The sequence below is a fragment of the Hafnia sp. CBA7124 genome (assembly GCF_002355555.1).
Classification (GTDB): Bacteria; Pseudomonadota; Gammaproteobacteria; order Enterobacterales; family Enterobacteriaceae; genus Hafnia; species Hafnia alvei.
Map to the genome: position 1 here is coordinate 115,344 of NZ_AP017469.1, position 57,671 is coordinate 173,014.

Consider the following 57,671-nt stretch of genomic DNA (forward strand, 5'->3'; position numbering starts at 1 on the left):
GTTCGTAGTCGGCTAAATCGCTGTGATCGAGCTGGCTAAGGCAGTTGTTAACCTCAACCAGTTTATGAATCAGGGTACGGCGGGTGATTTCAGTAGGATGAGCGGTGAGGACTAACTCAATGGAGAGGTCGTCTACGGCTTTTTTGATCTGCTCATCGCTGAGATTGTTGTTTTTCAAACGGGTGAAAAGTTGAGCCATCACTTCAGGGTTACTTGCCGCTTCGCCATGAGGGGAAATGCTGTGATATTGCTCGGCGGTATTTGTCAGACTCAGGAATTGGCTAAAGGCGCGGGCAACCGGCAACAGCTCATCATTCGACAAGTTTTGTAGCGTCGTTAACAGTTCCTGACGGCTTGCATCGTTACCCGCACGTGAGGATTTTGATAATTTACGGATAGTCTCAACGCGGTCTAGGATATTCTCGCCCAGCGCTTCTTTGATGGTGTCGCCGAGCAGCTTCCCTAGCATACTGACGTTACTTCGCATTGCCGAATATTGTTCGTTCATAAGACCCCTGACCCCTCCAATATGTAAATTTCTTTCACCCGAAAGGCGTAGACCGCCTCTTTTATAAAGCCACGTTCCATTGTCTACGTCAATTGTCACAATTTATTGCTAAACGACATGAATTTGGTGATTTAACTGAAATTTAATTACACGGTGACGGGAATTAACGTTTCTAATAACAGTTACGTTGCAAACGGCGGCGATAGGGTGATATCACCGCCGTTTTCACTGCGAATAATTCATTAAAGCGCGGATCGGTAATTCATCGATTATCTACAAAAATGTCTAACCACTTGGCCGATCAAATCACGCGTGGGCTGGATGAACGACGTTGCTAAGTACTCATCGGGCTGGTGGGCTTGATCGATTGAGCCGGGCCCTAAGACTAGTGTAGGACAAACTTCCTGAATAAATGGCGCTTCGGTGCAATAGTTCACCACTTCCGCACGCTCGCCTAATAATCCCTCGATAACCTGCACCAGCGGGGCATGGACAGGGCATTCGTATCCTGGGATCGGCACATGCAGGTGTTCAATGGTTAAACGGCCCGGCCATTTTTCACTGACTGGAGCAAGTGCCTGATTGAGTAACTCGTCAATATCGTTAAGCGTCATGCCCGGTAACGGACGAATATCCATATGCAATTCGCAGCAGGCGCAGATTCGGTTAGGGGCATCGCCGCCGTGAATATGACCAAGGTTCATGGTTGGATATGGAATGGTAAAAGCATCGTGGTGGAAGCGATCTTTTAGCGTGTTACGCAGCGTCAGCAGATGGCCGATGGAATCATGCATCAGTTCGATTGCGTTTACGCCGCGCGAGGGATCGCTGGAGTGGCCGGATTGTCCTGTGATGCGGATCGCTTCTGATAAGTGTCCTTTGTGCGCACGCACGGGTTTGAGTGAGGTTGGCTCACCGATGATGGCGCAATCGGGGCGAAGGTGCGTCGTTGCGGCGAAATAACGCGCCCCAGCCATGGTGGTTTCTTCATCGGCGGTAGCCAAAATATAAAGTGGCTTGCTGAGCTGGCTCAAATCCACATCGCGCAGCGTATCCAGAATAAAAGCGAAAAAGCCTTTCATGTCTGCGGTGCCGAGTCCGTAAAGCTTATTGTCGTGCTCGGTAAGCGTGAAAGGATCGCGCGTCCAGCGCCCATCATCAAACGGCACGGTATCCGTATGGCCCGCCAGCATCAGCCCGCCACTTCCCTCGCCATAACTGGCGAGGAGATTAAATTTGTTACGCGTATGTGGCACGGCCTGCACTTCAACCCGAAAACCAAGATCGCTAAACCAGCCTGCGAGTAAGTTGATTAATGTTTCATTGCTTTGATCGAGCGCGCTGTCCGTTGCACTAATGGATGGAGTGGCGATCAGGGCACGGTACAGCTCAATAAATGGCGGTAATTTCATATTCACTGTTGACAGCCTTTCGTTAGGATAGTATCAATATTCATGCATTATTTATGAATAAAAATACAATAAGCGCTCGCCGAATGAAACCGTAAAAGTTATGATGAGCAGCGCCAAATGTAATTTTTCCGATCAACAATCTTTCATAAAAACTAAGAAGGTGGAATCGATACATGTCTACGTTAAACGGGTTAATTGTAGGAGCCAGCGGTTATACCGGCGCGGAACTCGCCGCTTATCTGCAGCGCCATCCTCATATGAACATAACCGGTTTAACGGTTTCAGCGCAAAGTGCAGATGCGGGAAAATTGCTTTCTGATTTGCATCCTCAGTTGAAAGGCATTGTTGATTTACCGTTATTGCCGATGAGCGATGTGGCGGCAATGGCAAAAGATGTTGATGTGGTTTTTCTTGCTACGGCGCATGAAGTTAGTCATGACCTAGCCCCTCAGTTTTTGCAGATGGGCTGCGTGGTGTTTGATCTTTCCGGTGCTTATCGGGTGAATCAGGCCAGTTTTTACCAAGATTATTATGGATTTACTCACCAGCATGCCGACTGGCTCGACAAAGCGGTTTACGGATTGGCGGAGTGGCGTGCTGAAGATATTAAACAGGCTCAACTGGTGGCCGTTCCCGGCTGCTATCCCACCGCGTCACAGCTGGCATTAAAGCCGCTGATTGATGCGGGTCTGCTCGATTTAAACCAATGGCCGGTTATCAACGCCGTTAGCGGTGTCAGTGGTGCAGGGCGTAAAGCCAGTATGACGACCAGTTTTTGCGAAGTGAGTTTGCAGCCTTATGGCATTTTTACACATCGCCATCAGCCTGAAATTGCGACCCATTTAGGAACGCCGGTGATTTTCACTCCGCACTTAGGCAATTTCCCTCGCGGTATTTTGGCCACGATTACCTGCAAATTAACCGCGGGTGTAACGGCTGAGCAGGTCGGCGCTACTTATCAGCAGGCCTATGCAGAAAAACCGTTGGTTCGCGTCTATGACAAAGGCGTTCCGGCGATAAAAAACGTGGCGGGAACGCCGTTCTGCGACATCGGCTTTGCGCTGCAGGGTGAGCATCTGATTATTGTGTCTGCCGAAGATAACTTACTGAAAGGCGCGGCGGCGCAGGCGGTGCAATGCATGAATATTCGCTTTGGATTTAATGAAACCCAATCATTGCTGTAACGACCAAACGTTAACTTTAAAAAGAGACTGCTATGAATAATCCATTAATCATCAAGTTAGGTGGCGTACTGCTCGATAGTGAAGAGGCGATGCAACGTTTGTTTCAGGCTTTAGTTGCTTACCGCCAAAGCCATCAGCGACCACTGGTGATTGTTCATGGCGGTGGCTGTTTAGTGGATGATTTGATGAAACAGCTCAATTTGCCGGTAGTGAAGAAGAACGGACTGCGCGTCACGCCAGCCGATCAGATCGGCATTATCACCGGTGCGCTCGCCGGTACGGCAAACAAAACGCTGCTGGCCTGTGCCAAGAAACACAAAATTGCAGCGGTAGGTTTGTCATTGGGCGATGGCGATATGGTTGAAGTGAGCCAGTTGTCAGAAGAACTCGGTCATGTGGGCAAAGCGAAAGCGGGTTCACCTGCGCTGGTCACGACGCTGTTAGCAACGGGCTATCTGCCGATTATCAGTTCGGTTGGGATCACCGCGGAAGGCGAATTGATGAATGTGAATGCCGATCAGGCTGCTACCGCATTGGCGGCAACCTTAGGCGCGGATTTGATTTTGCTGTCAGACGTTAGCGGTATTCTGGATGGCAAAGGGCAGCGTATAGAAGAAATGACGGCTGCCAAAGCAGAGCAACTGATCGTTCAAGGCATTATTACCGATGGAATGATTGTAAAAGTAAACGCTGCGCTTGATGCCGCTCGGTCTCTGGGAAGGCCGGTTGATATTGCAAGCTGGCGCCATGCCGAGAAACTTCCGGCATTGTTTAACGGCGTGCCGGTAGGCACCAGAATTCTCGCGAATTAATTACCCGTCAATTTAGGGTAATAACGACCTAATCTAACTAAATAATTTTAAGTTATTGAGATAAAGGAAAAGACTATGGCAACGCAAGGCATCAGCAAAATCGTTCTGGCTTACTCTGGCGGCTTGGATACGTCGGCAATCATTCCTTGGCTGAAAGAAAACTACGGCGACTGTGAGGTTATTGCATTCGTGGCAGATATTGGACAAGAGCGTGAAGACTTGGTTGGCGTGGAAGAAAAAGCGCTGCGCTCTGGTGCTTCAGCCTGTTATATCGCCGATCTGCGTGAAGAATTCATTAAAGATTATGTTTACCCTGTGCTGAAAACCGGTGCGCTGTACGAAGGAACCTATTTGCTGGGAACCTCAATGGCGCGTCCACTGATTGCCAAAGCGCAGGTTGAACTCGCCCTGAAACTCGGTGCGGATGCGCTATGCCACGGTGCAACCGGTAAAGGTAACGATCAGGTTCGTTTCGAAACCACCTATACCGCGTTGGCTCCACAACTGAAAGTTGTTGCTCCTTGGCGTGAGTGGGATTTACGTTCGCGTGAGGCGCTGCTGGACTATCTGAAAGTGCGCGATATCCCAACCACGGCATCGTTGGAAAAAATCTACAGCCGTGATGCCAATGCTTGGCATATTTCCACCGAGGGCGGCGTGCTTGAAAGCCCATGGAATGCCTCGAACCAAGATTGCTGGGTCTGGACCAATTCCCCGGAAGATGCACCAAATGAGTCTGAATTAGTGACCGTTGGTGTTGAAAACGGCGAAGTAGTGGCGGTTAACGGCAAAAAAATGAGCCCGTTTGCCTGCTTAGAAGCGCTGAACGTGTTGGGTGCAAAACACGGTGTGGGCCGTATTGATATCGTGGAAAACCGTCTGGTAGGGATCAAATCCCGTGGCTGCTACGAAACCCCAGGGGGCACCATTATGATGGCGGCTCTGCGCGGCGTAGAGCAGTTGGTTCTGGATCGTGATTGCTTTAAATGGCGTGAGCAGCTTGGTCAGGAAATGTCCTATGTTGTATACGATGGCCGCTGGTTTGCGCCGCTGCGTGAGTCCATTCAGGCAGCCGCTGATTCCATCGCCAAAGATGTTAATGGCGAAGTCGTGATTAAGTTGTATAAAGGACAGGCAACGGCGATCCAGAAAAAATCTGGCAACAGCCTGTATAACGAAGAGTTTGCTACCTTCGGCGAAGATGACGTTTACGATCACAGCCATGCGGGCGGCTTTATTCGCTTGTTCTCGTTGTCATCACGTATTCGTGCGCTGAACGAGAAGAAATAATAGCAGGCCTTCCCCCTCCCAACCTCCCCCTTCACAGGGGGAGGAGCCGATCGAGCAACGATTGCGGACAGCTCCCTCCCCTGTGAAGGGGAGGGTTGGGGTGGGGTAATAATGAGTAGAACACTAAAATTTAACGGAGCATCACATGGCACTATGGGGCGGGCGGTTCAGTCAGGCGGCAGACCAGCGGTTTAAGCAATTTAATGACTCACTGCGGTTTGATTACCGATTGGCTGAGCAGGATATTACCGGCTCGGTGGCATGGTCGAAGGCGCTGGTTACCGTGAATGTTTTAACGGTTGAAGAACAGCAGAAGCTGGAAAACGCGTTGGGTGTTTTGCTTGAAGAGGTTCAGGCAAACCCTGAGGCGATTTTGGCCAGCGATGCAGAAGATATTCACAGCTGGGTTGAGACGCAGCTGATTAATAAAGTCGGTGATTTAGGTAAAAAACTACACACGGGGCGTAGCCGTAACGATCAGGTTGCTACGGATCTGAAACTCTGGTGCAAGAATGAGATCGGTGAGTTGTTACTGGCTGTTCAGCAGTTGCAGCAGGCGCTGGTGGTAACGGCTGAAGCTAATCAGGACGCGGTGATGCCGGGTTATACCCATCTTCAACGCGCTCAACCGGTGACTTTTGCACACTGGTGCTTGGCGTATGCTGAAATGTTGGCGCGTGATGAAAGCCGTTTGCACGATACGTTGAAGCGTTTGGATGTCAGTCCGCTTGGGTGTGGGGCTTTGGCGGGCACGGCTTATCCAATCGATCGTGAACAGCTGGCGGAATGGCTAGGTTTTGCCAGCGCAACGCGCAACAGTTTGGATAGCGTTTCTGACCGCGACCACGTGCTGGAACTGCTTTCTAATGCGTCCATTGGTATGGTGCATTTGTCGCGCTTTGCGGAAGATCTGATCTTCTTCAACAGCGGTGAAGCGAACTTTGTAGAGTTATCCGATCGTGTGACTTCTGGCTCATCGTTGATGCCACAGAAGAAAAATCCCGATGCATTAGAACTGATTCGCGGTAAATGTGGTCGTGTGCAGGGCGCGTTGACCGGCATGATGATGACGTTGAAAGGCCTACCGTTGGCCTACAACAAAGATATGCAAGAAGATAAAGAAGGCCTATTCGACGCACTGGATACGTGGATGGACTGCCTGCATATGGCGGCGCTGGTGCTGGATGGTATTCAGGTGAAGCGCCCTCGTTGCCAAGAGGCGGCAGAACAGGGATATGCTAACGCAACAGAATTAGCCGATTACCTCGTCGCGAAAGGTGTTCCGTTCCGTGAAGCCCACCATATTGTGGGTGAAGCTGTGGTGGGAGCGATTAAGCAGGGTAAAGCGTTGGAAGCATTGAGCCTCAGCGAACTGCAAAAATTCAGCAGCGTGATTGGCGATGACGTTTATCCTATTTTGTCACTGCAATCTTGCCTAGATAAACGCAGCGCCAAAGGTGGCGTTTCTCCGCATCAGGTCGCTCAGGCGATTGCCGAGGCAAAGCAGCGCCTGCTTTAGTTGAGTTGTTGTATCAATGAAAAACCGGGCAATGCCCGGTTTTTTAGCGAAATTTGCGACGTTATTCACCCGGACAGCGCATACAGCGCTCGGTCTCGCTGCCGCCGATGCGCAGCTTACTTTGTAAATCACGCAATGCGGTTCGCAGGCCTTCTTCTATTACAGGATGATAGAACGGCATATCCAGCATTTGATCGACGGTCATACCTTGTTGATGCGCCCATGCGAGCAGATGTGCAATGTGTTCAACTTCTGGCCCCATCATTTCAGCACCAAGGAATTTGCCCGTTCCTTGTTCGCCATAAACATGCAGTAAGCCTTTGTTACGCAGCATGACGCGAGAACGTCCTTGGTTTTCGAAAGAGACTTCGCCAACCTCAAAGCAGCCACAGGCACCATATTTTTGGCTGAGTTCACGATAGGTTGAACCGACCATGGCGATTTGTGGATCGGAGAACACTACCGAAATTGAACTGCGGCGTAATCCCGGCTTCACTTCTGGGAAGCTACCCGCATTATCACCGGCAATTCGAGCCTGATCGCTGGCTTCGTGTAACAGCGGTAGCTGATTGCTTGCATCACCGGCGATAAAAATATGCGGCACGCTGGTTTGCATGGTCAGTCGATCGGCGACCGGAACGCCGCGTGCATCAAGCTCAAGCGACGTATTTTCGATGGCGAGATTATCAACGTTTGGACGACGACCTGTGGCCGCCAGCACGTAGTCCACCATGATTTCCTGTGGCTTACCGTCTAAATCCTGATAGCGAATAAATACGCGATCGCCTTCGCGTTGCATGATCTCGACTTTCACATCGGGATCGAGATAAAACTCTTCGCCTAAAGCGCGGCGAGCATAATCGCGTACATCGCTGTCCGTGAGAGGGCCTACGGCACCACCGACGCCAAAGACTTTAACTTTCACGCCGAGACGATGAAGTGCTTGGCCGATCTCTAAACCGATAACGCCGGGGCCAAATACCGCAACAGATTCAGGCAGATCGTCCCAGTTAAATACATCATCATTGATAATCAAGCGATCGCCGAGATCGTTCCACGGTGCCGGCCATGTTGGGCGAGAACCGGTGGCGATAACGATGCGTTTTGCCACGATGCGGGTGTGATCGTCAACTTGTAGGGTATTGTCATCGATAAAACGGGCGTAACCGAGAATTTTGTCGTTGTCAGGAATACTGGTGACGCCTTCCATCACAAAACCCACGAAGCGGTCGCGTTCGCGTTTAACGCGAGCCATGACTTCGCGGCCATCAATTTTTATTTCACCCTGAGGGTGAATGCCAAAACCGGGAGCGCGCTCGATTTGATGCACGGCTTCTGCCGCGGCAATGAGTAATTTGGAAGGCATACAGCCAACGCGAGCACAGGTTGTGCCAAATGGGCCACCCTCGATCATGACAACGCTTGGCGTAGAGAGTTTTGCTGCGCGATAGGCACCTAGACCTGCTGTACCGCCGCCGATAACGGCCACGTCAACATTGAGTTCTTTCATGAAGCTATCTCCTGAAATCGGAAAAAAAGGCGGGACGAGCCCGCCAAAATGTTGGCTTACTTTTTTATAATAACGACTACTTGCAGGTGATTATGCCTGTTGCAGGTAAACTTCTAAGTCATCGCTGCCACCGATATGCTGTCCACCGATGTAAACCTGTGGAACAGTCGCTCGGCCAGTTACAGCGCGCAGGCTCACGGTGGTTGCGTCTTTACCCAGCACGATCTCTTCATACTGGATGCCGCGGTCTTGCAGCATTTGTTTGGCTTTAGCGCAGTATGGGCAACCTGGTTTGGTAAACAGGGAAACCGAAGCCTGCACCTTGAAGTCGGGTGCTAAATATTTCAGCATGGTATCTGCATCAGATACTTCAAACGGGTCGCCTGGCTTGTTAGGTTCAACAAACATTTTTTCAACCACGCCGTTACGGACCAGCATGGAATAGCGCCATGAGCGTGGGCCAAAGCCGAGATCGGCTTTTTCGACCAGCATGTTCATGCCTTTGGTAAATTCACCGTTGCCGTCTGGAACGAAAGTGATGTGCTCTGCTTTCTGGTCAGCTTTCCATGCATTCATTACGAAGGTGTCGTTAACGGAAACGCACAGAATGCTGTCGACGCCTTTTTCATGGAACACGGGAGCCAGCTCGTTATAACGCGGCAGATGGCTTGATGAACAGGTTGGGGTGAATGCACCCGGCAGAGAAAACACGATAACGGTTTTGTCTTTGAACAGGTCATCGGTAGTCACGTCAATCCACTGGTCGCCCTGACGGGTGTGGAAAGTTACCTGTGGAATTTTCTTACCTTCTTGGCTAGTAAACATGGATTAACCCTTTAATTATTAGATTAAAAATTACTGGTGTTGGCGTGTCGCCGTTCGTTGATGGACATTATTCACACTTAGGCTTGATAGTTCTAATCGTTCATTGCTATCTTATTTATCGCCATGAGCTATCATGGCTCGGAGGATAAATATGAATATTCGAGATTTAGAATACCTAGTGGCGCTGTCTGAACATCGCCATTTTCGTCGCGCTGCCGACTCATGCCACGTCAGCCAACCAACGCTGAGTGGTCAAATCCGTAAGCTGGAAGATGAGTTGGGTGTGATGCTTCTGGAGCGTACCAGCCGTAAGGTACTGTTCACCCAAGCAGGATTATTACTTGTCGATCAGGCACGTACGGTTCTGCGTGAGGTTAAAGTACTTAAAGAGATGGCTAGCCAGCAGGGTGAGGCGATGTCCGGCCCACTGCACATCGGCTTAATCCCAACGGTTGCGCCTTATTTACTGCCACAGATTATTCCAACGCTGCACAAGACTTTCCCTAAGCTGGAAATGTATTTGCATGAAGCACAGACCCACCAACTGTTAGCGCAGCTTGATAGCGGCAAATTGGATTGTGCGATTCTGGCATTGGTCAAAGAAACCGAGGCATTTATTGAAGTGCCATTGTTTGATGAGCCTATGAAGCTGGCGGTGTATAACGGCCATCCTCTGGCAGACAAAGATAAAATTGCGATGTCTGAGCTGGCCGGCGAGCATTTGTTAATGCTGGAAGACGGGCATTGTCTGCGCGATCAGGCGATGGGATTCTGTTTCCAAGCAGGGGCAGATGAAGATACGCATTTCCGTGCAACCAGCTTAGAAACGCTGCGCAACATGGTTGCTGCGGGAAGCGGTATTACTTTGCTGCCAGCATTAGCGGTTCCACCTGAACGTGAACGCGATGGCATTTGCTATCTGCAATGCTATAAGCCTGAACCGAAGCGAACTATCGCATTAGTTTATCGCCCAGGTTCTCCGCTGCGCGCGCGCTATGAACAGCTCGCGGAAGCAATCCGCGAGCATATGCAGGGCGTCATGGCGCAACAGTGCAACGCTTTAAAACAGGCGGTTTAGCCCGTTTAACGCAGCCACACGATAGGCCTCAGCCATGGTTGGATAGTTGAAGGTGGTATTAACGAAATACTCGATGGTATTACCTTCTCCTTTCTGTTCCATGATTGCTTGGCCGATATGAATGATCTCCGCCGCACGTTCGCCAAAGCAGTGGATCCCTAGGATCTGTTTGGTTTCGCGATGGAATAAGATCTTCAAACTTCCCACGCTCATGCCTGCGATTTGTGCGCGCGCCAGATGTTTAAACTGTGCACGGCCCACCTCATATGGCACCTTCATTGCTGTCAGTTCCTGCTCGGTTTTACCTACGGAGCTGATTTCAGGAATGGTGTAAATACCGGTAGGAATATCTTCGACCAGATGTACGTTAGCTTCGCCTTGCATAATGGCCTGAGCAGCAATACGTCCTTGATCGTAAGCCGCGGAGGCTAAACTTGGATAGCCAATGACGTCACCCACGGCGTAGATATGTGAAATGGCCGTTTGGTACATGCTATTGACCTTCAGAAGGCCACGTCCATCGGCTTCAAGCCCGACATTTTCCAGTTTCAGCGCATCGGTATTCCCTGTACGGCCATTGGCGTACAGCAGGCAATCGGCTTTCACTTTTTTACCGGATTTGAGATGCATGATGACGCCATCTTCAACGCCTTCAATCTGCTCGAACTCTTCGTTGTGGCGGATAACAACGCCGTTATTCCAGAAGTGGTAAGAGAGCGCATCTGACATTTCTTGATCGAGAAATGCGAGCAAGCGATCGCGGGTATTCACTAAGTCCACTTTTACGCTCAATCCACGGAAAATCGACGCATATTCGCAGCCGATAACGCCAGCACCATAAATGATGATGTGCTGCGGTTCGTGGTTAAGTTGCAGAATGGAGTCGCTGTCGTAAATGCGCGGATGCTTGAAATCGACGCCAGACGGATGATACGGGCGTGAACCACAGGCGATAATGATGTTATCGGCGGTTAAGGTATCGCGTGTGCCGTCTGGGTAGCTAACGCTGAGGGTGTTAGCATCGATAAACTCGGCGTCACCGGAGAATAATTGGCAATGGTTACGCTCGTAGAATCCCTGACGCATGCGGGTTTGCTGATTAATAACGCTATCGGCATGACGCAAAATATCAGGGAATGTCGATTTAAGAATTCGGGAGTTGTCGCTGTAGAGAGGATTTTGGTTAAATTCAATTATGCGGCTAACGGCGTGGCGAAGTGCTTTCGAAGGGATGGTGCCCCAATGGGTACATCCGCCACCAACGCTAAAATGCCGTTCTATAACGGCAACCCGCGCGCCCTGTTTTACCAGACCCATGGCGGCGCCTTCACCACCGGGACCTGAGCCAATCACTATGGCATCAAAAGAATAGTGCTGTTGCATGTAGGGTAGGCCTTTCTTATACAAAAATACAACGTTACCTTAACATAATAACCGTGCATCCCCAATCATCCCTACGCTTTTCGTGGCAATTCGCACCCTGTTTTTGTCATCCTAGCTATACATGTCACAGGTCATAGAAGCGTGGTTGGGGTAAAGTTTGATATAGTGGCGCTGAACTACCGCGCCAGAATCAAAAAAAGCCGACGGTGGAATAAAGAAACTTACATTTAACCGGATATTAATATGGGTGTCAGAGCGCAACAAAAAGAACGAACTCGTCGTTCACTGATCGAGGCGGCGTTCAATCAGCTAAGCGCTGAGCGGAGCTTTGCGAGTTTGAGCCTGCGTGAAGTATCCCGTGAAGCTGGTATTGCCCCAACCTCTTTCTATCGCCATTTTCGTGATGTAGATGAGCTAGGGTTAACGATGGTGGATGAAAGTGGGCTGATGCTGCGTCAGTTAATGCGTCAGGCTCGTCAACGTATTGCCAAAGGTGGCAGCGTTATCCGCACATCTGTAGCAACTTTTATGGAATTTATCGGCAATAATCCGAATGCTTTTCGCCTGCTTTTACGGGAACGTTCCGGTACTTCCGCCGCGTTCCGTGCGGCGGTGCAGCGTGAGGTTCAGCACTTTATTGCGGAACTTGCCGATTACCTTGAAATTGAAAATCACATGCCGCGCAGTTTTACTGAAGCACAGGCTGAGGCGATGGTGACTATCGTATTTAGCGCGGGTGCCGAAGCGTTAGATATTGATATGGAACACCGTCGTTTGTTGGAAGAACGTCTTGTTTTGCAGTTGCGGATGATTTCCAAGGGCGCTTATTATTGGTACCGTCGTGAGCAGGAGAAGGCACACATCGCGCATATGCATGAAAACGCAGAGCAGCAGGCTCAGGAATAAATTTAAAGCATAGGGTTGGTCATGATTAAAAGTCGTTTGGATGTGGGAACATTGGTTCTGTCATTGGTTGCCGGGCTTTCTATCAGCGGATCTTTTGCCGCACTGTTTAGCTCAGCCGTATCATTTTCGGTATTTCCTCTGCTGGCTCTGATTTTATCAGTGTATTGCCTGCATCAGCGCTACCTGAACTGTTCTATGCCTGAAGGTATGCCGGTGCTTTCCTCTTCGTGTTTTCTGCTTGGTTTGCTGATGTATAGCGCTATTGTTCGCGTTGAGTATCCAGAAATTGGTTCTAACTTTATGCCAACCCTCCTGTGTATTGTGTTGGTTTTCTGGATTGCCTACCGTATCAAGGCGTTTAAGAAGAACGCTGAGGTTGATAGCGGAAAAGACTTCCACGATCCTGAGTGATTGAGCCGAGCTGATAGACAATACAAATAGAAAAGGCAGCCATTGGCTGCCTTTTTGCGTTTTAATCTGAATCGTTTTTAATCACGTTTTTCCAGCAACACGCCGCATTCCATATGATGGGTATACGGGAACTGGTCGAACAGCGCCAAACGTGTGACCCGATGTGTTTCGTTCAGCGTCTCCAAGTTTGCGCAGAGCGTTTCAGGGTTGCATGAGATATAGAGGATCCGCGGATACGCCTGAACCATGCGCAATGTGTCGTCATCTAAGCCGCTACGCGGCGGATCGACGAAAATGGTTTCGCACTGATAACCTTTGAGATCGATACCTTCCAAACGTTTGAACTCGCGCACGCCGTTCATCGCCTGAGTAAAATCTTCTGCCGCCATGCGAATGATTTGTACATTCTCGATGTGGTTGGCGGCAATATTAAACTGCGCAGCGGCAACGGAAGGTTTAGCAATTTCTGTCGCGAGCACGCGGTTAAAGTTACGCGCAAGTGCCAAGGAGAAGTTGCCGTTGCCGCAGTACAACTCTAGCAGATCGCCTGTGGAATCCTGTGTAACGTCAAGCGCCCACTCAAGCATCTTAATGTTTACGGCCGCGTTAGGCTGAGTAAAGCTGTTTTCAACCTGACGATAGATCATGTCACGGCCAGCAACAGGTAGGCATTCATCAACATAGTCGTGATCGAAACAGATTTTTGTTTTGGTTGCTCGGCCAATAAGCTGCAGGTCAAAACCTTGTGCACGCAGGCGATCGCGAAGTGCTTCAGCCTCCACTTTCCATTCATCATCCAGCTTGCGGTGATAAAGAAGAGAAACCACCACTTTATTGTTCATGGTCGACAGATAGTCAATTTGGAACAATTTAAAGCGCAGAACGTGGTTTGGCTTTAGCTCATCCATCATGACGCTCATCAACCGGTTAATCAGCTCGCTCGCGGCAGGAAACTGATCGACGCGGATGCGTTGTTTGGTCTGCTGATCGAACATGATGTGGTAGAGATCGTCTTCATCATGCCAAACGCGGAATTCAGCGCGCATGCGGTAGTGGCTAGCTGGCGAGCGAAATGCCTCAATTTCCGGTGCTGCAAACGGGGTCATCATGTTGGCCAGTCGGGTAACTTTTTCCGTGAGTTGGGCATCATAGTGATCGGTTGGCAGCGTGTTCGGTGTCATGGCAATTCTCGTTAGCATAATAATAGAGGGGCGATTGTAGGCGATGGAATGATGATGTCCAGCTTTGTGACTTATTCTACATCCGAATCATAGAAGTCTAGACTTCTGAATACGTTTTCACTTAGCATGGCGGCCCGGTCTCCAGTGGAGAGTGAAAAGGGAATCCGGTGTGAATCCGGAGCTGACGCGCAGCGGTATGGGGAAGTCACGGCGATATATTGACACTGTCATTGTAGATGGGAAGTCATCGCCCGGTGTGCATACAACAATGAATGTTGGTGCACAAATCCTAAGCCCGAAGACCTGCCGGTACACGTCGCTTTACGTGGTTTTCGCGAATTAACGCCACGGCTCGCGGCATCCTGCCAATTCAGTTTGGATGCTCTTATTATGACTATAAAAAAAAATGCGCTGATGGCGGCTTTGTCTGTCACGGCTTTCTCTGGCTGGGCGCAAGATTCTAACGAAACACCTTCATCATCATCCGCAAATACTAACGACGATGTCATCGTCACCGCCTCGCGTTTTCCTCAACCGGTCTCCACCGTGCTCGCGCCTACGGATATTGTTACTCGAGATGATATCGATCGCTGGCAGGCCAAAACGCTCAATGACGTAATGCGGCGTTTACCCGGCGTCGATATCGCCCAAAATGGTGGCATGGGGCAGAGTGCATCGATGTATATCCGCGGGACCAGCGCAAGCCAAGTTCTCGTGCTGGTGGATGGCATTCCTGTTGCTCGTCCTGGGATCTCGAATACGGCCGATTTCAATCAAATTCCAATTTCACTGGTTCAACGCGTTGAATATATTCGAGGCCCACGTTCTGCCGTGTATGGCTCGGGGGCGATGGGGGGCGTTATCAACGTGATTACGCAAACCGATAAGGAAGGCGCGCAGATCACTGCAGGCGTCGGCTCCAAAGGATTCCAGCAGTACGATGGAAGCGTGCGTCAGAAAATTAGTGATAACACTAAAGTGACGTTGGCGGGGTCGTATGAGAGCACTAAAGGATTTAACGTGCAGCCGGGTTCAACGTACGAACCCGATCATGATGATGATGGCTATCGCACCAAGACTTTCTGGGGCGGTATAGACCACCAGTTTAACAACGAGTTTTCTGGCTTTGCTCGTGGTTATGGGTATACCAACAACAGCGACTATGACCTTGGCAGTCCTCCATATAGCCCAGCTTATAGCGCAAATGAAAGTGAAACCTACAATCACACTTACGATATGGGTCTACGCTATTTGTCTGGTGCTTATTCATCCCAACTAACGGGCAGCTATCAAAAAGTAAAAGCTTATAACTACAGTAGCGAGTACGGGCGTTATCACGAGGGCACTACGCTGGATGATATGGACCAGCGCAATATTCAATGGGGTAATACCTATAGCCTAGAGCATGGTCAGATTAGTGCGGGTGTAGATTGGCAGCAGCAGCGTCTGAGATCTTCTGATACCAGTCTGTCAGATTCTTATAAACGTGATAACTCCGGTTTATATGTAAGTGGTCAGCAAAAACTGGGTGATGTGACGTTGGAGGCCTCTGGTCGCGAAGATAAGGATGAGCAGTTCGGCTGGCACGGTACTTGGCAAACGGCGGCAGGCTGGGAGTTTACGCCGGGCTATCGAGCCACGTTATCTTATGGCACCGGATTCTTGGCTCCGTCATTGGGACAGCAATTTGGTTCAACGCGTTTCGGCATTGATTCCAATCCTAATTTAAAACCTGAAGAGTCGAAGCAGTGGGAAGCGGGTTTAGAGGGATTGACTGGACCACTTGATTGGCGTCTGTCTGCGTATCATTACAAAATTGAAAATCTGATTACCTATTATTCCGATCCTGTCACCTATGCGGGTAGCTATGACAACATCGATTCTGCCACTATTAAAGGCGTCGAGTGGACGGGCAGCATTGATACAGGGATCTTCACGCATCAGGTCACCTTGCAGTATTTAGATCCGCGTAATGATAAAAATGATGAAGTACTAGCGCGTCGTGCCAAACGGCAGGCTAAATATCAGCTCGACTGGACCATGTTTAATGTCGATATGGATGTCTCGTATCAATATTATGGCCGTCGTTACGATAACAACACGTCTAAATACAACAATACGCAGCAGGTATTGCCAAGCTACAGCACCGTCGATATTTCAGCCTCTTATCCGGTTACATCTCATCTAACAGTTCGTGGTAGAATCGCCAACCTGTTAGATAAAGATTATGAAACAGCTTATGGCTACCAAACCGCAGGGAGAGAATATTATCTCTCCGGTAGCTACACCTTCTAATGATGTAGCGACTTCTAAACCCACTGCGCTGGTTTTTGACTCCGGCGTGGGTGGGTTATCTGTATATCAAGAGATCCGTGATTTGCTTCCGGATCTCCACTATATATATGCATTCGACAATCAGGGATTCCCCTATGGGGAAAAAGACGAAGCGTTTATTATCGACCGCGTTGTTAAAACCGTTGCCGAAGTGCAAAAGCGTCATCCTCTCTCTATTGTTATCATCGCCTGTAATACCGCAAGCACCATCACGCTCCCTGCATTACGCGAACGCTTCAATTGCCCTATCGTTGGGGTTGTGCCCGCGATAAAACCAGCGGCAAAGTTGACGCGCAACGGCATTGTTGGTTTGCTAGCGACGAGAGCGACTGTGCAGCGTTCATATACTCACGACCTGATTGCGCGTTTTGCGAAAGACTGCAGCATCAAAATGCTGGGCTCTGCTGAGCTGGTGGAATTGGCTGAAGCTAAACTGCATGGCGAAGAGATTGATCATACGGTGCTAAAGAAGATACTACGCCCGTGGCTGTCGATGGCAGAACCGCCAGATACGGTGGTTCTGGGATGTACGCATTTTCCTTTGCTGCGCGAAGAGCTGGCAGCGGTATTACCCGCTGGGACTCGTTTAGTTGATTCGGGTGCCGCAATAGCCCGTCGTGTCGCTTGGCTGATTGCTAATCAGGAAAACGTGCTGAGCGCTGAAAATGATTTGGCTTATGCAACAGAAACAAATAGCGATACCGACGCACTTTTACCTGTATTGCATCGTTTAGGCTTCTCAGAACTACGCGAATTGAGCATTTAATCCTCAAACATGTGGTTTTTGGTGAAAACTTGCGCGGTTGAAAAGTTTTTTTAAATTAGGGGTTGTCAGCCGTTCAGAAGTCCCTATAATGCGCCACCACTGACTGGGAACAACGACGCAAGCGTCGCTCGGTGAGGAAGAGAAAAGCACCGCAGTAATGCGAATTTCTGAAAAGAAAAAAGCTTGACTCTTCAGGAGGAAAGCGTAATATGCACCTCCCGAGTTGCTGGAACGAATGTTCGCAATTCGCTGCTCTTTAACAATTTATCAGACAATCTGTGTGGGCACTCACAAGACAATATCTAACGTCCTCGGACGATAAAATATTAAAGTCTTGAAGAGTGACCAAGCAGTAATTCATTTAGTGAATTATTACGAAAGTTAATTTTTGAGCATCGCTTCACTTGTTGAAGCAAATCAAGCTTTTAATTGAAGAGTTTGATCATGGCTCAGATTGAACGCTGGCGGCAGGCCTAACACATGCAAGTCGAGCGGTAGCACAAGAGAGCTTGCTCTCTGGGTGACGAGCGGCGGACGGGTGAGTAATGTCTGGGAAACTGCCTGATGGAGGGGGATAACTACTGGAAACGGTAGCTAATACCGCATGATGTCTTCGGACCAAAGTGGGGGACCTTCGGGCCTCACGCCATCAGATGTGCCCAGATGGGATTAGCTAGTAGGTGGGGTAATGGCTCACCTAGGCGACGATCTCTAGCTGGTCTGAGAGGATGACCAGCCACACTGGAACTGAGACACGGTCCAGACTCCTACGGGAGGCAGCAGTGGGGAATATTGCACAATGGGCGCAAGCCTGATGCAGCCATGCCGCGTGTATGAAGAAGGCCTTCGGGTTGTAAAGTACTTTCAGCGAGGAGGAAGGCATTGTGGTTAATAACCGCAGTGATTGACGTTACTCGCAGAAGAAGCACCGGCTAACTCCGTGCCAGCAGCCGCGGTAATACGGAGGGTGCAAGCGTTAATCGGAATTACTGGGCGTAAAGCGCACGCAGGCGGTTGATTAAGTCAGATGTGAAATCCCCGAGCTTAACTTGGGAACTGCATTTGAAACTGGTCAGCTAGAGTCTTGTAGAGGGGGGTAGAATTCCAGGTGTAGCGGTGAAATGCGTAGAGATCTGGAGGAATACCGGTGGCGAAGGCGGCCCCCTGGACAAAGACTGACGCTCAGGTGCGAAAGCGTGGGGAGCAAACAGGATTAGATACCCTGGTAGTCCACGCTGTAAACGATGTCGACTTGGAGGTTGTGCCCTTGAGGCGTGGCTTCCGGAGCTAACGCGTTAAGTCGACCGCCTGGGGAGTACGGCCGCAAGGTTAAAACTCAAATGAATTGACGGGGGCCCGCACAAGCGGTGGAGCATGTGGTTTAATTCGATGCAACGCGAAGAACCTTACCTACTCTTGACATCCAGAGAATTTGCTAGAGATAGCTTAGTGCCTTCGGGAACTCTGAGACAGGTGCTGCATGGCTGTCGTCAGCTCGTGTTGTGAAATGTTGGGTTAAGTCCCGCAACGAGCGCAACCCTTATCCTTTGTTGCCAGCACGTAATGGTGGGAACTCAAAGGAGACTGCCGGTGATAAACCGGAGGAAGGTGGGGATGACGTCAAGTCATCATGGCCCTTACGAGTAGGGCTACACACGTGCTACAATGGCATATACAAAGAGAAGCGAACTCGCGAGAGCAAGCGGACCTCATAAAGTATGTCGTAGTCCGGATTGGAGTCTGCAACTCGACTCCATGAAGTCGGAATCGCTAGTAATCGTAGATCAGAATGCTACGGTGAATACGTTCCCGGGCCTTGTACACACCGCCCGTCACACCATGGGAGTGGGTTGCAAAAGAAGTAGGTAGCTTAACCTTCGGGAGGGCGCTTACCACTTTGTGATTCATGACTGGGGTGAAGTCGTAACAAGGTAACCGTAGGGGAACCTGCGGTTGGATCACCTCCTTACCTAAAGATAGCGTTAAGTGCAGTGTCCACACAGATTGTCTGATGAAGAATAACGAGCAGAATACCTTTATATAGGCTTGTAGCTCAGGTGGTTAGAGCGCACCCCTGATAAGGGTGAGGTCGGTGGTTCAAGTCCACTCAGGCCTACCAAATTCTTACTCATACTGCGTTGTCGTCACGCATCGTTTGCAATAGCAAACTTCGCATGACTCCGACTTGTCTGAGAAAGAATTAAACTCTTCTATGAGTGGTAATGTATAAAGGTAAACTGTTGACTGTATGGGGTTATAGCTCAGCTGGGAGAGCGCCTGCCTTGCACGCAGGAGGTCTGCGGTTCGATCCCGCATAGCTCCACCATTACTTTTGTTTGCGATAAATAATAAGTATTCAGTCTCAAAAACATACTTCAGAGTGTATTGGAAACAGTATGCTGCGAAGTATTTTGCTCTTTAACAATCTGGAACAAGCTGAAATTTGAAAGCTTAAGCAACTGTGAGACACACTGACACAGTTTGCATTAAGCAGTCTCTCAATTTTTTGCAATCTTGAATGCTGTCTTGAACCGGTTCGTAACCGCGTTCACTAAAGAGACACCTTCGGGTTGTGAGGTTAAGTGACTAAGCGTACACGGTGGATGCCTAGGCAGTCAGAGGCGATGAAGGACGTGCTAATCTGCGATAAGCGTCGGCAAGCTGATATGAAGCGTTATAGCCGACGATTTCCGAATGGGGAAACCCAGTGCAATTCGTTGCACTATCGTTAAGTGAATACATAGCTTAACGAAGCGAACCAGGGGAACTGAAACATCTAAGTACCCTGAGGAAAAGAAATCAACCGAGATTCCCCTAGTAGCGGCGAGCGAACGGGGAGCAGCCCAGAACCTTAATCAGCGTATGTGTCAGAGGAACGGTCTGGAAAGTCCGGCGATACAGGGTGATAGCCCCGTACTTGAAAATGCATACGTTGTGAGTTCGATGAGTAGGGCGGGACACGTGACATCCTGTCTGAATATGGGGGGACCATCCTCCAAGGCTAAATACTCCTGACTGACCGATAGTGAACCAGTACCGTGAGGGAAAGGCGAAAAGAACCCCGGCGAGGGGAGTGAAATAGAACCTGAAACCGTGTACGTACAAGCAGTGGGAGCCTCTTTTATGGGGTGACTGCGTACCTTTTGTATAATGGGTCAGCGACTTATATTTTGTAGCAAGGTTAACCGAATAGGGGAGCCGTAGGGAAACCGAGTCTTAACTGGGCGTCAAGTTGCAAGGTATAGACCCGAAACCCGGTGATCTAGCCATGGGCAGGTTGAAGGTTGGGTAACACTAACTGGAGGACCGAACCGACTAATGTTGAAAAATTAGCGGATGACTTGTGGCTGGGGGTGAAAGGCCAATCAAACCGGGAGATAGCTGGTTCTCCCCGAAAGCTATTTAGGTAGCGCCTCGTGAACTCATCTTCGGGGGTAGAGCACTGTTTCGACTAGGGGGTCATCCCGACTTACCAACTCGATGCAAACTACGAATACCGAAGAATGTTATCACGGGAGACACACGGCGGGTGCTAACGTCCGTCGTGAAGAGGGAAACAACCCAGACCGCCAGCTAAGGTCCCAAAGTCATAGTTAAGTGGGAAACGATGTGGGAAGGCATAGACAGCCAGGATGTTGGCTTAGAAGCAGCCATCATTTAAAGAAAGCGTAATAGCTCACTGGTCGAGTCGGCCTGCGCGGAAGATGTAACGGGGCTAAACTATGCACCGAAGCTGCGGCAGCGACACTTAGGTGTTGTTGGGTAGGGGAGCGTTCTGTAAGCCGTTGAAGGTGGCTCGTGAGGGTTGCTGGAGGTATCAGAAGTGCGAATGCTGACATAAGTAACGATAAAGCGGGTGAAAAACCCGCTCGCCGGAAGACCAAGGGTTCCTGTCCAACGTTAATCGGGGCAGGGTGAGTCGACCCCTAAGGCGAGGCCGAAAGGCGTAGTCGATGGGAAACAGGTTAATATTCCTGTACTCGGTGTTACTGCGAAGGGGGGACGGAGAAGGCTAGGCTATCCGGGCGACGGTTGTCCCGGTTTAAGCGTGTAGGGGGAAAGCGTTGGTAAATCCGCGCTTTTATTAACCCTGAGGCGTGATGACGAGTCACTACGGTGATGAAGTAGTTGATGCCAAGCTTCCAGGAAAAGCCTCTAAGCTCTAGGTAACATTGAATCGTACCCCAAACCGACACAGGTGGTCAGGTAGAGAATACCAAGGCGCTTGAGAGAACTCGGGTGAAGGAACTAGGCAAAATGGTGCCGTAACTTCGGGAGAAGGCACGCTGGCGCGTAGGTGAAGTCCCTTGCGGATGGAGCTGAAGCCAGTCGAAGATACCAGCTGGCTGCAACTGTTTAATAAAAACACAGCACTGTGCAAACACGAAAGTGGACGTATACGGTGTGACGCCTGCCCGGTGCTGGAAGGTTAATTGATGGGGTCAGCCGCAAGGCGAAGCTCTTGATCGAAGCCCCAGTAAACGGCGGCCGTAACTATAACGGTCCTAAGGTAGCGAAATTCCTTGTCGGGTAAGTTCCGACCTGCACGAATGGCGTAATGATGGCCAGGCTGTCTCCACCCGAGACTCAGTGAAATTGAACTCGCTGTGAAGATGCAGTGTACCCGCGGCAAGACGGAAAGACCCCGTGAACCTTTACTATAGCTTGACACTGAACATTGAGCCTTGATGTGTAGGATAGGTGGGAGGCTTTGAAGCGTGGACGCCAGTCTGCGTGGAGCCAACCTTGAAATACCACCCTTTAATGTTTGATGTTCTAACTCCGGTCCCTAATCGGGATTGAGGACAGTGTCTGGTGGGTAGTTTGACTGGGGCGGTCTCCTCCTAAAGAGTAACGGAGGAGCACGAAGGTTAGCTAATCACGGTCGGACATCGTGAGGTTAGTGCAATGGCATAAGCTAGCTTGACTGCGAGAGTGACGGCTCGAGCAGGTACGAAAGTAGGTCATAGTGATCCGGTGGTTCTGAATGGAAGGGCCATCGCTCAACGGATAAAAGGTACTCCGGGGATAACAGGCTGATACCGCCCAAGAGTTCATATCGACGGCGGTGTTTGGCACCTCGATGTCGGCTCATCACATCCTGGGGCTGAAGTAGGTCCCAAGGGTATGGCTGTTCGCCATTTAAAGTGGTACGCGAGCTGGGTTTAGAACGTCGTGAGACAGTTCGGTCCCTATCTGCCGTGGGCGTTGGAAGATTGAGAGGGGCTGCTCCTAGTACGAGAGGACCGGAGTGGACGCATCACTGGTGTTCGGGTTGTCATGCCAATGGCATTGCCCGGTAGCTAAATGCGGAAAAGATAAGCGCTGAAAGCATCTAAGCGCGAAACTTGCCTCGAGATGAGTCTTCCCTGAGACCTTGAGTCTCCTAAAGGAACGTTTAAGACTAAGACGTTGATAGGCTGGGTGTGTAAGCGTAGCGATACGTTGAGCTAACCAGTACTAATGATCCGTGAGGCTTAACCTTACAACACCGAAGGTGTTTTAAGACGCAGAGACGCGAAAACACAAAGAGTAAGCTTGTTGAACAGATTGGATTGACTGGTGAGCTGTAGAAATACGGAGCACGGGTTAATTAACAGAATATGCCTGGCGGCGATAGCGCGGTGGTCCCACCTGACCCCATGCCGAACTCAGAAGTGAAACGCCGTAGCGCCGATGGTAGTGTGGGGTCTCCCCATGCGAGAGTAGGGAACTGCCAGGCTTTAAATTCGTTCCTTTTCCTTTGACACGGAAAATAGCAGGAACAAACTGACATCAGACGAATGCTGATGTGAGAGAAAGAATCGGTGGAGCGGTAGTTCAGTTGGTTAGAATACCTGCCTGTCACGCAGGGGGTCGCGGGTTCGAGCCCCGTCCGTTCCGCCACTTATTTATGTTATGCCTGCTTGAACGTGGGGATAATAGTAAGCGTTTTTTAGGGGCGTAGCTCAGTTGGTAGAGCACCGGTCTCCAAAACCGGGTGTCGCGAGTTCGAGTCTCTCCGCCCCTGCCATACAAATAGCCTTCCGCTTGCGGAGGGCTTTTTTGCGTTTTAGCGCAGAAAAAAATTAAAATTAAGACTTACCCTTCAGCGGTTTTCCAAAATACCTACCTAAATGTTCTAAGTTGTTGGGGCAATTTCATACTATCACCCCCCAACATTGACGCTCTACAATGCCAAAAATTACTTTGGCTGCGCTAGATGATAATTTATCAACGATTGCGTTAAATACTTAATCTCCTCTTTCCTGTCACTGTTGTGGAGCCATACGGCGTAAATTGGCCGCGTTAGGGCTTCCTGAGAGCTATCAACTTGGAAGTGATTCGGATGCCAATGAGCTGGGAAAAATGCTCTTCCTCCTGCTTGGGTCATGACCTGTTCGGCAAGCGCGATTGAGCTGGTCGTTAACATTGGGGGATTATTGTTGCTAGTAAGCTGTTCATCAAAACGGGCAAAATCCGCCCCCCACTCTAAGCGAATATAGGGAAGGTCATCGGCTGCTCCTTCTGCTGCGGATGTAAGAAGTTGCAGTGTGAACTCGCCGACTTTTTCTGTTGATAGCTCCTCCATTTTTGGGATCTCTGTTGTTATCAGTAGGTCCAGATGGCGTTCATGCAGTTGTCTAACATGGGTATGTCTTTGTCCAATACGAGCTTCAAGCAAGAGTTCAGGTTTATGCTTATAGACGCCTGCTAGCCATGAGATAAGCAGCGATTCCCACATCATTGCTGGAGCACCAATCGATAATTCTTTGTGCTGTCGGCTCTTGAGAACTTCTTTTTTAGCCAATAGCCATGTTTCCATCAGTTTTTCTGCGTACGGAACCAGACGTTCTCCTGCCTCGGTTAGCTGGATATTATTGCGGTGGCGAGTGAAAAGATCGGCACCAACTTGTGTTTCAAGCTGACGAATACGGAAGCTAACCGCTGATTGTGTTAGATAAAGCGTTTCAGCGGCTTTGCCAAAGTGTCTTGTTCTGCTCACTTCTAAGAAGGTTTTTAGTAATTCGCTATCCACGGTCTCTCCAATAAAAATATTAATCATGATGATTTAAATGTTTTGTTTTACACGTTGTCAAGCCTAACTAATACTCCGCGCCATAAGTGGTACAGCAATAAGAAAATTTAGGAGTGTGTCAGATGGCGGAAAGCTTCAGCACCAATCATCGTTTTTTTGACAATAAACATTATCCTCGTGGTTTTTCACGTCACGGCGATTTCACAATTAAAGAAGCTCAGGTTCTTGAGCGTTTTGGTTATGCGTTTAACGAGCTCGATTTAGGGACTCGTGAGCCACAAACTGAAGAAGAACAACTCTTTGTTGCTGTATGCCGTGGCGAACGTCAGCCTGCGACAGAAGCAGAGAAGATTTGGTCGAAGTATATTGCACGCATTCGTCGTCCTAAGCGTTTCCACACCTTGTCCGGCGGTAAACCGCAGATGGATACGGTGGAAGAATACACTGACAGTGATGACTAAAAACTCGGGGCCTTTGGCCCCGTTTTTTATTGCAGTGCCTGATGGAGATGTTGGATTAAACGATCCATTGAGCGATAGCTGAGTGCCTCTGCAATATGAATTCGGCTGATGTTGTCACTTTGTGCGAGATCTGCAATAGAACGAGCAACTTTTAGTATTCGATGCCAAGCCCTAACCGATAATCCCATCTTCTCTAGCGCTTGTTCCAGAAATGCCGCATCTTCTTGAGATAGTGAGCATACGCTATCCATCTCTTTGCCTGCCAAGTGTGCGTTGAGCTTTCCCGATCGCTGATACTGTTTTTCTCGTGCTAAACAGACTCGTTGGCGAATAACCTCGCTGCTTTCTCCAACGCGTTTTTGAATGCTAAGAACGCCTGCGGGTAACAATGGCACTTCAATAGAGAGGTCAAAACGATCTAAAAATGGGCCTGATAAGCGGGATAGATATTTGAGTATCTGCTGTGGTGGTGTACGAGCATGAATGCCTTTGTAATGTCCTGTCGGACTTGGATTCATAGCAGCAACTAATTGTACTCTTGCAGGGAAAGTGACTTTTGCCAGTGCCCTAGAAATGCATGCTTCGCCAGACTCAAGCGGTTCGCGCAGAGCATCCAACACTCGCCGTTCAAACTCGGGCAGTTCATCCAAAAATAATACCCCGTTATGTGCCAGAGAAATCTCTCCGGGTCTTGGCAAAGACCCACCTCCAATGAGTGCTGCCATTGAAGCACTGTGATGTGGGGTTCTAAATGGCCGCTGGTAACAAGATTGCCCCGTGGTTGATTGATGTACCAAACTAGCGACAGCCGCACTCTCTAAAGCCTCTTCGGTGGTTAACGGTGGCAATATGCTATTAAGGCGGCTGGCTAACATAGTTTTCCCTGTGCCGGGTGGCCCCAATAACAATAAGTTGTGGCCGCCTGTGGCGGCGATTTCTAAAGCTCTTCGTGCCTGTTCTTGCCCAATAATATCCCGCATATCCTTTGTGTTGGGAGATTGGGAGGATAGCTGAGAGACCTTCGGTGGTAGAAGCGGTGATTCACCGCTGAGATAATCACAAACATGAAGAAGATGATTGGCAATGAGATGGGGCTGTTGTTCTCCAAGCAGGCCAAGCTCTTCCTCATTTTCCTCTGGTGCGATTAATTTACGCTGATGATGCTGTGCGGCCATAGCTGCTGGTATAGCGCCCTGAATGCGCCGTAGTGCGCCTGAAAGGCCCAATTCACCGAGTAACTCTAATCCTTCCACCGAAGTCGCGCTAAGCTGCTCAGAAGCAATCAAAATGGCGATTGCAATGGGAAGATCGTAGCGACCGCCCTCTTTGGGAAGATCTGCGGGAGCCAAATTCACCGTGATACGTTTTGCCGGGAAAGTAAAACCGCAATTTATGATGGCGCTTCTTACGCGGTCTTTAGCCTCTTTCACGGTCGCCTCAGGCAAACCTACTAATGTAAAACCGGGAAGTCCGGTACTGATGTGTGCTTCAACGCTCACGGCGGGTGCCTGCACGCCGATTGCTGCACGGGTATTAATCATCGCCACTGACATAGTCACCTCCATGTTGAAGAGCATCATGTGGCGAATAGCGGAGTGGCGTCAGAACGAGATACTGACTTTGTGTTATTGATTCCAGCATTTCAGTGTCTTGCATAATGTAGTCGACTTGAAACTGCGAGCCAGGTTTGGTGCTGGCAACAAAAATTAACATTTCACATACAATATTTAACAAAGATAGCATGCTAATTATTTTGGCCCTGCCGCCGAGAGGGTTATATTTAACATTAGTAATACAAAATGACATTCTGCATAACAAATAACAGGCTGTGCAGTCGTCACTAATAAAAATGCTAATAAAAACGCCTCATACTCTACGGTAGGGAATTCATTATGTTTGGTTGGTCAAGCCAGCAGCGTAACGTTGCTATTGCGAGCTTTCTTAGTTGGACGCTCGATGCTTTCGATTTTTTCATCCTCGTATTTTTACTCAGTGATATCGCCAAGGCGTTTAACGTTGGTATGGAAGAGGTCACGTTGGCGATCTTGCTCACGCTAGCCGTGCGGCCTATCGGTGCATTGCTGTTTGGGCGAGCGGCCGAGAAGTACGGCCGTCGGCCAATCTTGATGGTCAATATCCTCTTCTTTTCGATCTTCGAGTTGCTCTCCGCTGCAGCGCCATCTCTGACCATGTTCTTAGTGCTCAGAGTGCTGTATGGCGTGGCGATGGGGGGGATCTGGGGCGTTGCATCATCTTTGGCAATGGAGACCATACCAGACCGCTCACGTGGATTAATGTCAGGAATATTTCAGGCAGGTTACCCCTTCGGCTATCTCCTGGCTGCGGTGGTATACGGCTCACTGTTTGAAATTGTCGGCTGGCGTGGCCTGTTTGTGATTGGCGCTATCCCGATTATTTTATTGCCATTTATTTACTTTAAAGTACCCGAATCACCGGTTTGGCTGGCTGCTCGTGAGCGCAAAGAAAGCACTGCGCTTCTCCCCGTTTTGAAGAGCCACTGGAAGCTTTGTATTTACCTCGTTTTGTTGATGGCTGCGTTCAATTTCTTCAGCCACGGTACTCAGGATATGTATCCGGCGTTTTTGAAAATTCAGCATGGTTTCGATCCTAAAACCGTCAGTATCATCGCTATTAGCTACAATATCGCATCAATTATCGGTGGTGTGTTCTTTGGCGTGTTGTCGGAAAAAATTGGCCGTAAAAAGGCGATTATTATTGCGGCGGCGCTGGCCTTACCTGTTATCCCGCTGTGGGCGTTCTCTGGGGGCTCGCTCATGCTAGGCATTGGCGCATTCCTAATGCAGTTCATGGTGCAAGGGGCTTGGGGCGTTATTCCTACTTACCTTAATGAGCTGGTTCCCGCTAATACACGCGCGGTGTTACCGGGGTTTGTATATCAACTGGGTAACCTGATTGCTTCGGTGAACGCGACGCTTCAGGCGACGATTGCTGAAAGCCATGGGCAGAACTATGGTTTGGCAATGGCGATTATTGCGGGCAGTGTTGCAGTGGCAATCATTGTGCTGATTTCTTTTGGTCGAGATACTCAAGGCGCCTCTTTAGGGAGAAAAATTTCGGCCGAAGAAACCTCAATAAAATGATGTTAAATCATGATATTGGACGCGATTTGAGCCGTTTTTGCTTATTGGTTACGCAAAAAAATTATTGTCAGACGGCAAAGAACTGTGATAACTCTTTAAGCATTAGCTCAGAAGGCAACAGAAAAAACTATTTATGAAAACTCTCGTCCAAGTACTCAGCCTCGTCGTGATTAGTGTGGTGGTGATTATTATCCCACCGTGCGGGGCAGCACTTGGACGAAGAAAGGCTTAAAAATCAGGCCTGAATCAAACGAGAACCCCCGCACCGAAAGGTCCGGGGGTTTTTTTTCGCAATGAAAAAGTGATGGGGAACAGCAAATGGCTAACAGAATAAAATCCTGTTGTCCCAGTAAAAGGGCGGGGAATTAAGCTATGAATGGAGCACAGTGGGTAGTACAAGCGTTGCGTGCACAGGGTGTTGATAAAGTTTTCGGCTACCCTGGCGGTGCAATCATGCCGGTATACGATGCGTTGTATGACGGTGGTGTGGAACACCTACTGTGTCGCCATGAGCAAGGCGCGGTGATCGCTGCCATTGGTTATGCCCGCGCTACGGGCAAACCAGGAGTGTGTATTGCAACTTCAGGCCCGGGTGCAACCAACCTGATTACGGGTTTAGCGGATGCCATGCTGGATTCTGTTCCCGTTGTCGCCATCACAGGCCAAGTCGGTTCTGCTCTGATTGGTACCGATGCTTTTCAAGAAATTGATGTTTTAGGGCTGTCATTGGCATGTACTAAGCACAGCTTTTTAGTTGAGTCGCTGGATGCTTTGCCCGGTATCATGGCTGAAGCTTTTGCCGTTGCGATGGGGGGGCGTCCGGGCCCGGTCTTAATTGATATCCCTAAAGATATTCAACTGGCCGAAGGTGAGTTGGCTGCGCATTTGTCTGCCGTTACCGAAGTCATGCCCGCCTGTGAAACCGGCTTAATGCAGGCGCGTGAATTGTTAGCTCAGGCTAAAAAACCGATGTTGTATGCCGGCGGTGGGGTGGGGATGGCGCAGGCTGTTCCTGCATTGCGCGAATTCGTTAATGCAACCGGCATTCCTACTGTAGCCACGTTAAAGGGCCTGGGAGCACCAGATGCTAAACATCCATGCTATTTAGGGATGTTAGGCATGCACGGCACCAAGGCTGCTAATCTGGCGGTGCAGCAATGCGATTTGCTGATTGCCGTGGGGGCACGTTTTGACGATCGGGTGACCGGCAAGCTGAACGCTTTTGCACCTCATGCCAAAGTTATTCATATGGATATCGACCCTGCTGAGATGAGCAAGCTGCGTCAGGCACACATAGAGCTGTGCGGTGATTTAAATCATATGCTGCCAGCGCTGAGCCAGCCGTTGAGCATCGGAGAATGGCAGTATGACGTTATTGGTCTGAAAGCCGAGCACCCGTGGCGTTACGATCACCCCGGTCAGGCTATTTATGCCCCGCTGTTCCTGAAACAGTTATCTGACCGTAAACCCGCCAGCGCGGTTGTAACTACCGACGTAGGCCAGCACCAAATGTGGACTGCACAGCATATGCAGTTTACTCGCCCAGAAAATTTCATCACCTCGAGCGGTTTAGGCACCATGGGATTTGGCGTCCCTGCGGCCGTCGGTGCGCAAATGGCGCGCCCAGACGATATGGTCATCTGTGTCTCAGGCGATGGCTCTTTCATGATGAACGTGCAGGAATTAGGCACCATCAAACGTAAAAAACTGCCGGTAAAAATAGTCCTGCTGGATAACCAGCGCTTAGGCATGGTACGTCAATGGCAGCAGCTGTTTTTTGACGGGCGCTATAGCGAAACCAACTTATCCGATAATCCTGATTTCTTAATGCTGGCCAGCGCTTTTGGTATCGCAGGCCAGCGTATTACCCGTAAAGATCAAGTCGACGCCGCACTGGATGCGCTGTTAAACAGCGAAGGTCCGTACCTGCTCCATGTCTCCATCGACGAATTAGAGAATGTCTGGCCTTTAGTTCCGCCGGGCGCAGGCAATGAATCTATGATGGAGAAAATATCATGATGCAGTTAACATCCTTGCAACATCAATTGGCGATTCAGGCACGTTTCCGCCCAGAGGTTTTAGAGCGGGTACTCCGCGTTATCCGTCACCGTGGCTTCCAAGTTTGTGCTATGAATATGGCTCAGATGTTGGATTCAGACAGTGTGAACATTGAACTAACGGTGTCTAGCCAGCGTCCAATCAACCTGCTTTCATCGCAGTTGAGTAAATTGATGGATGTTGCTTGCGTTGAAGTGCAGCCGCATGCGGCTCACCAACAAGCGGCCGGTTAGCGGCCTACGCTGGCACTAGAAACGAATAATATTAATTAAATATCGCGCATCAGACGCAACAAGGAAAAAAGAATGACCACGAAGAAAGCGGATTACATTTGGTTCAATGGCGAGATGGTTCCATGGGCAGAGGCTAAAGTGCACGTTATGTCTCATGCGCTGCATTACGGGACTTCCGTGTTCGAAGGCGTGCGCTGCTATGACACCAATAACGGCCCTGCGGTTTTCCGCCACCGCGAACATATGCAGCGTCTGCGCGACTCCGCCAAAATTTACCGTATGCCTGTCTCCTACAGCGTCGATGAGCTGATGGAGGCTTGCCGCGAAACTCTGCGCAAAAACAATCTGACCAGCGCCTATATTCGTCCATTGGTCTTCGTGGGTGATGTGGGTATGGGCGTAAATCCACCTGAAGGCTACAACACCGATGTGATTATCGCCGCATTCCCATGGGGCGCTTATCTGGGTGCTGATGCGCTGGATCAGGGCATCGATGCACAGGTTTCTTCATGGAATCGCGCCGCGCCGAATACGATCCCAACGGCGGCAAAAGCCGGTGGTAACTATCTTTCTTCTCTGCTGGTGGGTTCTGAAGCACGTCGTCATGGCTATCAGGAAGGTATTGCTCTGGATGTTCATGGTTATGTGTCTGAAGGTGCAGGTGAAAACTTATTTATGGTGAAAGACGGTGTGATTTTCACTCCGCCATTTACGTCGGCGGCACTGCCGGGTATTACGCGTGATGCGATCATCAAGCTGGCGAAAAACGCCGGTTTTGAAATTCGTGAGCAGGTGATGTCACGTGAATCTCTGTATCTGGCAGACGAAGTCTTTATGTCTGGTACCGCAGCGGAAATTACGCCGGTACGTAGCGTTGACGGCATTCAGGTGGGTATTGGCCGCTGTGGCCCAATCACCAAACAGATTCAAGAAGCGTTCTTCGGCCTGTTCACTGGCAAAACTGAAGATCAGTGGGGCTGGTTGGATTTAGTCAACGCGAAGTAATTGAAGCGATAGACAGGGTATTTACCAAAAAATAACCTCGGAATACGTCGAGTTGCAGACAATCATCACACATGCAGCTTGAAGTAGGACGAGGACAAGTCGGGCGGTTCGTTCCCGCCCGCATAAATAGATAAAAGCCTGAACACAGGCTTACGCTGGAGTGAATTAAGCATGCCAAAGTATCGTTCCGCAACAACCACACATGGCCGTAATATGGCGGGCGCTCGCGCATTATGGCGAGCAACGGGAATGACAGACGCGGATTTCGGTAAGCCGATTATTGCCGTGGTTAACTCGTTTACCCAGTTCGTGCCGGGCCATGTTCATCTGCGCGATCTGGGCAAACTGGTTGCAGAGCAGATCGAGGCTTCTGGCGGCGTAGCCAAAGAATTCAATACCATTGCGGTGGATGACGGTATTGCCATGGGGCACGGCGGGATGCTGTATTCCCTGCCTTCCCGTGAGCTCATTGCGGACTCCGTAGAATATATGGTCAATGCGCACTGTGCTGATGCCATGGTGTGTATTTCCAACTGCGACAAAATCACCCCCGGGATGCTGATGGCATCTCTGCGTTTGAATATTCCGGTGATCTTTGTTTCCGGTGGCCCGATGGAAGCGGGTAAAACCAAATTATCTGATCAGATCATTAAACTGGATCTGGTGGATGCCATGATTCAGGGTGCCAACCCGAACGTTTCAGATGCAGACAGCGAGCAAATTGAGCGCTCTGCGTGTCCAACCTGCGGCTCCTGCTCTGGGATGTTTACCGCTAACTCCATGAACTGTTTAACCGAAGCGTTAGGGCTATCCCAACCGGGCAATGGTTCTCTGCTGGCGACCCATGCAGACCGCAAAGATCTGTTCCTGAATGCAGGCAAACGCATTGTGGACCTGACCAAGCGCTACTATGAGCAAGATGACGACCGCGTGCTGCCGCGCAATATCGCTAACAAAGCGGCATTTGAGAATGCGATGACGTTAGACATTGCTATGGGCGGCTCCACCAATACCGTTCTGCACCTGTTGGCTTCGGCTCAGGAAGGTGAAGTTGATTTCACCATGACGGACATTGATCGCCTGTCGCGTAAAGTTCCTCATCTGTGCAAAGTGGCGCCAAGTACGCAGAAATACCATATGGAGGATGTGCATCGCGCAGGCGGTGTAATCGGTATTTTGGGTGAGTTGGATCGTGCGGGGCTGTTAAATCGCGAAGTGAACAACGTTCTGGGGATGACACTGCCTGAAACGCTGGCTGCCTATGACGTCATGGTCACAGAAGATGAAAGCGTCAAAAAGATGTATACCGCAGGGCCTGCGGGTGTCCGTACCACCAAAGCGTTCTCGCAGGAATGCCGCTGGGATTCTCTGGATACTGACCGCCAAGAGGGCTGTATCCGAACCCGTGAATTTGCCTATAGCCAAGACGGTGGCTTAGCCGTGCTGTATGGCAATATCGCGGAAGATGGCTGCATCGTAAAAACCGCCGGTGTGGAAAAAGAGAGCCTGATTTTCCGTGGCCCAGCAAAAGTATATGAAAGCCAAGATGCGGCGGTAGACGCTATTCTGGGCGGTAAAGTGGTGGCGGGTGACGTGGTAGTTATTCGCTACGAAGGCCCAAAAGGCGGCCCTGGGATGCAAGAAATGTTGTATCCAACCACTTATCTCAAATCGATGGGGTTGGGTAAAAGCTGCGCGCTGATCACCGATGGTCGTTTCTCTGGTGGCACATCGGGTTTGTCGATCGGGCACGTTTCGCCGGAGGCGGCGAGCGGTGGCATCATCGCGTTGGTGCAAGACGGCGACATGATTGACATCAACATCCCACAGCGCGGTATTCAATTAGACGTTGCCGAAAGCGAACTGGCGAATCGTCGTGAGCAAGAGCTGGCGCGTGGCGATGCGGCATGGACACCGAAAGCGCGTGAGCGTCAGGTATCCTTTGCGCTGCGAGCCTATGCGATGTTGGCCACCAGCGCTGACCGTGGCGCTGTGCGCGATAAATCTAAGCTGGGGGGCTAATCATGACTTCCTCAGCCAATATGCAAAAAGAAGTGCTGCCCAGCCAGCCCGGCGGGGCTGAATACCTACGCGCGGTGCTTCGTGCGCCGGTTTATGAGGTTGCACAGGTCACACCGTTGCAGACTATGACGAAACTGTCTGAACGCGTCGGCAATACCATTTTAGTGAAACGCGAAGATCGCCAGCCCGTACACAGTTTTAAACTGCGCGGTGCCTACGCGATGATCGCAGGCCTTGATGAAGAGCAAAAATCTCACGGCGTTGTGACGGCATCAGCGGGAAATCATGCACAAGGTGTGGCGCTTTCTGCTTCGCGTTTAGGTATCAAATCTACCATCGTCATGCCGGTTTCAACCGCTGATATTAAAGTAGATGCGGTGCGAGGTTTTGGTGGTGAAGCCGTGCTGTATGGTGCGAACTTTGACGAAGCCAAAGCCTATGCCATTGAATTAGCCAAAACCAGAAACCTCACTTTTGTTCCTCCTTTTGACCATCCTGCGGTTATTGCTGGCCAAGGCACTTTAGCCATGGAGTTATTGCAGCAGGATGCCCATTTGGATCGCGTATTTGTCCCCGTTGGCGGCGGCGGTTTAGCCGCAGGCGTGGCCGTGCTGATCAAGCAGCTGATGCCACAGATCAAAGTGATCGGCGTTGAAGCGGAAGACTCTGCATGTCTGCGTGCCGCGCTGGATGCCGGTCATCCGGTGGATTTAGCCCGCGTCGGATTATTTGCCGAAGGCGTAGCCGTTAAGCGCATCGGTGACGAGACTTTCCGTCTGTGTCGTGAATATCTGGATGACGTGATCACCGTGGATAGTGATGCGATCTGCGCTGCGGTAAAAGATCTTTTCGAAGATGTGCGTGCGGTTGCAGAACCCTCTGGTGCTTTGGCGCTGGCAGGGCTGAAAAAGTATGTTCAACAGCATCAGATTCAGGGCGAACGCTTGGCCCATGTGCTGTCTGGGGCGAATCTTAATTTCCACGGTTTACGTTATGTCTCTGAGCGCTGTGAATTAGGTGAACAGCGGGAAGCACTGTTGGCCGTTACCATTCCTGAGCAGCAGGGGAGTTTCCTCAAATTCTGTCAGCTGTTGGGTGGACGTGCGGTAACGGAGTTTAACTACCGCTACGCCGATGCGGATAACGCCTGCATTTTTGTTGGCGTACGCTTAACGCGTGGTTTGGCAGAGCGCCAGGAAATTTTGACGCTGCTGCAAGACGGTGGGTATCAGGTTGTAGACCTTTCCGACGATGAAATGGCGAAGCTGCACGTGCGCTATATGGTCGGAGGCCGTCCGTCTAAGCCGCTACAAGAGCGTCTTTATAGCTTTGAATTTCCTGAATCGCCGGGCGCATTGCTGAAGTTTTTAAGCACCTTAGGTACCCATTGGAATATTTCTCTTTTCCACTACCGTAGCCATGGTACGGATTTTGGGCGTGTTCTTGCTGCGTTTGAACGTGCAGACAGCGATCCGAATTTCGAATCGCGCCTACATGAACTGGGCTATGAATGCCACGATGAAACCGATAATCCGGCGTTTCGTTTCTTCTTAAAAGGCTAATTGGCGATTGCGTTCTGGTGGCTATAACAGCTGCCAGAACGCATGAATGAGCGGTTCCTCTAGGCGTTTTTTCTGCACACAAACGCCGAGTTCAAAAGGTGCCACCATCGCCACATGATCGAGTTCGGTAATACGTGCGCGAATAGATTCGGGACTGTTATCTAAAACTACGTCGGGTAACAGGGCGATACCACAGCCAAGAGCGACCATGGATACAATCGCTTCATGACCAGAAACGGTAGCGTAAATCTGCGGATTGCTGATTTTCTGTCTGCGAAACCAGAGATCTATTCGCTGACGCGACGGGCCATGTTCCGGCAAGATGAATGGAATTTGCGACCAGTCTGGCTGCTCGACTAGCGCTAGCGTGCGGACATGACAGGGAAGCGCGGGTGCAATCAAGCGCAGCGGTATTTCACCAATTTTGGTGAACTCAATGCTGGTGGGCAGCGTTTCTGGTCGGCCAGCGATGCCGAGATCGGCTTCGTCTGACTGTATTTTGCTAACGGCGTCGGCGGCATCGCCGGTTGTGAGCTTGATTTCAACCAGCGGATGCAACGCTCGGAAGCGATCGAGTACAGAAGGTAAATGGCTATAGGCCGCGGTCACCGAGCAGAACAGACGCAGTTCACCGGTTAATGCAGGGCCCGTTTGACCGAGAGCGTTACGCAACTGCTGATATTGCAACAGTGTTTGCTGAGCAAAAGTTTTGAGCTGTTCGCCTGCGCTGGTAAGGCGTACATCGCGGTTATCGCGTAGAAAGAGCGGTTGCCCGAGTTCATCTTCCAGCCGTTGTATCTGGCGAGAAAGCGTTGAGGGACTCACATGCACCGCCTGTGCGGTGCGGCTAAAATGGCGCGAGTCAGCCAGATGAAGAAATAATTTTAAGTCTCGAAGATCCATGGGTGATTTCCGCTCATTACGTTGCAAAAAATGCAATGACATCTTCGTAATATATCAATTTAAGCAATACAAATCCTATCATATGATGGATTCATTCTCCTCGATGAGAACCTCCCCAATAGACAGGTGGGGAAGTAAAAAATAATGAACTTGCAGACGTCGCCTTTGAGCGAAAACACAACGTCAAACAACCAAACAATGGAGCAAACCATGGCTAATTATTTCAACACATTGAACCTGCGTCAGCAGTTGGCGCAACTGGGTAAGTGTCGCTTTATGGGACGCGAAGAATTTGCCGATGAAGCGGGATACCTGAAAGGTAAAAAAGTGGTGATCGTTGGCTGTGGTGCGCAGGGTTTGAACCAAGGTTTGAACATGCGTGACTCTGGTCTGGATGTGGCCTACGCATTGCGTGCTGAGGCGATTGCTGAGAAGCGCGCGTCATGGCGCAAAGCAACTGAAAATGGCTTTAAAGTAGGTACCTACGAAGAATTGATCCCACAGGCCGATCTGGTGGTTAACCTGACGCCTGACAAACAGCATTCTGCGGTAGTGAAAGCGGTTCAGCCTTTGATGAAAGACGGTGCGGCGTTGGGCTATTCGCATGGATTCAACATTGTTGAAGTTGGCGAGCAAATTCGTAAGGACATCACCGTTGTGATGGTGGCACCGAAGTGTCCGGGCACCGAAGTACGTGAAGAATATAAGCGTGGCTTTGGTGTGCCGACTCTGATTGCGGTTCACCCAGAAAACGATCCGAAAGGCGAAGGCATGGCGATAGCCAAAGCGTGGGCGGCGGCAACGGGTGGTCATCGTGCCGGTGTTCTGGAGTCCTCTTTCGTGGCAGAAGTAAAATCTGACCTGATGGGCGAGCAAACTATTCTGTGTGGCATGTTACAAGCGGGTTCACTGCTGTGCTTCGATAAGCTGGTGTCTGACGGTACTGAACCTGCTTATGCCGAAAAACTGGTTCAGTTCGGCTGGGAAACCATTACCGAAGCGCTGAAACAGGGTGGTATCACGCTGATGATGGATCGTTTATCTAACCCTGCAAAGCTGCGCGCATACGCACTGTCAGAGCAACTGAAAGAAATTATGGCTCCGCTGTTCCAAAAACATATGGATGACATCATTTCTGGCGCGTTTTCGGGTGGCATGATGGCTGACTGGGCTGAAGACGATATCAAACTGCTGACTTGGCGCGAAGAAACCGGCAAAACTGCGTTTGAAACTGCGCCGCAGTTTGAAGGCAAAATTGCCGAGCAGGATTACTTCGACCAAGGCGTTCTGATGATTGCGATGGTAAAAGCAGGCGTTGAGCTGGCGTTTGAAACCATGGTGGCTTCCGGCATCATTGAAGAGTCTGCTTATTACGAATCGCTGCACGAGCTGCCGCTGATCGCGAATACCATTGCGCGTAAACGTCTGTATGAAATGAACGTGGTTATCTCTGATACTGCGGAATACGGTAACTATCTGTTTGCTAACGCGGCAGTGCCTTTGCTGAAAGAGAAATTCATGGCTTCTCTGCAAACCGGCGACTTAGGCAAAGCAGCTGGCACAACAACAACGGCGGTGGATAATGCCCAACTGCGCGATGTGAACGAAGCGATTCGCAATCATCCAATTGAAGCTGTGGGCCATAAACTGCGTGGCTACATGAAAGATATGAAGCGCATTGCCGTTGCGGGTTAATTTTGCGATATAGCAAAAAAATAGCAAAAAAGGCGCCTAGGCGCCTTTTTTATTGCTTACATCTAAACTAGCTACGATAAAGCACTTTGATGATGTGGTAGCCAAACTGGGTATGCAGCGGGCCATAAGGCTCTAGCAGCGGGCAGGAGAACACCACTTTATCGAACGCAGGAACCATCTGGCCCTGACGGAATTCACCCAAATGACCGCCTTTTTTGCCTGACGGGCAGATTGAATGCTTCTTGGCCAGCTTCTCGAAATCGCCGCCGTTTTTGAGCTGCTCAAGAAGATCCAGAGCCTGTTTTTCTTCCTTTACAAGGATATGCAATGCTGCCGCGTTTTTAGCCATCGGGGATACTCCAGATGAAGGCATTAGAGAAATTTTCCCTAGTGTACTCAGCCTAGGTCTATTTCCGCAATGGCGCTCATCTCTAGCAGTGCTCCATAATGCAGCGCAGAACATGGCACGACGGTACGAGCAGGGCGATGATCACCTATCCACTGTGCATAAAGTCGATTAAATTCTGGCCACAATGCGACATCACTGAGATAGACCTGCACATTCACCAGATGCTGTTTATTAATTCCGGTCGTCTCTAACAGGATGTCAATATTGTTAAAAACGGTCTGCGCCTGTTCAGCTAATTTACCCTGTGGCTGTGGGCTTGTGAGCGAGATGGGTAACTGCCCAGAGATGTACAGGCTGTTGCCTGAAATTATCGCGGGTGAATAATGTCCACCGGGTGTGGGTAACCGATCTGAATGGACAATTTTCATAGTATGTTTTTCCCGCGCTTAAGGAAGTCAGCATAGGACTCAGCATCCACGTTGCCTCCGCTGACAATAATCCCCACGCGTGCACCGCGAATATCAATGGCGCCACTCATTGCGGCGGCAGCGGCCAAGCATCCTGTTGGTTCTACGACAATTTTCATTCTTTCCATGAAGAAACGCATTTGATCGCATAGCTGTTGATCGCTCACGGTAAGAATATCCTCAACGAAATTACGGATGATTGGGAAGGTGAGTTCACCGACGCATTGGGTTTGCGCACCATCGGCGATGGTGTTAGGAACCGCAATACTCACGCGTTCGCCCGTACGCAGCGATTGCTGCACGTCATTGCCGGCTTCAGGCTCAACGCCAAAGATACGGCAGTTCGGTGCCATATGCTTCGCGGCGATTGCACATCCAGAAAGCAGCCCGCCGCCGCCGGTACAGACGAACAAGAAATCGAGTTCGCCAACCTCTTCGAATAATTCCAGCGCGGAGGTACCTTGGCCAGCAATAACATGAGGATGGTTGTAGGGAGGGATAATACTTAAACCACGCTTGGCTGCCAGATCGGCGGCGATCGCTTCACGATCTTCGGTTTGGCGATTGTAAATAATGACTTCGGCACCGTATCCGCGTGTGGCGGCGAGTTTAGCCGCGGGGGCATCGTGTGGCATTACGATAGTCACGGGAACGTTGAGCTCACGAGCTGCTAACGCCATCGCCTGAGCATGGTTCCCTGAAGAGAATGCGACAACGCCGTTTTTCTTCTGCTCCGGCGTCAAATGGCTTATTGCGTTATAAGCGCCGCGAAATTTAAATGCGCCAATACGCTGGTAGTTTTCACACTTAAAAAACAGGCTTGCGCCGGTTAAAGCGTTGGCTTGAGTAGAGGTCAGAACCGGCGTGCGGTGCGCTGCTGCTTTAATGATATTTGCAGCCTCACGCACATCATCTGCGCTGACTGTCATGGGTAACAGGGGCATGATTTTCTCCTCGGGGTGCAATTTGCTTTGTCATTTTGTATAATTTTATACGATCAGTAAAATAAAAAGGAAAGCGCTATATGAAAAATAATGAAGAAATCCCGATAGAAACCTTAAGCGAAAACCAGTTATTGCTGCGTGAAGGGGCCAAAATCGCTAAGGCATTAGGTGAAATGTTTGCCCCGACCTGCGAAGTCGTTTTGCACGATCTTTGTAATCCTCTACATTCCATTGTGGCGATAGAACAGCCCCTTTCAGGGCGTAAAATCGGCGATCCATCAACGGAAATGGGGCTGGCACGTATACGCGATCCTCAGTATCCAGACGTGGTGCAAAACTACGGTAATCGATTCCCAGATGGTCGGCCGGCAAAAAGTACGTCGATAGGTTTGCGTAACAGCCAGGGCGAATACGTGGCTGCGTTATGCCTGAATATGGATGTTTCGCTGCTTGATTCCGTTCAGCGCGTGTTGTCGCAATTGACGTCAGTAGATAGCGAACAGGCACCGACGCAGGAAAGTTTGCGCAGTAGTTTTGGTTCGAAAGATGTGAAGCGTGCCATCGAAGATTATGCGGCAGCGATGTCGAGCCAACCGCGGGCACTTTCAGCTCCACAGCGTAAGGTATTGATTCGTCATCTGGCGACATCTGGTCTTTTACAACTGCGAGGCGCGGCGAAAATCGTGGCCGATGAGCTGGGGATTTCTCGTGCTTCGGTGTATAACGCATTGAAGGTGGAACCAACGCGCGGAGTGTAATTTCACCGCTGGGTTTCTGCTACAATTCGCCCCGTACTCGTTGTTATCTTGTCGCCATCATATTCAGGTTAAGTCATCCATGCGTTTAAATCCCGGTCAGCAGCAGGCTGTCGAATTTGTTACAGGTCCTTGTTTAGTTCTGGCTGGTGCCGGTTCGGGTAAGACCCGTGTTATTACCAACAAAATTGCGCATCTGATCCGAGAATGTGGCTATCAAGCACGCCATATTGCCGCCGTGACGTTTACCAATAAAGCCGCTCGCGAAATGAAAGAGCGCGTGGCGCAAACGCTCGGGCGTAAAGAAGCGCGCGGTCTGATGATTTCTACTTTCCATACATTGGGATTGGAGATTATCAAACGTGAATACAAAGCCTTGGGAATGAAGGCTAATTTTTCATTGTTCGACGATCAGGATCAGCTGGCTTTGCTGACGGATTTGACTGAACAATGGATCGAGAAAGATAAAGATCTGCTCAAGCAGCTGATTTCGACGATCTCAAATTGGAAAAACGATCTGATCGATCCCAAACAGGCAGCGGCTCATGCATTTTCTGAGCGTGATAAGCTGTTTGTGCACTGCTATCAGCTGTATGACGCGCAGCTAAAAGCCTGCAACGTGCTGGATTTTGATGACCTAATCCTGTTGCCAACGCTGCTGCTGCGCAGCAACGAAGAGGTGCGCGAGCGCTGGCAGCAACGCATTCGTTATCTGCTGGTGGATGAGTATCAAGATACCAACACCAGCCAGTATGAGCTGGTCAAACTGCTGGTGGGAAACCGTGCGCGTTTTACCGTGGTGGGTGATGACGATCAGTCGATTTACTCGTGGCGTGGTGCTCGACCACAAAACTTGGTGCTGCTTAAAGAAGATTTTCCGGCTTTGCAGGTGATAAAGCTGGAGCAGAACTATCGTTCATCTCAGCGTATTTTGAAGTCTGCCAATATTTTGATCGCCAATAATCCGCATGTTTTTGAAAAGCGGCTTTTTTCTGAGCTCGGCTATGGCGAAGAGCTGAAAATTATTACGGCGAATAATGAAGATCACGAGGCTGAACGCGTGGTGGGTGAGCTAATCGCTCATCACTTTATTAATAAAACCTCCTACAGCGACTATGCGATTTTGTATCGCGGTAACCATCAGTCACGCGTGTTTGAAAAGATGCTGATGCAAAACCGTATTCCATATCGTATCTCTGGCGGCACGTCGTTCTTCTCGCGTCCAGAAATTAAAGATTTGCTGGCGTATCTCCGTGTATTAACCAATCCAGACGACGACAGCGCATTTTTGCGCATTGTGAATACCCCACGGCGTGAGATTGGCCCTGCAACGCTGCAAAAGCTCGGTGAATGGGCTAACCATCGTGGTATCAGTTTGTTCCGTGCCAGCTTTGATTTTGGCCTAAGCCAAACGTTGACCGGGCGAGGCTTAGAGTCGCTACAGCGCTTTACCCACTGGATGCAGGAAATCTCCACACTGTCTGAACGTGAGCCTATCGCGGCGGTGCGCGATCTTATTCACGGCGTTGATTATGAAAGCTGGTTGTTTGAGACATCACCCAGCCCGAAAGCCGCTGAAATGCGGATGAAAAACGTTAATCAGCTGTTTAGCTGGATGACAGAAATGCTGGATGGTAGCGATATTGATGAACCCATGACGCTGACTCAGGTTGTCACTCGCTTTACTCTGCGCGATATGATGGAGCGTGGCGAAAGCGAAGATGAGGCCGATCAGGTACAGCTAATGACGCTGCATGCCTCTAAAGGGCTTGAGTTTCCATACGTTTATCTAGTGGGGATGGAAGAAGGATTATTGCCACACCAGAGCAGCATCGATGAGGACAACGTCGATGAGGAGCGCCGCTTAGCCTATGTGGGCATTACGCGTGCGCAAAAGGAGCTGGTGTTCACGCTGTGCCGCGAACGTCGCCAATATGGCGAATTAGTGCGTCCAGAACCGAGCCGCTTCTTGCTTGAACTGCCGCAAGACGATCTGAAGTGGGAAAGCGAGCGCAAAGTTGTTAGTCCACAAGAAAGAATGCAAAAAGGGCAGGCCAGCATCGCGAATATCCGGGCGATGATGGAGAAGGCTAAAAACGGCGGCTGAGCGTCGCTGCAAACCATTAGTAGGCCGCGCGACCTAGTGTGCGGTCTATAATCTCCATGCATAAAACCTTCTGTGTATCATCTCTTCCCTCTTGATGAGGGCCTCGTGTTTATAATCAAAAAGAAAAAATAAAATACAAAGCATTGCTTTCTATTTGTCGTGAGAGTAGGATTTTTTACGTGGTAAAAAACATGAAAATAAACTTAATCATTTTATGAATAAAATCCTACGAGATAAATATGAAAATTCTATTGAAGAATGCCAATATTTTTGACGGAAAAAACAATGAAATAAAATCAGGAGATATCATTATTGATGGAGGATTTATACAGAGCATAACCAAAGACGTAGAAGTGATAGATAAAAATACACAGGTTATTGACCTGCAGGGAAAGTACGTCATGCCTGGGCTTATTGATGCTCACGTTCATATTACCGCTAGCCGAATTGACCTAAATCAGGATTATGAATACCCAGGTTATATGTATGCGCGTAGTTTTCATTTTCTTAAGGACATGATCAATCGCGGATTCACTTCAGTGCGCGATGCTGGCGGTGCTGATGTTGGTATTAAAACAGCCGTAGAAGAGGGCGTAGTATTATCTCCCCGCTTATTTATTAGCGGTAGAGCCCTGTCACAGACAGGAGGGCACGGCGACTATCGACATAATTCAAGCGAGATGGTGACTTGCGCATGCAGCCTTTGCACTGGCTCCTCTATTTCGGTGATATGTGATGGTGTTCCAGCCGTGCGTCAAGCGGCACGAGAGCAGTTTAGGATTGGTGCATCACAGATTAAAATGATGGCCGGTGGAGGGATTTCATCACCCACGGATAAGATAGATAATTTACAATATTCTGATGATGAAATTATCGCTATTGTTGACGAAGCGACGCGCTTCCATAGCTACGTTATGGCTCACGCCTACACGCCGCAGGCTATTATCCGTTGTGTTAATCTTGGTGTGAAAACGATTGAACATGGCAATTTGTTAGATGCTGAATCCGCGCAGGCGATGTTTAACAATAAAGCATATCTTGTACCTACCCTGTCTATTTACAATGCCTTTATGATGAATAAAGACGATAGTGATTCAGGAATACCTGCTTCTGTTATTGAAAAATTAGAAGAAGTGCAAAGCCAGGCAATTAACTCTATTAATTTAGCAAGAAAATATAATGTTAAAATTGGGTTGGGGACAGATTTATTAGGGGATTATCAAAACTTTCAATATGATGAGTTTAAACTGCGTAGCCAAGTTGAAAGCGCATTTGATACGCTGCATTCTGCAACCTATGTCAATGCGGAGATCCTTAACATGAAAGGAAAACTAGGCATTATAGATACACATGCTTTTGCAGACCTTATTGTTCTAGAAAATAACCCACTAGAAGATATTTCTGTTTTCTCTGACAAGAGAGATCAGGTTCTAATGGTGATTAAAAATGGTGACATTGTTAAAAATTTAATTAATTAAATTTAGCATAAGATATTTTACTTTTTATTTTAAATAACCACAATTCATAAATAATGCTCAGTATGTTATGTGCTGACGTTGGATTTATTTTATTTTAATGTACATATAACATACTATCATATTTTATGAAAAGGTAAGTATAATGCTTTCTCCTTATTTTCATAGTTTATCTTCGCTACTTGTTATAATTAATCCATTAACCATGTTTGCTCTTTTTATTTCTTACACTGGGCACATGACGAACAGTGAAATTTTAGCTATTGGTAAAAAAACAACATTGGCTGTCGCGATTACCTTATTAGTATTCGTTTGGTTTGGAATCCATATTTTTAGTATTTTTGGCATTAACATGGCCGCACTACAGTTAGCGGGTGGTCTATCTCTCCTTATAGGCTCTTTGAATGGGCTAAATAGTCGTGCTGATTCTGATAATACATTAAAAAATATAGCGATTGTTCCACTCTGCTTTCCGATTATTGCCGGGCCTGCGGCTATTTCTATTGTTATCAGCATGACAACAGAAACAGGAAATAGAGCGGCGGTAAGTTTCGCATCGCTAACAATTGCATTCATTTTAGGTGTTATGTTTCATTTCGCTGAGCCTATCTGCCAATGGCTTGGGGAAACAACTATGAATATAATTAAGAAAGTTTCATACTTGGTTCTTGCCTGTATTGGTGCCAAGCTGATGATGACCGGCTTTGTTTTCTACTTTCTGAGAGCATAGGAGATAATGTGAGGAAAGACTATGGCATATTGACCGACCTACTGCGTGAGAACCATACGCAATGGCAACAGCTGCTTGAGCCAACGTTAAATGAGCTCGGAGTGACTTTTGTGGATCGCATTATTCTTGATCAGCTAGCAAAGAGTGGCAGTATTTCAAAAAATGAGCTGGCAAAGTTGTTAGGAACAATGCACCAAAATTTAACTCGTTCGATTGGGCGATTAGAGCTACAGGGATTGTTGGTGAGCCAAAAATCAGCGTCTGATATGCGACAAGTTTATCTTGATATTACGCCGAAGGGTGAAAACATAAACAACATCATTAATACAAAAATTAATGAATGCTGGAATAGAATTTTTAGTGATGTTTCCAACGAAAATATTGAGCAACTAACCTCAATGCTGACTCTCATTAAGAATAAGCTTGTTGAGATTGAATAGGCTTGTGTGTGAACGGGTTGATATCTCGTCTGAAATAGAGGCTCTCAAAGCTTGATAGCTTAAAGAGCCTCAGTATTTGTGCGTATAATTTTACTCAATCTCTTCCACGAGCAGAGTCCAATGCACATAGCTTTGCCACAAACTTTCCTGATGCAGGTTTTCGGCTCTCAGAGGATGGGCATGTAGCCAACCTGCGGGGAGGTCGAGGTGCAATGTGTCGCTTTCGGCCTTAAGGTTCAAAAGTGGCATTGTGTCGTCGCGGCGACGGCTGGCAAAGATGATCGCCAAGCGTAGAATACGACATAGACGGTGTGCAATATCCTGTGGAACAGCATTTTGCTGGTTGAGTACCTGCATATCTAGCGTGCCGGTTTGGTTTTGTAGCAGGGCAGCCAGAAGTTTCTTTTGCGCAGGAGTGAAACCCGGTAAGTCGAGGTTGCGGATGAGATAAGCGGCGTGCTGCGTTGACTGTTTAAAATCAACGCTTAAGCCAACTTCATGCAGCAGACATGCCCAGTGTAGTAGTTCTGCACTGCGGCTATCAATAGGCCACGTTTTAGATAATTGCAGGACAAAACTTTCTGCTAATAGGCTAACGCGTTCTGCCTGTTCAATATCAAGCTGGTAACGCCGTTGAATATTACGGATAGTGCGAGCTCGAATATCTTGCTCTACCGGTAAATCCAGCATGCCATAGACTAATCCCTCTCGGAGTGCGCCGCCGGATAACGTCATACTTTCGATATCTAACGTTTCAAAAATCGCAATCAGAATAGATAAGCCACTCGGGAATACCAGCGCACGCTCTAGCGTAAGCCCATCAATTTCAAGCTCTTCGAGTTTGCCACATTGGATTGCGCGTTGACGCATTTGTATCAGCTTATTGAGCGTGATACGTTCATCCATTCCCTGCGCTACCATGATTTCTTGCAGTGCTTGAACGGTACCTGACGCCCCGACGCAAATCTGCCAGCCGTGCTGTTTTAGGCTATCGGCTATCGGTAAAATCATTTCACGCGCAGCAGAGCCCGCGAGGTCAAAATTTTCCTGCGATAGATTACGATCGCTGAAAAAGCGCTCAAGCCATGTCACACAGCCCATGGGTAAACTGTGAAGAACATCCGCCGTTGCGCCTTTGCCTGCAGCTAACTCGGTACTGCCACCGCCGATATCGACAACTAAGCGTTGTGCAGACCCTCCGGTGGTATGCGCCACGCCTTGGTAAATCAGGCGAGCTTCTTCTTCTCCGCTGATCACCTGTACTGGGCGACCAAGGATTTCTTCTGCTTGGGTGATGAACTGCTGCGCATTTTTTGCAATACGCAACGTCGCCGTGGCGACCACCCTGATTTGTTCACGCGGAATATCCTGCAAACGTTCAGAGAACAAACGTAGGCATTGCCAACCACGCTGCATCGCTTCGTCAGAGAGCATATTCTCGCTGTCTAAACCCGCTGCTAAACGTACTTTGCGCTTAATTCGGGCGAGTACCTGAATACTTCCCGCCACCTCACGCACAACCAGCATATGAAAGCTGTTAGAACCAAGATCAATAGCGGCATACAATGAGGCGGAGCTACGCATAAATAATTAACTCGTACGTTTACGGCTTTGACGCATCGAACCGTTGTTACGGCGCGGGCCTGAGCTACGGCGTTGGCCGTTGTTACTCCGAGGGCGAGTTAATCGCTTCGGCGCAGGTAAATCAGTTAGCAATGCATCGCTGTTGTACTTACTTACTGGAATTGAATGCTCAATGTAGGTTTCAATTGCCGGTAAATTTAATACATATTCTTCACACGCTAGCGTGATGGAATAACCGCTTTCGCCAGCGCGACCTGTACGGCCAATGCGGTGAACGTAGTCTTCGCAGTCATCAGGTAAATCGTAGTTAAAGACGTGTGTAACCAGTGGAATATGTAACCCACGTGCCGCAACGTCGGTCGCAACCAGAATATCCAGATTGCCTTTGGTGAAATCATCAAGAATACGCAGGCGTTTTTTCTGCGCTACATCACCGGTCAGCAAACCAACGCGATGTCCGTCTGCGGCTAAGTGGCCCCAGATGTCTTCACAGCGGTGTTTGGTATTGGCGAAAATAATGCAACGATCTGGCCACTCTTCTTCTATTAGCGTTTGCAGCAAACGCATTTTTTCTTCATTAGAAGGATAGAACAGCTCTTCTTTAATACGGTGACCCGTTTTTTGTTCTGGCTCGACTTCAATATATTCGGCGTTGTTCATGTGCTCGAAAGCCAGCTCACGCACGCGGTATGACAGCGTGGCAGAGAACATCATATTGAGGCGCTGATTAGTCGCAGGCATGCGACGGAATAGCCAGCGGATATCTTTGATAAAGCCCAGATCGAACATGCGGTCAGCTTCATCAAGAACCACAACCTGAATACAGGCTAAGTCGATATGACCTTGTTTCGCATAATCGATAAGACGACCGGTGGTGCCGATCAGGATATCAACGCCGCTTTCGAGCACTTTAAGCTGTTTGTCATAGCCGTCACCGCCGTAAGCTAAGCCTAATTTCAGGCCAGTTTCATGCGCTAAAGCTTCAGCATCGGAGTGGATTTGAACGGCTAACTCACGTGTCGGAGCCATAATCAGCGCTCTTGGCTGATTGGTTTTACGGTTCTCTGCGGCAGGGTGAGTAAGTAAATAATGGAAAGTTGACGCTAAAAAAGCCAGCGTCTTACCGGTGCCTGTTTGCGCCTGACCTGCAACATCACGCCCGTTCACTGTCAGGGGTAATGCGAGTGCCTGAATAGGCGTGCAGTTATGAAAGCCTTTAGATTCAAGGGCTTTGACCACCGTAGGGTGCAGGGCGAAGTCGGCGAACTTCTGTTCAGTTAAGTGTGTTTTGCTCATAGTGTCGTAGAATAACAGTTAACGCTATGTTCACGAAAGACGTTCACGAAAGTATTGCTTTACGAACGCGTATCCGTTGAAATAAAGTCAACCCTTTATTGGAAGGTGATCGGTCTAGTAGGTTAAGATTATACCAATAAAGGCAGACTTAATCCTGTGGAGTAGAACATGAGCGATAAAATTGTTCACCTGAGTGACAATAGCTTTGATACCGATGTATTGAAAGCTGAAGGCCCGATTCTGGTTGATTTCTGGGCAGAATGGTGCGGTCCATGCAAGATGATTGCTCCGATTTTGGATGAAATCGCGACTGAATACGAAGGTAAGTTGACCATTGCTAAGCTGAATATCGATGAAAACCCGGCTACGGCGCCGAAGTTTGGCATCCGCGGTATTCCAACCCTGTTACTGTTTAAAAACGGTGCAGTGGCTGCGACTAAGGTCGGCGCTTTGTCTAAGACTCAATTGAAAGAGTTCTTGGACGCGAATCTGTAACCATCATAATGCGTTCTTTATGATGTTGTTTAGCGGTTAGTCGTTTTCTTGCGACTGACCGCTAGACGTCCGCGAATAAGCGTGTTAAGTTTAATCACACTGCAATACAGTACATACCTGTAGTTTGAATCATAAAGTTAGAATCTAAGTTTTATTCTGTTTTGAGACCTCTGTGTTTTAACCCCATAGTGCGGCCTTTTCAAAGTATTGCGGCCATCACTGCTGGGGAGCAGCAAGCTAAAACATAGGTTTTAAACCGTACGGCACCTTCATATCATCAATGAGTACACGCGAATTGGATCTGCAATCTTTTCTCATGTGTGCGATTTATCCGCGCTGTAATCCACATCGGGTGTTATGAAAGTCCACAAACAGGCATGGATGACCCCTGTCATACCATTCACAATACGTTCGAGATATACCCCGAGTTTAAAGAACCCACCATTATGAATCTTACCGAATTAAAGAACACGCCGGTTTCAGAGCTAATTACTCTTGGCGAAAACATGGGCCTAGAGAATCTGGCCCGTATGCGTAAACAGGACATCATTTTTGCAATCCTGAAACAACATGCAAAAAGCGGCGAAGACATCTTCGGTGACGGGGTGCTAGAAATATTGCAGGACGGATTTGGTTTCCTCCGCTCTGGTGATAGTTCCTACCTTGCTGGCCCTGATGATATCTACGTTTCTCCAAGTCAAATCCGTCGCTTCAACCTTCGCACTGGCGATACTATTTCTGGTAAAATCCGCCCACCGAAAGAAGGTGAACGCTATTTTGCCCTGTTGAAAGTTAACGAAGTTAACTACGACAAACCTGAAAATGCCCGCAGTAAAATCCTGTTCGAAAACCTTACACCTCTACATGCAAACTCTCGTCTTCGTATGGAACGCGGCAACGGTTCTACCGAAGATTTGACTGCACGCGTGCTGGATCTGGCATCGCCTATTGGGCGTGGTCAGCGTGGCCTTATCGTGGCTCCGCCGAAAGCGGGTAAAACCATGCTGCTGCAAAACATCGCACAAAGCATTGCCTACAATCATCCAGATTGTACGTTGATGGTTCTGCTGATTGATGAGCGTCCTGAAGAAGTAACCGAAATGCAGCGTTTGGTTAAAGGTGAAGTTATTGCTTCGACCTTTGACGAACCAGCTTCCCGCCACGTTCAGGTTGCTGAAATGGTTATCGAGAAGGCGAAGCGTCTGGTTGAGCATAAGAAAGACGTTATCATCCTGCTTGACTCCATCACTCGTCTGGCTCGTGCTTATAACACCGTGGTTCCTGCGTCAGGTAAAGTACTGACCGGTGGTGTGGATGCGAATGCCTTGCACCGTCCAAAACGCTTCTTCGGTGCTGCGCGTAACGTGGAAGAGGGCGGTAGCCTGACCATTATCGCCACCGCGCTGGTCGATACCGGTTCTAAAATGGATGAAGTTATCTATGAAGAATTTAAAGGTACCGGCAACATGGAACTGCATCTTTCTCGCAAAATTGCAGAAAAACGTGTCTTCCCAGCGATCGACTACAACCGCTCTGGTACACGTAAAGAAGAGCTTTTGACTACATCAGAAGAGCTGCAGAAAATGTGGATCCTACGCAAGATTATTCACCCAATGGGCGAAATCGATGCGATGGAGTTCCTCATTAATAAACTTGCGATGACGAAAACGAACGACGATTTCTTCGATATGATGAAGCGTTCTTAATTTTCAGATAACTCGGGGAAACGCCATGTTAGAGATAACATGGCGTTTTTCTCATTTAACGGATACGCTTGTTCACTAAAATAGGTGTTAGTACACTAAGCGCCGCGATGATGGCGTCTGTTCTGCTTAATGCTTGATGCATCACGTCAACTTTGCAGTTCATGTGTTATCACATGGGAATTGTATGTGTGACGGTGTACTATCCATCGATACCAAATTTTATGGCATTGTTTAGCAAACTAATTCTTTTGTTAGCAATAAACACAGAGAGCAGTTAACCGTGAATTTACTCGATATGAGTATGAGCCTTTTCCTTATTTTCCTATTCTCATTTGCGTTCTTGTTTTTTGCTCGAAAAGTCGCAAAAAAAGTAGGATTAGTTGATAAGCCTAACTATCGCAAACGCCATCAGGGGTTAATTCCTTTGGTCGGTGGTATTTCTGTTTATGCGGGCATCTGTTTTACTTTCCTCTTTTTCCAGCCTTACATACCTCACGCTAAACTCTATCTAATTTGTGCCGGTATCTTAGTGTTTGTCGGGGCTTTGGATGATCGCTTCGATATTAGCGTGAAATTCCGAGCCACGGTTCAAGCGCTGATTGCTGTGGCGATGATGGTGTATGGCGGGTTGTATCTCATGACGCTTGGCCATGTGCTAGGGCCTTGGGAATTAAACCTTGGGCCATTTGGCTATGTCGTGACGCTGTTTGCCGTGTGGGCTGCGATCAACGCATTCAACATGGTTGATGGGATTGATGGTTTGCTGGGGGGCTTATCCTGCGTGACCTTTGGCGCGATGGGGATTTTGCTTTTCCAAGATCATCAAGGCGATCTGGCTCTGTGGTGCTTTGCCATTATTGCGGCGATTTTACCTTATATCGTGTTAAACCTCGGTCTCTTAGGGCGTCGGTATAAAGTATTTATGGGTGATGCTGGTAGCACCTTGATTGGCTTTACAGTGATTTGGATCTTGCTGCAAAGTACACAAGGTAAATCCCACCCGATGAACCCAGTGACTGCTTTGTGGATGATTGCGATCCCGCTGATGGATATGATTGCGATCATGTACCGCCGATTACGCAAAGGTATGAGCCCCTTCTCTCCAGACCGCCAGCATATTCATCATTTAATTATGCGTGCCGGTTTTACGTCTCGTCAGGCTTTCGCTCTCATTACCGTTGCCGCTGCACTTTTAGCAGGAATTGGTATTTTGGGAGAAAAGCTGCCGTTTATGCCTGAATGGGGAATGTTGGCATTATTCTTGCTTGCATTTTTCATGTACGGGTACTGTATTAAACGCGCGTGGCGTGTCGCTCGTTATATAAAGCGTATGAAGCGACGACTTCGTAACGCAGCACAGCGCAAAAAAGCTTAACCTGATGTAGTGATGGGTATTGAGACAATGTCGAATCAGAACGAAATGCTCGTTGAAAACGAGTTAGATATTCGCGGGTTATTCCGCACCCTTTGGCAGGGCAAAACGTGGATTATTGGTATGGCCGCGGCCTTTGCTATCGTAGCAATACTGGTTTCGTTCCTGATGAAGCAAGAGTGGAGCGCAACTGCGATTACCGATAGGCCAACGGTTAACATGCTGGGTGGCTATTATTCACAGCAGCAGTTTTTGCGTAACCTTGATCAGCGGAGTGGTGCTAACGCAACACAAGAGCCAACTATTGCAGATGAAGCCTATAATGAATTCATTATGCAACTTGCCGCATACGATACTCGCCGTGATTTCTGGCTACAGACCAAGTATTACCAAGAGCGTAAAGAGGGTGATGCCAAAGCCGATGCCGCGTTATTGGATGAGCTGGTCAATAACATCATTTTCCTGCCGCGTGATGACGCGAAGAAAACTAATGACAGCGTTAAGTTGATTGCTGAAACGGCGGCTGATGCGAATCAGTTACTGCGTCAGTATGTTGCTTTTGCTAGCCAGCAAGCGGCGGGCCACTTGAATGAAGAGATTCAAGGCGCGTGGGCCGCTCGAACCATTTCGCTCAAAGCTCAGGTTAAACGTCAGGAAGAAGTGGCTTCGGCTATTTACCAACGCGAAGTGAAAGGGCTTGAGCAAGGTTTGAAAATTGCGCAGCAGCAAGGGATCAGCAGTTCACGCACTGATACTCCTGCTGAGCAGCTTCCTGCGGCCGACTTATTCATGTTGGGGCGCCCAATGTTGCAGGCTCGGTTAGAGGCATTGCAGGCATCAGGGCCAAGCTACGATCTCGATTACGATCAAAATCGTGCCATGCTAAATACTCTGAATGTTGGGCCTACATTAGATGGCAAATTCCAAACCTATCGCTACCTACGAACTCCAGAAGAACCGGTTAAACGCGATAGTCCTCGCCGCGGATTTATGTTGGTGATGTGGGGAGCGATTGGCGCGTTGGTTGGCGCTGGTTTTGCCTTGGTAAGGCGAACCCGTTCGCAAGTTATCTGAATTCATCCTATTGGGCACCGAAAGGTGCCCAAACTACGGCTAATGGTCGTAATTTACTGATAAAAAGAGATCTACAGTGAAAGTATTGACTGTATTTGGAACCCGTCCTGAAGCCATAAAAATGGCACCGCTGGTTCACGCTTTGGCCAAGGATAGTGCCTTTGAAGCGAGAGTTTGCGTAACCGCTCAGCATCGCGAGATGTTAGATCAAGTATTGCATCTATTTAGTATCGTACCTGACTATGACCTTAATATTATGAAACCGGGTCAGGGGTTAAGCGAAATAACCTGTCGTATTCTTGAAGGTTTGAAGCCGGTATTAGAAGAGTTTAAACCTGACATCGTATTGGTTCACGGCGATACCACCACCACGATGGCCGCGAGCCTAGCCGCTTTTTACCAGCGTATTCCTGTTGGTCACGTTGAAGCTGGTTTACGTACCGGCAATCTGTATTCGCCGTGGCCAGAAGAGGCGAATCGTACGTTGACAGGCCATATGGCCATGTTCCACTTTGCGCCGACGGAAACGTCCAAACAGAACCTGATTAGAGAAGCGATCTCCGATAAAAATATCTTCGTAACGGGTAATACCGTTATTGATGCATTGATTTGGGTGCGCGACCGTGTGTTTAGCGATGATGAGCTGAGAGAAAGTCTCGACCAACGTTATCCATTCTTAGATAAAAACAAGAAGATGATTCTCGTTACTGGGCATCGTCGTGAAAGCTTTGGCGGCGGTTTTGAACGTATTTGCAGCGCTTTGGCTGAGATTGCTCGCACCCATCCTGAGGTGCAAGTCGTTTACCCCGTGCACTTAAATCCGAATGTGAGCGAGCCTGTTAATCGGATTCTACGTGGGATCGATAACGTGATTCTTATCGATCCACAAGATTACCTGCCTTTCGTCTATCTCATGAACCATGCCTATATGATCCTGACAGACTCTGGTGGTATTCAGGAAGAGGCTCCATCGCTGGGTAAACCCGTGTTGGTGATGCGAGATACGACCGAACGCCCAGAAGCGGTGGATGCAGGAACGGTGCGCCTCGTAGGGACGGATACTCAGGATATATTAGAACAAGTCAGCCGGCTTCTCACGGATGAAGAGGAATATCATGCGATGAGCCGTGCACATAACCCGTATGGCGATGGACATGCCTGTCAGCGCATCCTTGAAGCCCTAAAAAATCATCAGGTGACGTTATGAGTTTTGAAACTATCTCTGTTATTGGCTTGGGATACATTGGTTTACCAACAGCCGCTGCATTTTCCTCACGCCAGAAGAAAGTGATTGGCGTAGATGTGAACCAGCACGCCGTTGATACCATTAATCGCGGCGCTATCCACATTGTGGAGCCAGATTTAGACAAAGTCGTTAAGCAGGCCGTTGAAGGTGGCTTCCTACGTGCTGTAACCAAACCGGAAGCGGCAGACGCTTTTTTGATCGCGGTTCCTACGCCATTTAAAGGCGATCATGAACCCGATATGGTTTTCGTTGAGTCTGCGGCAAAATCTATTGCGCCAGTGCTGAAAAAAGGCGACTTGGTTATTCTCGAGTCTACTTCACCTGTCGGTGCCACGGAACAAATGGTTGCTTGGTTGGCTGAGTCTCGCCCTGATTTAACCTTCCCGCATCAAGTTGGGGAAGCGGCAGATGTGAATATTGCCTACTGCCCTGAGCGTGTATTGCCGGGTAAGGTGATGGTTGAGCTGATCCAGAATGACCGTGTCATTGGTGGAATGACGCCAAAATGTTCCGCACGAGCCAGCGAGCTTTATAAGATATTCCTCGAAGGTGAATGCGTAGTAACGAATTCGCGCACCGCTGAAATGTGCAAATTAACGGAAAACAGCTTCCGCGATGTGAATATTGCCTTCGCTAATGAACTGTCGTTAATTTGTGATACTCAGGGTATCAACGTTTGGGATTTAATTGCCCTTGCCAACCGGCATCCACGCGTCAATATTTTGCAGCCTGGCCCAGGCGTTGGTGGACACTGCATTGCGGTTGATCCTTGGTTCATTGTTTCTCAGAACCCTCAGCAGGCGCGCTTAATCCATACCGCACGTTTGGTGAACGACGGTAAACCGCTATGGGTGGTTGACCGCGTTAAGGCCACCGTTGCTGATTGTTTAGCTCAATCTGGCAAACGCGCCGCTGAAGTTAAAATTGCCTGCTTTGGATTGGCCTTTAAGCCTGATATTGACGATTTACGCGAAAGCCCGGCGATGGAAATTGCCCATATGATTTCCGAGTGGCACGTGGGTAAAACGATGGTCGTCGAGCCAAATATTGAGCAGTTGCCGAAAAAACTGATTGGTCATGCCGAGCTGGCTACCATTGATGATGCGTTACGTGATGCGGATGTGATCGTAATGCTGGTTGATCATAAACAGTTTAAAGCAATCCCAGCTGAGCAAGTTGTTCAGACTTACATCGTTGATACCAAAGGGGTATGGAAGTGAAACGCATTCTTGTAACCGGCGGCGCTGGATTCATCGGTTCGGCCGTTGTACGACATATCATTGCAGATACGAATAACAGCGTGGTTGTGGTTGATAAGCTGACCTATGCTGGCAATTTAGAATCCCTCACGCCTGTAGCCGATAACGAGCGCTATTCGTTTGAACAGGTTGATATTTGTAACCGCAATGAGTTGGATCGCGTTTTTGCCCAGTATCAGCCTGATTATGTTATGCATCTGGCTGCTGAAAGCCACGTCGATCGCTCAATTGACGGCCCTGCTGATTTTATCGAAACCAACATCGTTGGCACTTATACGATGTTAGAGGCCGCCCGTCAGTACTGGAACGGGCTTGATGCATCGCGTAAAGACGCATTCCGTTTCCATCATATTTCTACCGACGAAGTTTATGGCGATCTGCATGGCACCGACGATTTCTTCACTGAGACCACGCCATATGCACCTAGCAGCCCATATTCGGCGTCGAAAGCATCCAGCGATCACCTAGTCCGCGCTTGGTTACGGACCTATGGTTTCCCGACCATTGTGACCAACTGCTCAAACAACTATGGCCCATATCATTTCCCTGAGAAGCTAATCCCGTTGATTATTCTCAACGCATTAGCGGGCAAGCCGCTGCCGGTTTATGGAAATGGAGCCCAGATCCGTGATTGGCTGTATGTTGAAGATCACGCGCGTGCGCTGTATTTAGTGGTTACGGAAGGTGCGATTGGCGAAACTTATAATATCGGTGGTCACAACGAACGTAAAAATATCGACGTTGTGAAAACCGTTTGTGCTCTTCTGGAGGAACTTGTTCCTAGCAAACCAGAAGGCGTTGAGCACTATGCTGATTTAATTACCTATGTGACCGATCGCCCTGGGCACGATATGCGTTACGCCATTGATGCCGCCAAAATTGAGCGTGAGCTCGGCTGGCGACCTCAAGAAACCTTTGAAAGCGGCATTCGCAAAACGGTTCAATGGTATCTGGCTAATGAGTCATGGTGGAAGCGCGTGCAGGATGGCTCTTACGCCGGTGAGCGCTTGGGTCTGCAATAACGTTTTCTTTAAGAAAATTGGAAGGCAAAAACTTAATGGGTCGATTACATGTGCGTCCACGCCAGTATTGAACCCTTGGCGTGGGAGAGTGAATATTTTCATCTCCGCACCGCCAAGTTAGCTTTTTCAACGGCGGCTCCAATATTAACAACGGCTGATTTTCAGCCGTTTGATATTGTGCAGGCCAAAATTCCCGCAGACCGAGTCGCGCTGGCGGATGGCTTAGCAAATCTAGGTTTTCGTCTGGTTGAGGGAGAAATTGATCTTTCTCTTCCTATAGAAAAAGCCCAACTTGGCACGGAACCTGCTAATTCACCGCCGATGGACTCTTCTTGTCGCATTGCGTCTGCTGAGGATATTCCTTGGCTACGGACTCAGGCCGCTCAGGCTTTCGCGCTTAGTCGCTTTCGGGCGCCTTGGTATCAAGCAGACGATAGCGCACGTTTTTACGCCGAGTGGGTGGAAAAAGCCGTGCTGGGCACCTTTGACCATCAATGCCTGCTAGTTCTGAATGCACAGATGAAACCCGCGGGTTTTGTCACCCTGCGAGCTCTTGATAATGGCGAGGCCAGAATTGGTCTGCTGGCGGTTGCGTCAGAGTGTAGCGGTCTTGGCGTTGGCAGGCAATTAATGCTATTGGCACAAAATTGGTGTCGGGATAAAAACTTGTCGCGTCTGCATGTTGCAACGCAAATTGGCAATATTCCGGCTTTACGGCTTTATATTCGCAGCGGTGCCGTGATTGAAAGCACGGCCTACTGGCTATACAGGTGAACACATGATTCCATTTAATGCTCCTCCAGTGGTAGGGACCGAACTTGAGTATATGCAGGCTGCGATGAGCAGCGGCAAGCTGTGCGGTGACGGTGGTTTTACCCGCCGTTGCCAGCAGTGGATGGAACAACGCTTTGGCAGCGCTAAGGTGTTGCTGACGCCTTCGTGCACCGCCTCTTTGGAAATGGCTGCGCTGCTGCTCGATATTCAGCCTGGCGACGAAGTCATCATGCCGAGTTTTACCTTTGTTTCCACGGCTAACGCGTTTGTGCTGCGTGGTGCGACGGTCGTGTTTGTCGATCTGCGTCCAGATACGATGAATATCGATGAAACCAAAATTGAAGCCGCTATTACGGATAAAACGCGCGCGATTGTGCCGGTTCACTACGCAGGCGTAGCCTGTGAAATGGACACCATTATGGCGCTGGCGAAAAAATATAATCTGTTTGTAGTGGAAGATGCTGCTCAGGGTGTGATGTCGACTTACAAAGGTAAAGCGCTGGGCTCCATTGGTCATATTGGTTGCTTTAGCTTCCATGAAACCAAAAACTACACCGCCGGTGGCGAAGGCGGCGCGACGCTGATTAACGATCCTGCACTGATTGAGCGTGCTGAAATTATCCGCGAGAAAGGCACCAATCGTAGCCAGTTCTTCCGTGGCCTCGTCGATAAATATACCTGGCGTGATATTGGCTCTAGCTATTTGATGTCTGACCTACAGGCTGCTTATTTATGGGCTCAGTTGGAAGCCGCTGAGAAGATCAATCAGCGCCGTTTGCAGCTTTGGCAGAATTATTATGATGCGTTTTTACCGTTAGCTAAAAAGGGCAAAGTTGAGCTCCCATCCGTACCTGATGATTGCCAGCAAAATGCGCACATGTTTTACCTTAAGTTGAATGATATTGAACAGCGTTCGGCGTTTATCAGCTATCTGAAAGAAGCCGAAATCATGTCGGTATTCCACTATATTCCGCTGCATGAATGCCCGGCCGGCGAGCGTTTTGGCCATTTTGCTGGTGAGAATAACTTCACCACCAAAGAGAGCGAGCGTTTAGCCCGTCTACCGCTGTTCTATAATATGTCTGACGTTAACCAACGTACGGTGATCAACACGATCCTGAGTTTCTTCGGCTGATGTCATTAGCAAAAGCATCTCTTTGGACGGCAGGCTCTACGCTGATAAAAATCGGGGTAGGGCTGTTGGTCGTAAAACTGCTGGCGGTCTCTTTTGGCCCCAGCGGTGTGGGTCAGGCGGGGAACTTCCGCCAGATGGTGACCGTTTTGGGCGTTCTGTCTGGTGCAGGTATTTTTAACGGTATCACCAAATACGTGGCGGAATACCATCAGCAGCCAGATCGTTTAAAAGCGGTCATGGGTA

General features: G+C 49.1%; 47 protein-coding genes, 4 tRNA genes, 3 rRNA genes and 1 riboswitch (2 of these 55 cut by a window edge). Of the genes, 40 read left to right on the forward strand and 14 right to left on the reverse strand.

The window, feature by feature from the left end; translation table 11 throughout:
• Together ppc and argE are read right to left on the reverse strand one after the other, a co-directional pair.
• Positions 1 to 508: the beginning of a phosphoenolpyruvate carboxylase gene (gene ppc, locus CPY98_RS00560; protein WP_043490132.1), read on the reverse strand. It extends 2,129 nt beyond the left edge of the window; 508 of the gene's 2,637 nt are visible here — the first part of the coding sequence; it begins with the start codon at positions 506 to 508; the stop codon falls past the left edge of the window.
• Between the two features lie 269 nt (positions 509 to 777).
• Complete coding sequence (gene argE / locus CPY98_RS00565) at positions 778 to 1,926, reverse strand: acetylornithine deacetylase (RefSeq protein ID WP_130934660.1); 1,149 nt, start codon at positions 1,924 to 1,926, stop codon at positions 778 to 780.
• A gap of 167 nt (positions 1,927 to 2,093) precedes the next feature.
• Here argE and argC point away from each other — a divergent pair, with 167 nt between their 5' ends.
• The 4 genes from argC to argH all read left to right on the forward strand — a co-directional run bounded on the left by argC (position 2,094) and on the right by argH (position 6,725).
• Complete coding sequence (gene argC, locus CPY98_RS00570; RefSeq protein WP_046449004.1) at positions 2,094 to 3,104, forward strand: N-acetyl-gamma-glutamyl-phosphate reductase; 1,011 nt, start codon at positions 2,094 to 2,096, stop codon at positions 3,102 to 3,104.
• A 32-nt stretch (positions 3,105 to 3,136) separates the two neighbouring features.
• Positions 3,137 to 3,916, forward strand: a complete 780-nt coding sequence (argB, locus tag CPY98_RS00575; protein WP_025801458.1) for an acetylglutamate kinase — start codon at positions 3,137 to 3,139, stop codon at positions 3,914 to 3,916.
• A 75-nt stretch (positions 3,917 to 3,991) separates the two neighbouring features.
• Complete coding sequence (locus CPY98_RS00580; protein WP_043490141.1) at positions 3,992 to 5,206, forward strand: argininosuccinate synthase; 1,215 nt, start codon at positions 3,992 to 3,994, stop codon at positions 5,204 to 5,206.
• 145 nt (positions 5,207 to 5,351) lie between these two features.
• Positions 5,352 to 6,725: an argininosuccinate lyase gene (gene argH, locus CPY98_RS00585; RefSeq protein ID WP_043490142.1), complete on the forward strand. Its 1,374-nt coding sequence runs from the start codon at positions 5,352 to 5,354 to the stop codon at positions 6,723 to 6,725.
• Between the two features lie 61 nt (positions 6,726 to 6,786).
• Here argH and CPY98_RS00590 read toward each other — a convergent pair whose 3' ends face one another.
• Positions 6,787 to 8,235, reverse strand: a complete 1,449-nt coding sequence (locus CPY98_RS00590) for a dihydrolipoyl dehydrogenase (RefSeq protein WP_096385946.1) — start codon at positions 8,233 to 8,235, stop codon at positions 6,787 to 6,789.
• 90 nt (positions 8,236 to 8,325) lie between these two features.
• Positions 8,326 to 9,060, reverse strand: coding sequence for a glutathione peroxidase (locus CPY98_RS00595; RefSeq protein ID WP_025801454.1), 735 nt, complete (start codon positions 9,058 to 9,060; stop codon positions 8,326 to 8,328).
• Between the two features lie 151 nt (positions 9,061 to 9,211).
• On the opposite strand from CPY98_RS00595, the gene oxyR reads away from it, so the two are divergent.
• Positions 9,212 to 10,138: a DNA-binding transcriptional regulator OxyR gene (gene oxyR / locus CPY98_RS00600; protein ID WP_025801453.1), complete on the forward strand. Its 927-nt coding sequence runs from the start codon at positions 9,212 to 9,214 to the stop codon at positions 10,136 to 10,138.
• Here the strand turns inward: oxyR and sthA are convergent.
• Positions 10,121 to 11,521, reverse strand: a complete 1,401-nt coding sequence (gene sthA / locus CPY98_RS00605; RefSeq protein WP_025801452.1) for a Si-specific NAD(P)(+) transhydrogenase — start codon at positions 11,519 to 11,521, stop codon at positions 10,121 to 10,123. The genes oxyR and sthA overlap by 18 nt on opposite strands.
• Positions 11,522 to 11,764: 243 nt before the next feature.
• On the opposite strand from sthA, the gene fabR reads away from it, so the two are divergent.
• Positions 11,765 to 12,427, forward strand: coding sequence for an HTH-type transcriptional repressor FabR (gene fabR, locus CPY98_RS00610; protein WP_025801451.1), 663 nt, complete (start codon positions 11,765 to 11,767; stop codon positions 12,425 to 12,427).
• Between the two features lie 21 nt (positions 12,428 to 12,448).
• Positions 12,449 to 12,838 carry a YijD family membrane protein gene (locus CPY98_RS00615; protein WP_025801450.1) on the forward strand — a complete coding sequence of 130 codons (390 nt, stop codon included), beginning with the start codon at positions 12,449 to 12,451 and terminating at the stop codon, positions 12,836 to 12,838.
• Positions 12,839 to 12,915: 77 nt separating this feature from the next.
• On the opposite strand, the gene trmA is transcribed toward CPY98_RS00615, so the two are convergent.
• Positions 12,916 to 14,019, reverse strand: a complete 1,104-nt coding sequence (gene trmA, locus CPY98_RS00620) for a tRNA (uridine(54)-C5)-methyltransferase TrmA (protein ID WP_046449002.1) — start codon at positions 14,017 to 14,019, stop codon at positions 12,916 to 12,918.
• A 118-nt stretch (positions 14,020 to 14,137) separates the two neighbouring features.
• A riboswitch (cobalamin riboswitch) is annotated at positions 14,138 to 14,345 on the forward strand.
• Between the two features lie 64 nt (positions 14,346 to 14,409).
• Between trmA and btuB the strand changes: the two genes are divergently transcribed.
• From btuB to CPY98_RS00665, 9 genes are all read left to right on the forward strand, one after another.
• Positions 14,410 to 16,314: a TonB-dependent vitamin B12 receptor BtuB gene (gene btuB / locus CPY98_RS00625; protein WP_096385949.1), complete on the forward strand. Its 1,905-nt coding sequence runs from the start codon at positions 14,410 to 14,412 to the stop codon at positions 16,312 to 16,314.
• Positions 16,259 to 17,119, forward strand: a complete 861-nt coding sequence (murI, locus tag CPY98_RS00630; RefSeq protein ID WP_043490155.1) for a glutamate racemase — start codon at positions 16,259 to 16,261, stop codon at positions 17,117 to 17,119. Before btuB ends, murI begins: the two co-directional genes overlap by 56 nt.
• Positions 17,120 to 17,545: 426 nt before the next feature.
• A 16S ribosomal RNA gene (locus CPY98_RS00635) occupies positions 17,546 to 19,088 on the forward strand.
• A 73-nt stretch (positions 19,089 to 19,161) separates the two neighbouring features.
• Positions 19,162 to 19,238, forward strand: a tRNA-Ile gene (locus tag CPY98_RS00640).
• A 131-nt stretch (positions 19,239 to 19,369) separates the two neighbouring features.
• Positions 19,370 to 19,445, forward strand: a tRNA-Ala gene (locus CPY98_RS00645).
• 250 nt (positions 19,446 to 19,695) lie between these two features.
• A 23S ribosomal RNA gene (locus CPY98_RS00650) occupies positions 19,696 to 22,604 on the forward strand.
• Positions 22,605 to 22,725: 121 nt separating this feature from the next.
• Positions 22,726 to 22,841 (forward strand): 5S ribosomal RNA (rrf, locus tag CPY98_RS00655).
• Together the 16S, 23S and 5S rRNA genes with 4 tRNA genes alongside form the textbook arrangement of a ribosomal RNA operon.
• Positions 22,842 to 22,928: 87 nt before the next feature.
• Positions 22,929 to 23,005 (forward strand) — tRNA-Asp (locus tag CPY98_RS00660).
• A 51-nt stretch (positions 23,006 to 23,056) separates the two neighbouring features.
• Positions 23,057 to 23,132, forward strand: a tRNA-Trp gene (locus CPY98_RS00665).
• 171 nt (positions 23,133 to 23,303) lie between these two features.
• Here the strand turns inward: CPY98_RS00665 and hdfR are convergent.
• A complete protein-coding gene (hdfR, locus tag CPY98_RS00670; RefSeq protein ID WP_096388697.1) occupies positions 23,304 to 24,137 on the reverse strand; it encodes an HTH-type transcriptional regulator HdfR in 834 nt (277 codons plus the stop codon).
• A gap of 122 nt (positions 24,138 to 24,259) precedes the next feature.
• Here hdfR and CPY98_RS00675 point away from each other — a divergent pair, with 122 nt between their 5' ends.
• A complete protein-coding gene (locus tag CPY98_RS00675; RefSeq protein ID WP_025802063.1) occupies positions 24,260 to 24,598 on the forward strand; it encodes a DUF413 domain-containing protein in 339 nt (112 codons plus the stop codon).
• Positions 24,599 to 24,624: 26 nt separating this feature from the next.
• On the opposite strand, the gene CPY98_RS00680 is transcribed toward CPY98_RS00675, so the two are convergent.
• Positions 24,625 to 26,151 (reverse strand): YifB family Mg chelatase-like AAA ATPase, encoded by a 1,527-nt coding sequence (locus CPY98_RS00680; RefSeq protein WP_096385951.1) that lies wholly within the window; start codon positions 26,149 to 26,151, stop codon positions 24,625 to 24,627.
• A gap of 339 nt (positions 26,152 to 26,490) precedes the next feature.
• Here CPY98_RS00680 and CPY98_RS00690 point away from each other — a divergent pair, with 339 nt between their 5' ends.
• The 7 genes from CPY98_RS00690 (at position 26,491) to ilvA (ending at position 34,600) form a co-directional block, all read left to right on the forward strand.
• The gene (locus CPY98_RS00690; protein ID WP_046450419.1) at positions 26,491 to 27,720 is read left to right on the forward strand and encodes an MFS transporter; all 1,230 of its coding nucleotides are present in this window, start codon (positions 26,491 to 26,493) and stop codon (positions 27,718 to 27,720) included.
• Positions 27,721 to 27,853: 133 nt separating this feature from the next.
• The gene (ilvL, locus tag CPY98_RS00695; protein ID WP_071778685.1) at positions 27,854 to 27,952 is read left to right on the forward strand and encodes an ilv operon leader peptide; all 99 of its coding nucleotides are present in this window, start codon (positions 27,854 to 27,856) and stop codon (positions 27,950 to 27,952) included.
• Between the two features lie 140 nt (positions 27,953 to 28,092).
• A complete protein-coding gene (gene ilvG, locus CPY98_RS00700) occupies positions 28,093 to 29,739 on the forward strand; it encodes an acetolactate synthase 2 catalytic subunit (protein ID WP_096385954.1) in 1,647 nt (548 codons plus the stop codon).
• A complete protein-coding gene (gene ilvM, locus CPY98_RS00705; protein ID WP_080723891.1) occupies positions 29,736 to 30,011 on the forward strand; it encodes an acetolactate synthase 2 small subunit in 276 nt (91 codons plus the stop codon). The genes ilvG and ilvM overlap by 4 nt, the downstream gene beginning before the upstream one ends.
• Positions 30,012 to 30,083: 72 nt before the next feature.
• A complete protein-coding gene (locus CPY98_RS00710; protein ID WP_025802071.1) occupies positions 30,084 to 31,016 on the forward strand; it encodes a branched-chain amino acid transaminase in 933 nt (310 codons plus the stop codon).
• Between the two features lie 171 nt (positions 31,017 to 31,187).
• The gene (gene ilvD, locus CPY98_RS00715; RefSeq protein WP_096385956.1) at positions 31,188 to 33,038 is read left to right on the forward strand and encodes a dihydroxy-acid dehydratase; all 1,851 of its coding nucleotides are present in this window, start codon (positions 31,188 to 31,190) and stop codon (positions 33,036 to 33,038) included.
• A gap of 20 nt (positions 33,039 to 33,058) precedes the next feature.
• Positions 33,059 to 34,600 (forward strand): threonine ammonia-lyase, biosynthetic, encoded by a 1,542-nt coding sequence (gene ilvA, locus CPY98_RS00720; RefSeq protein ID WP_096388698.1) that lies wholly within the window; start codon positions 33,059 to 33,061, stop codon positions 34,598 to 34,600.
• Between the two features lie 21 nt (positions 34,601 to 34,621).
• Here the strand turns inward: ilvA and ilvY are convergent, their stop codons facing one another.
• The gene (gene ilvY / locus CPY98_RS00725; protein ID WP_096385959.1) at positions 34,622 to 35,503 is read right to left on the reverse strand and encodes an HTH-type transcriptional activator IlvY; all 882 of its coding nucleotides are present in this window, start codon (positions 35,501 to 35,503) and stop codon (positions 34,622 to 34,624) included.
• 210 nt (positions 35,504 to 35,713) lie between these two features.
• On the opposite strand from ilvY, the gene ilvC reads away from it, so the two are divergent.
• Positions 35,714 to 37,198 (forward strand): ketol-acid reductoisomerase, encoded by a 1,485-nt coding sequence (gene ilvC / locus CPY98_RS00730; RefSeq protein ID WP_096385961.1) that lies wholly within the window; start codon positions 35,714 to 35,716, stop codon positions 37,196 to 37,198.
• A gap of 67 nt (positions 37,199 to 37,265) precedes the next feature.
• Here the strand turns inward: ilvC and ppiC are convergent, their stop codons facing one another.
• Genes ppiC through CPY98_RS00745 form a run of 3 tightly spaced genes read right to left on the reverse strand, consistent with a single transcriptional unit; the run spans position 37,266 to position 38,958 of the window.
• Positions 37,266 to 37,547, reverse strand: a complete 282-nt coding sequence (gene ppiC / locus CPY98_RS00735; protein WP_043490186.1) for a peptidylprolyl isomerase PpiC — start codon at positions 37,545 to 37,547, stop codon at positions 37,266 to 37,268.
• Between the two features lie 47 nt (positions 37,548 to 37,594).
• Positions 37,595 to 37,975: a RidA family protein gene (locus CPY98_RS00740; protein WP_096385964.1), complete on the reverse strand. Its 381-nt coding sequence runs from the start codon at positions 37,973 to 37,975 to the stop codon at positions 37,595 to 37,597.
• Positions 37,972 to 38,958, reverse strand: coding sequence for a threo-3-hydroxy-L-aspartate ammonia-lyase (locus CPY98_RS00745; protein WP_043490191.1), 987 nt, complete (start codon positions 38,956 to 38,958; stop codon positions 37,972 to 37,974). Before CPY98_RS00745 ends, CPY98_RS00740 begins: the two co-directional genes overlap by 4 nt.
• An 80-nt stretch (positions 38,959 to 39,038) precedes the next feature.
• On the opposite strand from CPY98_RS00745, the gene CPY98_RS00750 reads away from it, so the two are divergent.
• From CPY98_RS00750 to CPY98_RS00770, 5 genes are all read left to right on the forward strand, one after another.
• Complete coding sequence (locus tag CPY98_RS00750) at positions 39,039 to 39,716, forward strand: transcriptional regulator (RefSeq protein WP_046360330.1); 678 nt, start codon at positions 39,039 to 39,041, stop codon at positions 39,714 to 39,716.
• A gap of 79 nt (positions 39,717 to 39,795) precedes the next feature.
• On the forward strand, positions 39,796 to 41,820 hold the full coding sequence (rep, locus tag CPY98_RS00755) for a DNA helicase Rep (RefSeq protein ID WP_043490193.1): 2,025 nt from the start codon (positions 39,796 to 39,798) through the stop codon (positions 41,818 to 41,820).
• Positions 41,821 to 42,059: 239 nt separating this feature from the next.
• Positions 42,060 to 43,298, forward strand: a complete 1,239-nt coding sequence (locus CPY98_RS00760; RefSeq protein WP_096385967.1) for an amidohydrolase family protein — start codon at positions 42,060 to 42,062, stop codon at positions 43,296 to 43,298.
• 142 nt (positions 43,299 to 43,440) lie between these two features.
• Entirely contained in the window at positions 43,441 to 44,025 is a 585-nt protein-coding gene (locus tag CPY98_RS00765) for a MarC family protein (RefSeq protein WP_025802093.1), read from the forward strand.
• Positions 44,026 to 44,033: 8 nt separating this feature from the next.
• Positions 44,034 to 44,465 (forward strand): MarR family winged helix-turn-helix transcriptional regulator, encoded by a 432-nt coding sequence (locus CPY98_RS00770; protein ID WP_025802095.1) that lies wholly within the window; start codon positions 44,034 to 44,036, stop codon positions 44,463 to 44,465.
• A gap of 90 nt (positions 44,466 to 44,555) precedes the next feature.
• On the opposite strand, the gene gppA is transcribed toward CPY98_RS00770, so the two are convergent.
• Together gppA and rhlB are read right to left on the reverse strand one after the other, a co-directional pair.
• Positions 44,556 to 46,049 carry a guanosine-5'-triphosphate,3'-diphosphate diphosphatase gene (gene gppA, locus CPY98_RS00775; RefSeq protein WP_096385969.1) on the reverse strand — a complete coding sequence of 498 codons (1,494 nt, stop codon included), beginning with the start codon at positions 46,047 to 46,049 and terminating at the stop codon, positions 44,556 to 44,558.
• A gap of 6 nt (positions 46,050 to 46,055) precedes the next feature.
• Positions 46,056 to 47,345, reverse strand: coding sequence for an ATP-dependent RNA helicase RhlB (rhlB, locus tag CPY98_RS00780; RefSeq protein ID WP_025802099.1), 1,290 nt, complete (start codon positions 47,343 to 47,345; stop codon positions 46,056 to 46,058).
• Positions 47,346 to 47,513: 168 nt separating this feature from the next.
• Here rhlB and trxA point away from each other — a divergent pair, with 168 nt between their 5' ends.
• From trxA to wzxE, 10 genes are all read left to right on the forward strand, one after another.
• Complete coding sequence (gene trxA / locus CPY98_RS00785) at positions 47,514 to 47,840, forward strand: thioredoxin TrxA (RefSeq protein ID WP_004089255.1); 327 nt, start codon at positions 47,514 to 47,516, stop codon at positions 47,838 to 47,840.
• Positions 47,841 to 48,286: 446 nt separating this feature from the next.
• The gene (rho, locus tag CPY98_RS00790) at positions 48,287 to 49,546 is read left to right on the forward strand and encodes a transcription termination factor Rho (RefSeq protein ID WP_008815829.1); all 1,260 of its coding nucleotides are present in this window, start codon (positions 48,287 to 48,289) and stop codon (positions 49,544 to 49,546) included.
• A gap of 280 nt (positions 49,547 to 49,826) precedes the next feature.
• Positions 49,827 to 50,921: a UDP-N-acetylglucosamine--undecaprenyl-phosphate N-acetylglucosaminephosphotransferase gene (wecA, locus tag CPY98_RS00795; protein WP_096385972.1), complete on the forward strand. Its 1,095-nt coding sequence runs from the start codon at positions 49,827 to 49,829 to the stop codon at positions 50,919 to 50,921.
• A gap of 12 nt (positions 50,922 to 50,933) precedes the next feature.
• Complete coding sequence (gene wzzE, locus CPY98_RS00800; RefSeq protein ID WP_096385974.1) at positions 50,934 to 51,992, forward strand: ECA polysaccharide chain length modulation protein; 1,059 nt, start codon at positions 50,934 to 50,936, stop codon at positions 51,990 to 51,992.
• A 76-nt stretch (positions 51,993 to 52,068) separates the two neighbouring features.
• Positions 52,069 to 53,199: a non-hydrolyzing UDP-N-acetylglucosamine 2-epimerase gene (gene wecB / locus CPY98_RS00805; protein ID WP_025802107.1), complete on the forward strand. Its 1,131-nt coding sequence runs from the start codon at positions 52,069 to 52,071 to the stop codon at positions 53,197 to 53,199.
• Positions 53,196 to 54,458, forward strand: a complete 1,263-nt coding sequence (wecC, locus tag CPY98_RS00810) for a UDP-N-acetyl-D-mannosamine dehydrogenase (protein WP_025802109.1) — start codon at positions 53,196 to 53,198, stop codon at positions 54,456 to 54,458. The genes wecB and wecC overlap by 4 nt, the downstream gene beginning before the upstream one ends.
• On the forward strand, positions 54,449 to 55,519 hold the full coding sequence (rffG, locus tag CPY98_RS00815; protein WP_172863829.1) for a dTDP-glucose 4,6-dehydratase: 1,071 nt from the start codon (positions 54,449 to 54,451) through the stop codon (positions 55,517 to 55,519). Before wecC ends, rffG begins: the two co-directional genes overlap by 10 nt.
• A gap of 48 nt (positions 55,520 to 55,567) precedes the next feature.
• Entirely contained in the window at positions 55,568 to 56,293 is a 726-nt protein-coding gene (rffC, locus tag CPY98_RS00820; RefSeq protein ID WP_096385977.1) for a dTDP-4-amino-4,6-dideoxy-D-galactose acyltransferase, read from the forward strand.
• A gap of 4 nt (positions 56,294 to 56,297) precedes the next feature.
• The gene (gene rffA / locus CPY98_RS00825) at positions 56,298 to 57,428 is read left to right on the forward strand and encodes a dTDP-4-amino-4,6-dideoxygalactose transaminase (protein WP_043490209.1); all 1,131 of its coding nucleotides are present in this window, start codon (positions 56,298 to 56,300) and stop codon (positions 57,426 to 57,428) included.
• A protein-coding gene (gene wzxE / locus CPY98_RS00830; RefSeq protein ID WP_096385979.1) for a lipid III flippase WzxE crosses the window boundary here: on the forward strand, positions 57,428 to 57,671 show its 5' portion. It continues 1,007 nt past the right edge of the window; only the first 244 of its 1,251 coding nucleotides appear in the window; its start codon is at positions 57,428 to 57,430; its stop codon lies off the right edge, out of view. The genes rffA and wzxE overlap by 1 nt, the downstream gene beginning before the upstream one ends.

Excerpts from the sequence above, each read along its gene's own strand:
- argC (WP_046449004.1), top strand. The coding sequence starts at position 2,094 with ATGTCTACGTTAAACGGGTTAATTGTAGGAGCCAGCGGTTATACCGGC.
- argB (WP_025801458.1), top strand. The coding sequence starts at position 3,137 with ATGAATAATCCATTAATCATCAAGTTAGGTGGCGTACTGCTCGATAGT.
- CPY98_RS00580 (WP_043490141.1), top strand. The coding sequence starts at position 3,992 with ATGGCAACGCAAGGCATCAGCAAAATCGTTCTGGCTTACTCTGGCGGC.
- argH (WP_043490142.1), top strand. The coding sequence starts at position 5,352 with ATGGCACTATGGGGCGGGCGGTTCAGTCAGGCGGCAGACCAGCGGTTT.
- CPY98_RS00590 (WP_096385946.1), bottom strand. The coding sequence starts at position 8,235 with ATGAAAGAACTCAATGTTGACGTGGCCGTTATCGGCGGCGGTACAGCA.
- CPY98_RS00595 (WP_025801454.1), bottom strand. The coding sequence starts at position 9,060 with ATGTTTACTAGCCAAGAAGGTAAGAAAATTCCACAGGTAACTTTCCAC.
- oxyR (WP_025801453.1), top strand. The coding sequence starts at position 9,212 with ATGAATATTCGAGATTTAGAATACCTAGTGGCGCTGTCTGAACATCGC.
- sthA (WP_025801452.1), bottom strand. The coding sequence starts at position 11,521 with ATGCAACAGCACTATTCTTTTGATGCCATAGTGATTGGCTCAGGTCCC.
- fabR (WP_025801451.1), top strand. The coding sequence starts at position 11,765 with ATGGGTGTCAGAGCGCAACAAAAAGAACGAACTCGTCGTTCACTGATC.
- CPY98_RS00615 (WP_025801450.1), top strand. The coding sequence starts at position 12,449 with ATGATTAAAAGTCGTTTGGATGTGGGAACATTGGTTCTGTCATTGGTT.
- trmA (WP_046449002.1), bottom strand. The coding sequence starts at position 14,019 with ATGACACCGAACACGCTGCCAACCGATCACTATGATGCCCAACTCACG.
- btuB (WP_096385949.1), top strand. The coding sequence starts at position 14,410 with ATGACTATAAAAAAAAATGCGCTGATGGCGGCTTTGTCTGTCACGGCT.
- murI (WP_043490155.1), top strand. The coding sequence starts at position 16,259 with ATGGCTACCAAACCGCAGGGAGAGAATATTATCTCTCCGGTAGCTACA.
- CPY98_RS00675 (WP_025802063.1), top strand. The coding sequence starts at position 24,260 with ATGGCGGAAAGCTTCAGCACCAATCATCGTTTTTTTGACAATAAACAT.
- CPY98_RS00680 (WP_096385951.1), bottom strand. The coding sequence starts at position 26,151 with ATGTCAGTGGCGATGATTAATACCCGTGCAGCAATCGGCGTGCAGGCA.
- CPY98_RS00690 (WP_046450419.1), top strand. The coding sequence starts at position 26,491 with ATGTTTGGTTGGTCAAGCCAGCAGCGTAACGTTGCTATTGCGAGCTTT.
- ilvL (WP_071778685.1), top strand. The coding sequence starts at position 27,854 with ATGAAAACTCTCGTCCAAGTACTCAGCCTCGTCGTGATTAGTGTGGTG.
- ilvG (WP_096385954.1), top strand. The coding sequence starts at position 28,093 with ATGAATGGAGCACAGTGGGTAGTACAAGCGTTGCGTGCACAGGGTGTT.
- ilvM (WP_080723891.1), top strand. The coding sequence starts at position 29,736 with ATGATGCAGTTAACATCCTTGCAACATCAATTGGCGATTCAGGCACGT.
- CPY98_RS00710 (WP_025802071.1), top strand. The coding sequence starts at position 30,084 with ATGACCACGAAGAAAGCGGATTACATTTGGTTCAATGGCGAGATGGTT.
- ilvD (WP_096385956.1), top strand. The coding sequence starts at position 31,188 with ATGCCAAAGTATCGTTCCGCAACAACCACACATGGCCGTAATATGGCG.
- ilvA (WP_096388698.1), top strand. The coding sequence starts at position 33,059 with ATGCAAAAAGAAGTGCTGCCCAGCCAGCCCGGCGGGGCTGAATACCTA.
- ilvY (WP_096385959.1), bottom strand. The coding sequence starts at position 35,503 with ATGGATCTTCGAGACTTAAAATTATTTCTTCATCTGGCTGACTCGCGC.
- ilvC (WP_096385961.1), top strand. The coding sequence starts at position 35,714 with ATGGCTAATTATTTCAACACATTGAACCTGCGTCAGCAGTTGGCGCAA.
- ppiC (WP_043490186.1), bottom strand. The coding sequence starts at position 37,547 with ATGGCTAAAAACGCGGCAGCATTGCATATCCTTGTAAAGGAAGAAAAA.
- CPY98_RS00740 (WP_096385964.1), bottom strand. The coding sequence starts at position 37,975 with ATGAAAATTGTCCATTCAGATCGGTTACCCACACCCGGTGGACATTAT.
- CPY98_RS00745 (WP_043490191.1), bottom strand. The coding sequence starts at position 38,958 with ATGCCCCTGTTACCCATGACAGTCAGCGCAGATGATGTGCGTGAGGCT.
- CPY98_RS00750 (WP_046360330.1), top strand. The coding sequence starts at position 39,039 with ATGAAAAATAATGAAGAAATCCCGATAGAAACCTTAAGCGAAAACCAG.
- rep (WP_043490193.1), top strand. The coding sequence starts at position 39,796 with ATGCGTTTAAATCCCGGTCAGCAGCAGGCTGTCGAATTTGTTACAGGT.
- CPY98_RS00760 (WP_096385967.1), top strand. The coding sequence starts at position 42,060 with ATGAAAATTCTATTGAAGAATGCCAATATTTTTGACGGAAAAAACAAT.
- CPY98_RS00765 (WP_025802093.1), top strand. The coding sequence starts at position 43,441 with ATGCTTTCTCCTTATTTTCATAGTTTATCTTCGCTACTTGTTATAATT.
- gppA (WP_096385969.1), bottom strand. The coding sequence starts at position 46,049 with ATGCGTAGCTCCGCCTCATTGTATGCCGCTATTGATCTTGGTTCTAAC.
- rhlB (WP_025802099.1), bottom strand. The coding sequence starts at position 47,345 with ATGAGCAAAACACACTTAACTGAACAGAAGTTCGCCGACTTCGCCCTG.
- trxA (WP_004089255.1), top strand. The coding sequence starts at position 47,514 with ATGAGCGATAAAATTGTTCACCTGAGTGACAATAGCTTTGATACCGAT.
- rho (WP_008815829.1), top strand. The coding sequence starts at position 48,287 with ATGAATCTTACCGAATTAAAGAACACGCCGGTTTCAGAGCTAATTACT.
- wzzE (WP_096385974.1), top strand. The coding sequence starts at position 50,934 with ATGGGTATTGAGACAATGTCGAATCAGAACGAAATGCTCGTTGAAAAC.
- wecC (WP_025802109.1), top strand. The coding sequence starts at position 53,196 with ATGAGTTTTGAAACTATCTCTGTTATTGGCTTGGGATACATTGGTTTA.
- rffG (WP_172863829.1), top strand. The coding sequence starts at position 54,449 with ATGGAAGTGAAACGCATTCTTGTAACCGGCGGCGCTGGATTCATCGGT.
- rffC (WP_096385977.1), top strand. The coding sequence starts at position 55,568 with ATGTGCGTCCACGCCAGTATTGAACCCTTGGCGTGGGAGAGTGAATAT.
- rffA (WP_043490209.1), top strand. The coding sequence starts at position 56,298 with ATGATTCCATTTAATGCTCCTCCAGTGGTAGGGACCGAACTTGAGTAT.